General features: G+C 52.4%; 54 protein-coding genes. 17 read left to right on the forward strand and 37 right to left on the reverse strand.

Translation table 11 applies throughout. The features are described 5' to 3' along the window. Positions 1–38 precede the first annotated feature (38 nt). Positions 39–10,049 carry a LysM peptidoglycan-binding domain-containing protein gene (locus tag AC5E51_RS08105; RefSeq protein WP_491778407.1) on the forward strand — a complete coding sequence of 3,337 codons (10,011 nt, stop codon included), beginning with the start codon at positions 39–41 and terminating at the stop codon, positions 10,047–10,049. A gap of 135 nt (positions 10,050–10,184) precedes the next feature. Here AC5E51_RS08105 and AC5E51_RS08110 read toward each other — a convergent pair whose 3' ends face one another. The 6 genes from AC5E51_RS08110 to AC5E51_RS08135 all read right to left on the reverse strand — a co-directional run bounded on the left by AC5E51_RS08110 (position 10,185) and on the right by AC5E51_RS08135 (position 15,082). Then, positions 10,185–10,568, reverse strand: a complete 384-nt coding sequence (locus tag AC5E51_RS08110; protein WP_068436673.1) for a RidA family protein — start codon at positions 10,566–10,568, stop codon at positions 10,185–10,187. A gap of 29 nt (positions 10,569–10,597) precedes the next feature. Beyond that, on the reverse strand, positions 10,598–12,730 hold the full coding sequence (gene spoT, locus AC5E51_RS08115) for a bifunctional GTP diphosphokinase/guanosine-3',5'-bis pyrophosphate 3'-pyrophosphohydrolase (protein ID WP_068436675.1): 2,133 nt from the start codon (positions 12,728–12,730) through the stop codon (positions 10,598–10,600). Positions 12,731–12,754: 24 nt separating this feature from the next. Further along, positions 12,755–13,015 carry a DNA-directed RNA polymerase subunit omega gene (rpoZ, locus tag AC5E51_RS08120; RefSeq protein WP_068436292.1) on the reverse strand — a complete coding sequence of 87 codons (261 nt, stop codon included), beginning with the start codon at positions 13,013–13,015 and terminating at the stop codon, positions 12,755–12,757. 85 nt (positions 13,016–13,100) lie between these two features. Beyond that, complete coding sequence (gene gmk / locus AC5E51_RS08125; RefSeq protein WP_068436678.1) at positions 13,101–13,730, reverse strand: guanylate kinase; 630 nt, start codon at positions 13,728–13,730, stop codon at positions 13,101–13,103. A 40-nt stretch (positions 13,731–13,770) separates the two neighbouring features. After that, complete coding sequence (locus AC5E51_RS08130; protein WP_068436679.1) at positions 13,771–14,571, reverse strand: DODA-type extradiol aromatic ring-opening family dioxygenase; 801 nt, start codon at positions 14,569–14,571, stop codon at positions 13,771–13,773. 46 nt (positions 14,572–14,617) lie between these two features. Next, entirely contained in the window at positions 14,618–15,082 is a 465-nt protein-coding gene (locus tag AC5E51_RS08135) for a DoxX family protein (RefSeq protein ID WP_068439749.1), read from the reverse strand. A 152-nt stretch (positions 15,083–15,234) separates the two neighbouring features. On the opposite strand from AC5E51_RS08135, the gene AC5E51_RS08140 reads away from it, so the two are divergent. Beyond that, entirely contained in the window at positions 15,235–16,119 is an 885-nt protein-coding gene (locus AC5E51_RS08140; protein ID WP_297531651.1) for a LysR family transcriptional regulator, read from the forward strand. Positions 16,120–16,161: 42 nt separating this feature from the next. Here the strand turns inward: AC5E51_RS08140 and AC5E51_RS08145 are convergent, their stop codons facing one another. The 3 genes from AC5E51_RS08145 to AC5E51_RS08155 all read right to left on the reverse strand — a co-directional run bounded on the left by AC5E51_RS08145 (position 16,162) and on the right by AC5E51_RS08155 (position 20,314). Further along, positions 16,162–17,013 carry a YicC/YloC family endoribonuclease gene (locus tag AC5E51_RS08145; protein ID WP_297531653.1) on the reverse strand — a complete coding sequence of 284 codons (852 nt, stop codon included), beginning with the start codon at positions 17,011–17,013 and terminating at the stop codon, positions 16,162–16,164. A gap of 203 nt (positions 17,014–17,216) precedes the next feature. Next, complete coding sequence (locus tag AC5E51_RS08150) at positions 17,217–19,148, reverse strand: Ig-like domain-containing domain (protein WP_297531655.1); 1,932 nt, start codon at positions 19,146–19,148, stop codon at positions 17,217–17,219. 14 nt (positions 19,149–19,162) lie between these two features. Then, positions 19,163–20,314, reverse strand: coding sequence for an OmpA family protein (locus tag AC5E51_RS08155; protein ID WP_297531657.1), 1,152 nt, complete (start codon positions 20,312–20,314; stop codon positions 19,163–19,165). Positions 20,315–20,760: 446 nt separating this feature from the next. Between AC5E51_RS08155 and rph the strand changes: the two genes are divergently transcribed. Further along, complete coding sequence (gene rph / locus AC5E51_RS08160; protein ID WP_297531659.1) at positions 20,761–21,477, forward strand: ribonuclease PH; 717 nt, start codon at positions 20,761–20,763, stop codon at positions 21,475–21,477. 77 nt (positions 21,478–21,554) lie between these two features. Here rph and AC5E51_RS08165 read toward each other — a convergent pair whose 3' ends face one another. Beyond that, positions 21,555–22,331 carry an exodeoxyribonuclease III gene (locus AC5E51_RS08165; protein WP_488074670.1) on the reverse strand — a complete coding sequence of 259 codons (777 nt, stop codon included), beginning with the start codon at positions 22,329–22,331 and terminating at the stop codon, positions 21,555–21,557. 172 nt (positions 22,332–22,503) lie between these two features. Here AC5E51_RS08165 and pyrE point away from each other — a divergent pair, with 172 nt between their 5' ends. Next, positions 22,504–23,151: an orotate phosphoribosyltransferase gene (gene pyrE, locus AC5E51_RS08170; RefSeq protein WP_273092104.1), complete on the forward strand. Its 648-nt coding sequence runs from the start codon at positions 22,504–22,506 to the stop codon at positions 23,149–23,151. A 12-nt stretch (positions 23,152–23,163) separates the two neighbouring features. After that, a complete protein-coding gene (locus AC5E51_RS08175; RefSeq protein WP_491778408.1) occupies positions 23,164–23,829 on the forward strand; it encodes a hypothetical protein in 666 nt (221 codons plus the stop codon). A 23-nt stretch (positions 23,830–23,852) separates the two neighbouring features. On the opposite strand, the gene slmA is transcribed toward AC5E51_RS08175, so the two are convergent. The 5 genes from slmA to coaBC all read right to left on the reverse strand — a co-directional run bounded on the left by slmA (position 23,853) and on the right by coaBC (position 29,750). After that, a complete protein-coding gene (slmA, locus tag AC5E51_RS08180; protein ID WP_068439735.1) occupies positions 23,853–24,467 on the reverse strand; it encodes a nucleoid occlusion factor SlmA in 615 nt (204 codons plus the stop codon). Between the two features lie 9 nt (positions 24,468–24,476). Further along, complete coding sequence (gene argB, locus AC5E51_RS08185) at positions 24,477–25,379, reverse strand: acetylglutamate kinase (RefSeq protein WP_068439733.1); 903 nt, start codon at positions 25,377–25,379, stop codon at positions 24,477–24,479. Positions 25,380–25,462: 83 nt separating this feature from the next. Continuing rightward, positions 25,463–27,961, reverse strand: coding sequence for a phosphomannomutase/phosphoglucomutase (locus AC5E51_RS08190; protein WP_491778409.1), 2,499 nt, complete (start codon positions 27,959–27,961; stop codon positions 25,463–25,465). A gap of 67 nt (positions 27,962–28,028) precedes the next feature. Beyond that, positions 28,029–28,484, reverse strand: coding sequence for a dUTP diphosphatase (gene dut, locus AC5E51_RS08195; protein ID WP_348655057.1), 456 nt, complete (start codon positions 28,482–28,484; stop codon positions 28,029–28,031). 48 nt (positions 28,485–28,532) lie between these two features. Next, the gene (gene coaBC, locus AC5E51_RS08200) at positions 28,533–29,750 is read right to left on the reverse strand and encodes a bifunctional phosphopantothenoylcysteine decarboxylase/phosphopantothenate--cysteine ligase CoaBC (RefSeq protein ID WP_491778430.1); all 1,218 of its coding nucleotides are present in this window, start codon (positions 29,748–29,750) and stop codon (positions 28,533–28,535) included. 84 nt (positions 29,751–29,834) lie between these two features. Here coaBC and radC point away from each other — a divergent pair, with 84 nt between their 5' ends. From radC to AC5E51_RS08225, 5 genes are all read left to right on the forward strand, one after another. Then, entirely contained in the window at positions 29,835–30,509 is a 675-nt protein-coding gene (gene radC, locus AC5E51_RS08205) for a RadC family protein (protein ID WP_076516878.1), read from the forward strand. Between the two features lie 200 nt (positions 30,510–30,709). Continuing rightward, positions 30,710–30,946, forward strand: coding sequence for a 50S ribosomal protein L28 (rpmB, locus tag AC5E51_RS08210; protein WP_068438718.1), 237 nt, complete (start codon positions 30,710–30,712; stop codon positions 30,944–30,946). Positions 30,947–30,957: 11 nt separating this feature from the next. After that, positions 30,958–31,116 (forward strand): 50S ribosomal protein L33, encoded by a 159-nt coding sequence (rpmG, locus tag AC5E51_RS08215; protein ID WP_068438531.1) that lies wholly within the window; start codon positions 30,958–30,960, stop codon positions 31,114–31,116. Between the two features lie 123 nt (positions 31,117–31,239). Then, on the forward strand, positions 31,240–32,049 hold the full coding sequence (gene mutM, locus AC5E51_RS08220; RefSeq protein ID WP_273091938.1) for a bifunctional DNA-formamidopyrimidine glycosylase/DNA-(apurinic or apyrimidinic site) lyase: 810 nt from the start codon (positions 31,240–31,242) through the stop codon (positions 32,047–32,049). Positions 32,050–32,200: 151 nt separating this feature from the next. Then, positions 32,201–32,716, forward strand: coding sequence for a 3'-5' exonuclease (locus AC5E51_RS08225; protein WP_491778410.1), 516 nt, complete (start codon positions 32,201–32,203; stop codon positions 32,714–32,716). Between the two features lie 32 nt (positions 32,717–32,748). Here AC5E51_RS08225 and AC5E51_RS08230 read toward each other — a convergent pair whose 3' ends face one another. After that, positions 32,749–33,180, reverse strand: coding sequence for an OsmC family protein (locus tag AC5E51_RS08230; RefSeq protein WP_491778411.1), 432 nt, complete (start codon positions 33,178–33,180; stop codon positions 32,749–32,751). Between the two features lie 99 nt (positions 33,181–33,279). Beyond that, a complete protein-coding gene (locus AC5E51_RS08235) occupies positions 33,280–34,038 on the reverse strand; it encodes an ElyC/SanA/YdcF family protein (protein WP_297531675.1) in 759 nt (252 codons plus the stop codon). Between the two features lie 92 nt (positions 34,039–34,130). Here AC5E51_RS08235 and AC5E51_RS08240 point away from each other — a divergent pair, with 92 nt between their 5' ends. Continuing rightward, a complete protein-coding gene (locus AC5E51_RS08240; protein WP_491778412.1) occupies positions 34,131–35,720 on the forward strand; it encodes an alkaline phosphatase D family protein in 1,590 nt (529 codons plus the stop codon). A 24-nt stretch (positions 35,721–35,744) separates the two neighbouring features. Here the strand turns inward: AC5E51_RS08240 and ggt are convergent, their stop codons facing one another. From ggt to AC5E51_RS08295, 11 genes are all read right to left on the reverse strand, one after another. Next, complete coding sequence (gene ggt / locus AC5E51_RS08245; RefSeq protein ID WP_491778413.1) at positions 35,745–37,457, reverse strand: gamma-glutamyltransferase; 1,713 nt, start codon at positions 37,455–37,457, stop codon at positions 35,745–35,747. Between the two features lie 72 nt (positions 37,458–37,529). Next, positions 37,530–37,787 (reverse strand): YfhL family 4Fe-4S dicluster ferredoxin, encoded by a 258-nt coding sequence (locus tag AC5E51_RS08250; RefSeq protein WP_068435219.1) that lies wholly within the window; start codon positions 37,785–37,787, stop codon positions 37,530–37,532. A 52-nt stretch (positions 37,788–37,839) separates the two neighbouring features. Then, positions 37,840–38,322, reverse strand: coding sequence for a pantetheine-phosphate adenylyltransferase (coaD, locus tag AC5E51_RS08255; protein ID WP_068436960.1), 483 nt, complete (start codon positions 38,320–38,322; stop codon positions 37,840–37,842). Between the two features lie 80 nt (positions 38,323–38,402). Continuing rightward, a complete protein-coding gene (locus tag AC5E51_RS08260; protein ID WP_297531684.1) occupies positions 38,403–39,467 on the reverse strand; it encodes an FAD:protein FMN transferase in 1,065 nt (354 codons plus the stop codon). A 4-nt stretch (positions 39,468–39,471) separates the two neighbouring features. After that, complete coding sequence (locus AC5E51_RS08265) at positions 39,472–39,927, reverse strand: TlpA family protein disulfide reductase (RefSeq protein WP_491778414.1); 456 nt, start codon at positions 39,925–39,927, stop codon at positions 39,472–39,474. Next, on the reverse strand, positions 39,924–41,093 hold the full coding sequence (locus AC5E51_RS08270) for a DUF3570 domain-containing protein (protein ID WP_491778415.1): 1,170 nt from the start codon (positions 41,091–41,093) through the stop codon (positions 39,924–39,926). Before AC5E51_RS08270 ends, AC5E51_RS08265 begins: the two co-directional genes overlap by 4 nt. After that, complete coding sequence (locus AC5E51_RS08275) at positions 41,084–41,308, reverse strand: DUF4266 domain-containing protein (RefSeq protein ID WP_068436954.1); 225 nt, start codon at positions 41,306–41,308, stop codon at positions 41,084–41,086. Before AC5E51_RS08275 ends, AC5E51_RS08270 begins: the two co-directional genes overlap by 10 nt. 119 nt (positions 41,309–41,427) lie before the next feature. Continuing rightward, the gene (locus tag AC5E51_RS08280) at positions 41,428–42,816 is read right to left on the reverse strand and encodes a succinylglutamate desuccinylase/aspartoacylase family protein (RefSeq protein WP_491778416.1); all 1,389 of its coding nucleotides are present in this window, start codon (positions 42,814–42,816) and stop codon (positions 41,428–41,430) included. A 241-nt stretch (positions 42,817–43,057) separates the two neighbouring features. Next, on the reverse strand, positions 43,058–44,680 hold the full coding sequence (locus AC5E51_RS08285; RefSeq protein ID WP_297531693.1) for a GMC family oxidoreductase: 1,623 nt from the start codon (positions 44,678–44,680) through the stop codon (positions 43,058–43,060). A gap of 28 nt (positions 44,681–44,708) precedes the next feature. After that, the gene (locus AC5E51_RS08290; RefSeq protein ID WP_297531695.1) at positions 44,709–45,266 is read right to left on the reverse strand and encodes a twin-arginine translocation signal domain-containing protein; all 558 of its coding nucleotides are present in this window, start codon (positions 45,264–45,266) and stop codon (positions 44,709–44,711) included. Between the two features lie 10 nt (positions 45,267–45,276). Further along, positions 45,277–46,719 (reverse strand): coniferyl aldehyde dehydrogenase, encoded by a 1,443-nt coding sequence (locus AC5E51_RS08295; RefSeq protein ID WP_297531697.1) that lies wholly within the window; start codon positions 46,717–46,719, stop codon positions 45,277–45,279. Between the two features lie 151 nt (positions 46,720–46,870). Here AC5E51_RS08295 and AC5E51_RS08300 point away from each other — a divergent pair, with 151 nt between their 5' ends. The 5 genes from AC5E51_RS08300 to AC5E51_RS08320 are packed head-to-tail and all read left to right on the forward strand — an operon-like array spanning position 46,871 to position 50,670. Continuing rightward, complete coding sequence (locus AC5E51_RS08300) at positions 46,871–47,530, forward strand: TetR/AcrR family transcriptional regulator (protein WP_076516850.1); 660 nt, start codon at positions 46,871–46,873, stop codon at positions 47,528–47,530. Further along, positions 47,527–48,588 (forward strand): DUF3080 family protein, encoded by a 1,062-nt coding sequence (locus AC5E51_RS08305; RefSeq protein WP_301376677.1) that lies wholly within the window; start codon positions 47,527–47,529, stop codon positions 48,586–48,588. The genes AC5E51_RS08300 and AC5E51_RS08305 overlap by 4 nt, the downstream gene beginning before the upstream one ends. Positions 48,589–48,613: 25 nt before the next feature. Next, positions 48,614–49,408, forward strand: coding sequence for a S1/P1 nuclease (locus AC5E51_RS08310; RefSeq protein ID WP_301376676.1), 795 nt, complete (start codon positions 48,614–48,616; stop codon positions 49,406–49,408). A gap of 12 nt (positions 49,409–49,420) precedes the next feature. Continuing rightward, positions 49,421–49,759, forward strand: a complete 339-nt coding sequence (locus AC5E51_RS08315) for a hypothetical protein (RefSeq protein WP_273089900.1) — start codon at positions 49,421–49,423, stop codon at positions 49,757–49,759. A gap of 17 nt (positions 49,760–49,776) precedes the next feature. Next, entirely contained in the window at positions 49,777–50,670 is an 894-nt protein-coding gene (locus AC5E51_RS08320) for a prenyltransferase (RefSeq protein WP_297531702.1), read from the forward strand. 11 nt (positions 50,671–50,681) lie between these two features. On the opposite strand, the gene tatC is transcribed toward AC5E51_RS08320, so the two are convergent. From tatC to ubiE, 8 genes are all read right to left on the reverse strand, one after another. Continuing rightward, positions 50,682–51,422: a twin-arginine translocase subunit TatC gene (gene tatC / locus AC5E51_RS08325; RefSeq protein ID WP_297531703.1), complete on the reverse strand. Its 741-nt coding sequence runs from the start codon at positions 51,420–51,422 to the stop codon at positions 50,682–50,684. Then, positions 51,419–51,802 carry a Sec-independent protein translocase protein TatB gene (gene tatB, locus AC5E51_RS08330; protein WP_301376675.1) on the reverse strand — a complete coding sequence of 128 codons (384 nt, stop codon included), beginning with the start codon at positions 51,800–51,802 and terminating at the stop codon, positions 51,419–51,421. The genes tatC and tatB overlap by 4 nt, the downstream gene beginning before the upstream one ends. Further along, entirely contained in the window at positions 51,802–52,065 is a 264-nt protein-coding gene (tatA, locus tag AC5E51_RS08335) for a Sec-independent protein translocase subunit TatA (RefSeq protein ID WP_068440200.1), read from the reverse strand. The genes tatB and tatA overlap by 1 nt, the downstream gene beginning before the upstream one ends. A 12-nt stretch (positions 52,066–52,077) precedes the next feature. Further along, positions 52,078–52,410 (reverse strand): phosphoribosyl-ATP diphosphatase, encoded by a 333-nt coding sequence (locus AC5E51_RS08340; RefSeq protein ID WP_076516836.1) that lies wholly within the window; start codon positions 52,408–52,410, stop codon positions 52,078–52,080. Between the two features lie 7 nt (positions 52,411–52,417). Then, positions 52,418–52,795, reverse strand: coding sequence for a phosphoribosyl-AMP cyclohydrolase (hisI, locus tag AC5E51_RS08345; protein WP_217693605.1), 378 nt, complete (start codon positions 52,793–52,795; stop codon positions 52,418–52,420). Positions 52,796–52,887: 92 nt separating this feature from the next. Continuing rightward, the gene (gene ubiB / locus AC5E51_RS08350; protein WP_068440192.1) at positions 52,888–54,540 is read right to left on the reverse strand and encodes a ubiquinone biosynthesis regulatory protein kinase UbiB; all 1,653 of its coding nucleotides are present in this window, start codon (positions 54,538–54,540) and stop codon (positions 52,888–52,890) included. Between the two features lie 2 nt (positions 54,541–54,542). Then, a complete protein-coding gene (locus AC5E51_RS08355; RefSeq protein WP_491778417.1) occupies positions 54,543–55,169 on the reverse strand; it encodes a ubiquinone biosynthesis accessory factor UbiJ in 627 nt (208 codons plus the stop codon). After that, entirely contained in the window at positions 55,169–55,918 is a 750-nt protein-coding gene (ubiE, locus tag AC5E51_RS08360; RefSeq protein WP_068440186.1) for a bifunctional demethylmenaquinone methyltransferase/2-methoxy-6-polyprenyl-1,4-benzoquinol methylase UbiE, read from the reverse strand. The genes AC5E51_RS08355 and ubiE overlap by 1 nt, the downstream gene beginning before the upstream one ends. 46 nt (positions 55,919–55,964) lie before the next feature. On the opposite strand from ubiE, the gene AC5E51_RS08365 reads away from it, so the two are divergent. Continuing rightward, a complete protein-coding gene (locus tag AC5E51_RS08365; RefSeq protein WP_491227177.1) occupies positions 55,965–56,348 on the forward strand; it encodes a DUF1145 domain-containing protein in 384 nt (127 codons plus the stop codon). Between the two features lie 75 nt (positions 56,349–56,423). Here AC5E51_RS08365 and AC5E51_RS08370 read toward each other — a convergent pair whose 3' ends face one another. Beyond that, positions 56,424–57,506, reverse strand: a complete 1,083-nt coding sequence (locus AC5E51_RS08370) for an OmpA family protein (RefSeq protein ID WP_491778418.1) — start codon at positions 57,504–57,506, stop codon at positions 56,424–56,426. Positions 57,507–57,671 lie beyond the last annotated feature (165 nt).

Here is a 57,671-nt window from a genome sequence, read left to right on the forward strand (position 1 = left end):
ACGTTGCAGCAGTCAACGCGGATGATGGTGTTGATCAGGTGAACACCGATGGTGCTGACGCGTCTCTGTTCGCAGAGTTGGGTAATGCGGTGGATTACGCGCTCGAAACTCTGGGTATCACCTTCCGTGAGACGGAAAATGCGAACCTGAATGGCGGCACACTCGCCGGCAGTTCAGAAGCGGATAGCTTCGAAGTAACCGGTACTGCTCTGACCGCCAACGCCATCTCTGTCACCAATGCAGCGTCTGGCATTAATGCAGGCGATGGTGTTGATGTTCTGACGGTTAACGATACTAACTCAACCTTAACTGGCACAGACAATGAACTCGACACTGCTAACTACGCGTTCTCGTCGGTTGAAACGGTAGACCTGGCTGATAATGCACTGACCGGTACGGCGAATGCGGATACCTTCGACGTCACGGGTGCTAACGCACTGACGTCTGCGGATATCGATTTCACTAACGTTGCTTCGGTGGATGCCAACGACGGTGATGACCAGGTCAATACCAATGGCGCGACACTGACGAGTGAAGCAGGCATTGCAGTTGATAATGCTCTGACGACTCAGCAGATTGCATTTACTTCGGTAGAGAATCTGGATCTGGCCAATGGCGCACTGGCAGGCAGTGATGCGGCTGATAGCTTTGAAGTAAACGGCGTTGCTCTGACAGCTAACGCTATCTCTGTAACCAAAGCAGCGTCTGGCATTAATGCAGGCGATGGTGTTGATGTTCTGACGGTTAACGATACTAACTCAACCTTAACTGGCACAGACAATGAACTCGACACTGCTAACTACGCGTTCTCGTCGGTTGAAACGGTAGACCTGGCTGATAATGCACTGACCGGTACGGCGAATGCGGATACCTTCGACGTCACGGGTGTGAATGCGTTGGAGTCTGCAAACATCGACTTCACTAGCGTCGCAGTAGTCAATGCAGGCGATGGTGCTGACCAGGTCAATACCAATGGCGCAACGCTGACGAGTGAAACAGGCACTGCAGTTGATAACGCCCTGACGACTCAGCAGATTGCATTTACTTCGGTAGAGAATCTGGATCTGGCCAATGGCACACTCACAGGCAGTGATGCGGCTGACACCTTCGACGTAACAGGTGTGAATGCGTTGGAGTCTGCAAACATCGACTTCACTAGCGTCGCAGTAGTCAATGCAGATGATGGTGCTGACCTGGTGAACACCGATGGTGCCGATGTGTCTCTGTTCGCAGAGTTGGGTAATGCGGTGGATTACGCGCTCGAAACTCTGGGTATCACCTTCCGTGAGACGGAAAATGCGAACCTGAATGGCGGCACACTCGCCGGCAGTTCAGAAGCGGATAGCTTCGAAGTAACCGGTACTGCTCTGACCGCCAACGCCATCTCTGTCACCAATGCAGCGTCTGGCATTAATGCAGGCGATGGTGTTGATGTTCTGACGGTTAACGATGCGAACTCAACGTTAACTGGTGCAGACAATGCACTGAACACAGCGAATTATCAGTTCACCTCGATTGAGACGGCAGACCTGCAGAGCAATGTGCTGACGGGCACCGCTGGCGCAGATACCTTCGATGTGACTGGTGCTAATGCTCTGACCTCTGCAGATATCGACTTCACTAATGTTGCTACCGTGGATGCTGGCGACGGTAATGATCAAATTAATACAGACGATGCATCGCTCGTAGCAGGTACTAATGAAGCATTGGGCTCAAATAGCATCAGTTTTACGGATATTGAATCTGCGGATCTTAACGATGGGACACTGACCGGTACTGCTAATGCTGATGCATTCGACGTCACGGGTGCTAACGCACTGACGTCTGCAGGCATTAACTTCAGTAGCGTTGCAGCAGTCAATGCCGGCGATGGTGTTGACCAGGTGAATACTGAGGGTGCCGATGCGTCTCTGTTCGCAGTGTTGGATAGTGCTGTTGATTACGCGCTCGAAACTCTGGGCATCATTTTCCGTGAGACAGAAAATGCGGATCTGAATGGCGGCACACTAGCCGGCAGCTCTGAAACGGATAGCTTCGAAGTCACAGGCGCTGCTCTGACCGCTAACGCAATTACTGTTACGAATGCAGCATCAGCAATCGACGCTGGTACTGGTGATGATGCTGTGACGGTTAACGATGCTAACTCAACGTTAACTGGTGTAGACAACGCGCTTAATACGGCAAATTATCAGTTCACCTCTATTGATACTGCTGACCTCACTGATAGCGTTCTGACAGGTACCTCTGGTGCAGATACGTTTGATGTGACTGGCGCTAATGAGCTGACCTCTGCGGATATCAACTTTACTAATGTCACCTCGGTGGATGCCAACGACGGTGATGACCAGGTCAATACCAATGGCGCGACACTGACGAGTGAAGCAGGCATTGCAGTTGATAATGCTCTGACGACTCAGCAGATTGCATTTACTTCGGTAGAGAATCTGGATCTGGCCAATGGCACACTCACAGGCAGTGATGCGGCAGATAGCTTTGAAGTAAACGGCGTTGCTCTGACAGCTAACGCTATCTCTGTAACCAAAGCAGCGTCTGGCATTAATGCTGGTAACGGTGTTGATAGCCTGACTGTTAACGATACTAACTCAACGCTCACTGGCACGGACAATGAGCTCGATACCGCCAACTACGCGTTCTCGTCGGTTGAAACGGTAGACCTGGCTGATAATGCACTGACCGGTACGGCGAATGCGGACACCTTCGATGTTACGGGGGCGAATGCGCTGACGTCTGCAGGCATTAACTTCAGTAACGTTGCAGCAGTCAACGCGGATGATGGTGTTGATCAGGTGAACACCGATGGTGCTGACGCGTCTCTGTTCGCAGAGTTGGGTAATGCGGTGGATTACGCGCTCGAAACTCTGGGTATCACCTTCCGTGAGACGGAAAATGCGAACCTGAATGGCGGCACACTCGCCGGCAGTTCAGAAGCGGATAGCTTCGAAGTAACCGGTACTGCTCTGACCGCCAACGCCATCTCTGTCACCAATGCAGCGTCTGGCATTAATGCAGGCGATGGTGTTGATGTTCTGACGGTTAACGATACTAACTCAACCTTAACTGGCACAGACAATGAACTCGACACTGCTAACTACGCGTTCTCGTCGGTTGAAACGGTAGACCTGGCTGATAATGCACTGACCGGTACGGCGAATGCGGACACCTTCGATGTTACGGGGGCGAATGCGCTGACGTCTGCAGGCATTAACTTCAGTAACGTTGCAGCAGTCAACGCGGATGATGGTGTTGATCAGGTGAACACCGATGGTGCCGATGCGTCTCTGTTCGCAGAGTTGGGTAGTGCAGTGGATTACGCGCTCGAAACTCTGGGCATCACTTTCCGTGAAACAGAAAATGCGAACCTGAATGGCGGCACACTCGCCGGCAGCTCTGAAGCAGATAGTTTCGAAGTCACAGGTACTACTCTGACAGCCAATGCCATCAGCGTGACCAATGCAGCCTCAGCAATCGATGCTGGTACTGGCGATGATGCAGTGACGGTTAATGATGCCAACTCAACGTTAACTGGTGCAGACAATGCACTTGATACTGCGAATTATGAGTTCTCATCCATTGAAGTTGCAGACCTCACTGATAATGCACTGACCGGTACGGCGAATGCAGACACCTTCGACGTCACGGGTGCTAACGCTCTGACATCTGCGGATATCGATTTCACCAATGTTGCGTCAGTGAATGCCAACGGCGGTGATGACCAGGTTAATACGAACGGTGCGACTCTGGTCAGTGATACAGGCGTGGCTGTTGATAACGCCCTGATGACTCAGCAGATTGCATTTACTGCAGTAGAAAATCTCGATCTGGCGAGCGGTGCGCTGGTTGGTAGTGATGCAGCTGACACCTTCGCAGTCACCGGTTCTGCTTTGACAGCCAATGCAATCACTGTAACCAATGCAGCGTCTGGCATTAATGCTGGCGATGGAACTGATGTTCTGACGGTTAACGATACCAATTCAGCATTAACTGGCACGGACAATGAACTCGACACTGCTAACTACGAGTTCTCGTCGGTTGAAACCGTGGATCTTGCTGATAATGCACTGACCGGTACGGCGAATGCAGATAACTTCGACGTCACGGGTGCTAACGCGCTGACTTCGGCTGGTATCAACTTCAGTAATGTTGAAGTGGTCAATGCAGATGACGGTGCTGACCAGGTGAATACCGATGGTGCCGATACGTCTCTGTTCGCAGAGTTGGGTAATGCGGTTGATTACGCCCTCGAAACTCTGGGTATCACCTTCCGTGAAACAGAAAATGCGAACCTGAATGGCGGCACACTCGCCGGCAGCTCTGAAGCAGATAGTTTCGAAGTCACAGGTACTACTCTGACAGCCAATGCCATCAGCGTGACCAATGCAGCCTCAGCAATCGATGCTGGTACTGGCGATGATGCAGTGACGGTTAATGATGCCAACTCAACGTTAACTGGTGCAGACAATGCACTTGATACTGCGAATTATGAGTTCTCATCCATTGAAGTTGCAGACCTCACTGATAATGCACTGACCGGTACGGCGAATGCAGACACCTTCGACGTCACGGGTGCTAACGCTCTGACATCTGCGGATATCGATTTCACCAATGTTGCGTCAGTGAATGCCAACGGCGGTGATGACCAGGTTAATACGAACGGTGCGACTCTGGTCAGTGATACAGGCGTGGCTGTTGATAACGCCCTGATGACTCAGCAGATTGCATTTACTGCAGTAGAAAATCTCGATCTGGCGAGCGGTGCGCTGGTTGGTAGTGATGCAGCTGACACCTTCGCAGTCACCGGTTCTGCTTTGACAGCCAATGCAATCACTGTAACCAGTGCAGCGTCTGGCATTAATGCAGGTAGCGGTGATGACGAAGTCACTGTTAATGATGCCAGTTCAGCACTTACTGGCACTGACAACGCGCTGGACACAGCCGTTTATCAGTTCACCTCGATTGAAAGTGCAGACCTCACCTCTAAGGCTCTGACGGGTACTTCTGGTGTCGATACGTTTGATGTGACTGGGGCTAATGCTCTTACTTCAGCGGATATTGATTTCAGTAATGTTGCCTCTGTCGATGCCGGCAATGGTGATGACAAGGTTAATACGAATGGGGCGACTCTTGTCAGTGACACAGGCGTGGCTGTTGATAACGCCCTGATGACTCAGCAGATTGCATTTACTGCGGTAGAAAATATGGATCTGGCGAACGGTGCACTGGTTGGTAGTAATGCAGCTGACACCTTCGCAGTAACCGGTTCTGCTTTGACAGCCAATGCAATCACTGTAGCCAATGCAGCTTCAGCAATTGACGCAGGTAACGGTGATGACGCAATCACTGTTAACGATACCAACTCAACATTAACTGGCTCGGACAATGAGCTCGATACCGCCAACTACGCGTTCTCGTCGGTTGAAACGGTAGACCTGGCTGATAATGCACTGACCGGTACGGCGAATGCAGACACCTTTGACGTCACGGGTACTAACGCGCTGACCTCTGCAGGAATTAACTTCAGTAACGTTGAAGTCGTCAACGCAGATGACGGTGCTGACCAGGTAAATACCGATGGTGCTGACGCGTCTTTGTTCGCCGAGCTGGGTGATGCCGTTGATTACGCGCTCGAAACTCTGGGCATCACTTTCCGTGAAACAGAAAATGCAGATTTGAATGGCGGCACACTTGCGGGTAGCTCTGAAGCAGACAGCTTCGAAGTAACCGGTTCTGCTCTGACGGCTAATGCTATCAGCGTGACCAATGCAGCCACAGCAATCGATGCTGGTACTGGCGATGATGCAATGACGGTTAATGATGCCAACTCAACGTTGACGGGTGCGGACAATGCACTGAACACAGCGAACTATGAGTTCACATCGATTGAAGTTGCAGACCTGCAAAGCAATGCCCTGACGGGTACCGCTGGTGTCGATACCTTCGACGTGACGGGCGCTAACGCTCTGACATCTGCGGATATCGATTTCACCAACGTTGCGTCAGTAGATGCCAACGACGGTGATGACCAGGTTAATACCAACGGTGCGACTCTGGTCAGTGATACAGGCGTGGCTGTTGATAACGCCCTGACGACTCAGCAGATTGCATTTACTTCGGTAGAAAATCTGGATTTGACGAGCGGTACGCTGACAGGCAGTGATGCAGCCGATAGCTTCGAAGTAACCGGATCTGCTCTGACGGCTAATGCCATCACTGTGACCAGTGCAGCATCTGCTATTAATGCAGGCGACGGTACTGATGTCCTGACTGTTAACGATGCTAATTCGACACTGACGGGTACTGATAACGAGCTCGACACAGCGAACTACCAGTTCACTTCGGTTGAAACGGCTGACCTCGCCGGTAATGCTCTGACGGGTACTGCAGGTGTCGATACATTTGATGTCTCAGCTCCTAATGCTCTGACCTCGGCGGATATCGACTTCACTAACGTTGCCTCAGTCGATGCCGGCAATGGTGATGACCAGGTGAATACCAATGCAGCGACTCTGGTCAGCCAGACCGATGGTGCGGGAACTGTGGCCGTTGATAATGCCCTGACGACTCAACAGATCGCCTTTACCTCGGTAGAGAATCTCGACCTGGCCAACGGTGCTCTTACCGGTAGTGATGCGGCCGACAGCTTCGAAGTGACAGGTGTAACTCTGACTGCGAATGCAATGACGGTGACCAATGCAGCGTCTGCCATTAATGCCGGCGACGGCGATGATGTTCTGATCGTGAATGATGGTAACTCAACACTCACAGGCACGGACAACGAGCTCGAGACTGCGAATTACGAGTTCTCATCGGTTGAAGTTGCAGACCTAGCTGATAACGCTCTGACCGGTACAGCGAATGCCGACACCTTTGATGTGACAGGTACGAATGCGCTGACGTCTGCAGGAATCGACTTCAGTAATGTTGAAGTCGTAAATGCAGATGACGGTGCTGACCAGGTGAATACCGATGGTGCCGATGCGTCTCTGTTTGCAGAGTTTGGAAATGCGGTGGATTATGCACTCGAAACTCTGGGTATCACCTTCCGTGAGACAGAAAATGCAGATCTGAATGGCGGAACGCTCACGGGTAGCTCAGAAGCGGATAGCTTCGAGGTAGCGGCTACTACTCTGACGGCAAATGCTATCAGCGTGACCAATGCAGCCACAGCAATCGATGCTGGTACTGGCGATGATGCAGTGACGATTAATGATGCCAACTCAACGTTGACGGGTGCAGACAATGCACTGAACACGGCAAACTATGAGTTCACCTCGATTGAAGTTGCAGACCTGCAAAGCAATGCGCTGACGGGTACCGCTGGTGCCGATACCTTCGACGTGACTGGCGCTAACGCATTGACGTCAGCAGATATCGACTTCACTAATGTTGCCTCGGTTAATGCGGAAAATGGCGATGACCAGGTCAACACCAATGGTGCGACTCTGACGAGTGAAGCAGGTACCGCGGTTGATAACGCCCTGACGACTCAACAGATCGCATTTACTTCGGTAGAGAACCTCGATCTGGCGAACGGCACGCTGATAGGCAGTGATGCGGCGGATAGCTTCGAAGTGACAGGCACTGCCCTGACTGCTAACGACATCAATGTCACTAACGCTGACTCTGCAATTAGTGCGGGGACCGGTGATGATGCTTTGACGGTTAATGATGCCAACTCAACGTTAACCGGTGCAGATAATGCACTGGATACAGCGAGCTATGAGTTTACGTCTGTCGAAATGGCTGACCTGCAAGGTAATGCTCTGACTGGAACCACAGGGGCCGATACCTTTGATGTGACGGGTAGCAATGCTCTGACCTCCGCCGGTATTGATTTTACCGACCTTGCAGCTGTCGATGCTCTGGGGGGAGATGATCAGGTGAATACCGACGGGGCTACTTTGGTGAGCGACGCAGGTACCGCGAGCGATAACGCATTAGAAACTCAGGGCATCGCATTCACGAATGTGGACTCTGTCGATCTTGCTAATGGTGCTCTTACGGCTACTGATGCAGCAGAGACCTTCAACACCGGTGCAACGTCGGGTCAGGTTGAAGTGAATGATATGACTATTACTTCGGTAGCAACCATTGATGCTGGTGACGGTAATGACTCTCTGGTCGCTGCCAATGATGCTGTGGTTGCCCTGAATGGCACCGAGCTTGGCTTGATCGCATCTGACATCGTCTTCAGCAACCTTGAAGCCGCGGGCTTGTCATCGGGAGCACTGAATGGCACCGCGGCCAACGATGAGTTTGCGTTAGTTGGGGAGAATCAGTTCTTCAGTAACGGCATCCTGTTCAGTGACGTCGCGAATGTAGATGGCGGCACGGGCACCGACAGTATCACCACATCCGCTGCGACCTCGGCGGAGCTGACGGTTACCGATAATGCCCTGGTGGCACAGTCTATCCGTTTCGATGCGATTGAATCCGCCGATCTGTCTGGCGGTACCTTGAATGATGTTGCTGCTCAGACTGAGATTTTCACGCTGGGAGACGAGTCTGCTTCTGTAAGCACTAAAGAAATTCTGTTCACCTCAGTGAGTCAGGTTTCGGCGAATACCGATGATCAGATTCAGGGCTCTACTGGCGATGATACCTTCACGATCCGCAATGATGAGCAGGTTGCAGCTAATGACATCCTGTTCGATGGCCCGCTGACTCTGCTGGGGTCTGACGGCGACGACACCCTGGTTAATGAAATTGACGGTGTACGCTGGCTGATTAATGCGGTTGGCAACGGTATTAACCAGGTGGGCAAATTCACTTTCAGTCAGTTTGAATCCCTGTTTAATAATGTGGGTGCGCTTGATCTGGCGACCTCAATGCAGGCCGACTTTAACGGTGAGAGTGTTTCCTTTGGTGATAACACCATGACGCTGAATTTTGATGGCTCTGAAAATGTAGAGTTACTGTCCACGTACGGTTCGGGTGTTTCTGTTCAGGCAGAGGGTGACCCTATTGCGATTACAGGTTCTGTGACAGCAGACGAACTTCTGATTCTGAGCTACGGTGATATCGAACTTCGCACTGACATTAACCTGATCTCTATTCAGACGCTGAATGGCCAGTCTATTGATGTCACTATGATTCAGAATGGTGACCTCGTGATTCGCAGTATCGATATTGAGGGTGGCACACTGGTGCTGGATAGTCTGGTGGCAGGCACGGGTAGCCTGACCTCTGAAACGATTAACACGACCGATATATCGGCACTGAATGCTTACATCGGTACGGGTGAATCGGGTGTGCAGGGCGCCGGTGAGTGGGCAAGTATCGGTGAAACCAACAACCAGCTTACATTTGAAGTTGCGCTCAGACTCGACCTTGAGGCAATTACGTTCGTAAGTCCGTTCTTCCCGAACGGTGCGCCTGTGGTGTACAACACTGAAGGTACAGAGACAGACTCTCTGATCAGCTCGCAATCACCAGCACTGGTCATTGTTGATGGCGTCGGTGATGTCTCGCAGCTGAACCCAGCGGTCTTCGAAGCACTGTCTCCGTTCATTGCTGATGCTAACGCGGTAGCAGGCTCAAGCGGATACTACGCTAGCAGCGATGTACCTTCGACGCTGGATACTGAATTGCTGGCGTCGCTGTTGGCTTCGTATGAGCCAACAGCCTCGGGCTCACCGGAAGGGTATCAGGTCGGTGATGAGGAAGAAGACGAAGACGCTCAGGCGTCGGGCTCTGGCATCAACACCGATCAGGAAATCCGTATCGCTTATTCGGATACCGGAGAAGTACTGGGTGTGGTTCAGAATTATGTCTTCAAGGCGGGTGACTCGCTGTGGAAACTTTCTGAACGCTTCCTCGGAACCGGTTACGCATGGAACTCAATTATGGAGCAGAACCCAGAGATTGAAAGTCCATCGAGCATCAAGAACGGCACTGTGATCCGGGTTATCAAGTCGGTCAGCGACGAGGTTGCTCAAGCCATTCAGAATGCCCTGGACTCTGGCCTGGGTGTGAAGAAGGGCAACACAGTGACCTTCCCGGTTGATGCAAGATCACAGCTTAATATGTGATCCTGTATCACTTGATTAGTCTGCTGCAGATTGTTTGCGGCAGGCTGATCAGGCAGTAAAAGGCAGGCAATAAAAAGCCCCGCTCTTTATGGAGCGGGGCTTTTTTATTGGAGCTGTATCGTGACTGAAAATGGTTTAAACGATTTCCAGTACACCGTCCATTTCTACGCCAACTGCTTTGGGTAATTCTTTCACGCCAATGGCTGCACGTGCAGGGTAAGGCTGCTCAAAGTATTCAGCCATGATGGCATTAACGGTGGCGAAGTTGCTCAGGTCAGTGAGAAAAATATTCAGCTTGGCGATCTGCTGTAGTGAGCCGCCGGCCGCTTCGCAAACCGCGCTCAGGTTTTTAAACACCTGGTGAATCTGAGCTTCAATACCGCCCTCCACGATTTCCATGGTTTCTGGAACCAGAGCAATCTGACCAGACAGATAGACCGTGCTGCCTACTTTAACGGCCTGAGAGTATGTACCGATGGCTTGAGGTGCTTTGTCGGTAGAAATAATTTCGCGACTCATGGTAATCCTTTGTACAGGTTAGAGTTGGGTTACTGATTAGCTTTAGGATATTTAATACGGACGATTTTCGACACGCCGCGGATCGTTCTGAGGCGGCGTATCGTACGTGCGAGGTGTTTACGGCCCTGAACACTCAGCGATAGGTAAGTAACGCTGAGGCGGGCGTCCTGCTCTTCAACACTGATTTTCTCAATGTTGGCTTCTGCCTGGTTTACTGCCGCGGCAACATCGACAATGATACCCCGGCGGTTTTCCATATAGACTTTAAGATCTACCGTAAATTCGCTGCTGATCTCTTTATCCCAGCTCAGGAATACGCACTTTTCCGGGTTGTCGCGGTACTCTTCGACGTTGCGGCAGTTTTCGGTATGAATAACCAGCCCGCGCCCGGAGCTGACATGCCCCAGAATCGGATCGCCCGGAATAGGGCTGCAGCATTTAGCGAAGCTGACGACCAGGCCTTCGGTGCCTTTAATTGCCAGGCGGGAGTTATCCTGAATCGAATTCAGATCAATATCGGTATCGCGATTGGCAACGAGCAGGCGGCGAGCCATCAGTGGTGCCATGCGGTTGCCTGCACCAATATCTTCAAAGAGATCTTCGAGGGTCTCTTTTTCAGTCTCTTTCAGAACCAGTTCGACATGCGCAGCGTCGATATCTTCCATGGTCTTACCCAGCGCGCTGAGCGCTTTATTGAGCAGGCGCTTACCAAGCTCAACAGATTCAGAACGGCGCTGAGTTTTCAGGTAGTTGCGGATATTCGAGCGGGCTTTACCGGTAACAACAAAGTTAAGCCAAGCCGGATTGGGCTGCGCGTTCGGCGCTGTGACCACCTGAATAGTCTGGCCGTTCTGCAGTCGGGCACTCAAAGGTGCCAGCTGCTTGTCGATACGACAGGCAATACAGTGATTGCCGACATCGGTATGTACCGCATAAGCAAAATCGACCGCGGTAGAGCCTGCGGGCAATTCCATAATTTTGCCTTTCGGCGTGAACACATAAATCTCTTCGGGGAAGAGGTCGACTTTAACGTGTTCAACAAATTCGATTGGCGAACCTGCATTTTTTTGCAGTTCGAGAAGGCTCTGAACCCACTGGCGTGCACGCTGTGTGCCGCTGGTCTGATCGCTTTCACTCTTATAGAGCCAGTGCGCCGCAATACCATGGTTGGCCATGGCCTCCATATCTTCGGTGCGGATCTGGATCTCGATGGGCACGCCGTTCTGACCGATCAGTGTGGTATGCAGTGACTGATAACCGTTGGTCTTCGGAATGGCGATGTAATCTTTAAACCGCCCTGGCACAGGCTTATAAAGACCGTGCATGGCACCAAGAATGCGATAACAGTCGTCGACTGAATCGGTGACGATACGGAATCCGTAGACATCCATGATGTCGCTGAGTGATTTCCGCTGGTCGCGCATCTTGCTGTAGATGCTGTACAGATGCTTCTCGCGGCCAAAAACTCGCGCAGACACACCACACTCGCTGAGACGGTTACGAATGCTGGCGGTAATATTCTCTACCACCTCAACGCGATGACCGCGAGCGGCCTTCACCGCTTTGCGGATCATCTCTGAACGCATGGGGTAAATGGCTTCGAAACACAGCTCTTCCATCTCAACCCGTACACTGTTCAGACCAAGGCGGTTGGCGATTGGGGAGTAGATATCGAGTGTTTCGCGGGCAATGCGGCGGCGCTTCTCAGGCTTGAGAGATCCCAGTGTCCGAAGGTTGTGCAGTCGGTCGGCGAGTTTAACCAGAATAACGCGGATGTCTTTGGCCATCGCCATCGCCATCTTCTGGAAGTTTTCAGCCTGTTGTTCTTCTTTGCTTTCGAAGTGAATGTGCGTGAGTTTAGACACACCATCCACAAGGTCCGTGACCACGTCCCCGAACTGAGCAGCGAGCGCCGCTTTGGGTACGCCGGTATCTTCAATAACGTCGTGCAGCATCGCAGCCATCAGACTCTGATGGTCGAGGTGCATCTCAGTAAGAATATTGGCGACTGCCAGAGGATGAACAATGTAGGGCTCGCCGCTGCGGCGGCGTTGCCCTTCATGTGCCTGTTCCGCGTAAAAGTAGGCACGACATACCTGTTTGATCTGACTATGGCTCAGATACTGGGTAAGTCGCTCAGATAACGCATCAATCGTAGGCACTATATGCTCTGTAAGAAAGGTCTATCAGAATTCCTGATGACGGGTCTGTGCTTCAAACTCAGCGTTTGCACGAGCCGCTTCTTCCTGTGCTGCCATAGTTGCAGGAGTCACGAGGTCGTCAGCAATTTCACGCAGAGCCAGTACAGTAGGCTTGTCGTTTTCTTCGGCAACCATAGGTTCCGCGCCATCAACTTGCATCTGGCGGGCGCGCTTGGCAGCCAGCATGACGAGTTCAAAGCGGTTATCAACGTTTGTCAGGCAATCTTCAACGGTTACGCGAGCCATGGTTTTTCCTGTAAGCGAATTAAATTCAGTGGAACCTTCTATTGTATTCGATTCCAGCGATAAAGGAAGAGGTCAGACAAAAATCTCAGTCATTACCCAGCAGATCTTTGAGAGTCTGGGCATGTCTGGCCTGCTGTGCCTCGAGGCGGTGACGGCGCGCGATGATGATGGCGCGCAGTTCCTCAAGGGTGTTGTTGAAATCATCATTGATGATCAGATAGTCATATTCGCCGTAATGGCTCATCTCGCTGCGGGCATCGCGCATACGGCGCTGAATGGTCTCGTCGCTGTCCTGGCCACGATTCTGCAGACGTTGCTCCAGTGCCTCAATCGAGGGCGGGGCAATAAACACTGAGATCGCCTCTGGCATCAGACGGCGCACCTGCTCGGCACCCTGCCAGTCAATCTCCAGAATGACGTCACGGCCCGCTTCAAGCTCTGACTCGACCCAGCGCTGAGACGTACCGTAGTAGTTGTCGAATACCTGAGCGTGCTCAAGGAAGGCGCTCTCACCGATCAGTTGCTGAAAATCTTCTTTACTGACGAAGTGATAGTCTTTGCCATCGACCTCTCCCGGACGTGGAGCGCGAGTAGTGTGCGACACAGAGACGCCTATATATCCCGTACTGTCGAGCAGGGCCTTTACCAGGCTGGTTTTACCTGCGCCCGAAGGGGCGGAGAAGATAAACAGGGTTCCGGTAAATGATTTAGCCATGCTGATCCAGTCGTTTAAGTGTTTGGCCTGACAGTATACCTCAGGCTGTCCATGCGTACATGCCGGAAGCCTTGCCGAGAATCTTAGTCGCAATATGCTCGTCAGCAGGGCGACCGGCAATGCCGTAGCAGACATGCAGGGGCAGCAAATGCTCTTCGCGTGGATGGCAATAGCGGGCACTCGGTGCCTCAGCCCAATGCTGAAGGCGTTGCCGCCTGTCGTCTTCTGTCAGCGTTGTGCTCATGCAGGTTTCTTCCAGCCATCCCTGAAATGCCGCATTTGCAGCGTGCATATCGTTGCTCTCGGGTATAAAAAAGGCGCGCATATTATGGAAAGAAAAGCCGGAACCTATGATGAGCAGATCATCGTAATCCAGCCCTTGCAATGCTTCACCGATACGCAGGTGTTCATCCGGGTCGAGACCTTTCACCAGTGATAATTGTATGGCTGGAATATCGGCCTCCGGATACATCAGCATCAGCGGAATATACAGGCCGTGGTCGTAAGGGCGGTCCGGGCTGCTTTCCGCATGAATACCAGCATTTTGCAGGGCAGAAACTACCTTTTCTGCCAGAGCAGGTTCCCCCGGAGACGGGTATTGAAGTTGGTAAGCTTCATCCGGAAAACCACCATAGTCATACATCATGCCCGGCTGACTGGCTGAGGTCACCGTAGGGCGACTGGCTTCCCAGTGCGCACTGATTACCAGGATCGCTTTTGGCCGAGGTAGCTCTCTCGCCAGCTGTTTTAAATTGCTTACCATTTCCGCATGGCCGGGGTCACCAAGAACGGGCAGAGGGCCGCCGCCGTGGGAAATAAAAATGGTATTTACAGTACTCATAACACCTCTTTTCTCAGATCGGGATTAAGCTGGCCTTTAATTTTGTTCAGGCGAACGAGGCCTGAGTTTTCTGTTGGCGCAGCTTTTCAGAAATCAGCTGGTCAACTGACAGGCTGCCCGCACCCTGAACCACCAGAGCAATACTGATGACGAAGAGTGTCAGAGCATATTCGTAACCGTTGTTTGCCATAAAGAGTCCGTTACTGATATGCACGCTGAAGATGGCAATCAGCATAGTAAAAGTGGTCAGCAGTGCCGCAGGGCGTGTCAGTACACCCAGTACCAGAGCGAGGCCGCCGAAGAACTCTGCGCTACCGGCAAGGAGTGCCATGAGTACGCCAGGTTCAAGACCAATACTGGCCATCCACTGACCGGTGCCTTCCAGTCCGTAGCCACCAAACCAACCGAACAGCTTTTGTGAGCCGTGCGCTGCCAGAATAAGGCCAACCGGGATACGCAGGATAAAAGGAGCGAAGCCGGCATTGGATTCGAAGATTTTCTGAATGTTCATAGTATGCCCCCCTATGGAGTTCTGCTTAAGTGATGTGTGTACTTTACTGCTCGCTTCCATGTTGATTAATGGGGTTTTTGTTGTCTCATTATCAATGTTTCGTTGATAATCGTTGGCCTGCTTTATCTGTGTCGGAGAGGTCGGGATCGCATATGGATCGAATAGAGGCGATGCGCACGCTGGTCAGCGTGGTGCATGAGGGTAGCTTTACCCGGGCCGCGGAGCGTCTGGCGATGTCGCCGCAGCTGGTCAGTAAATACGTTGCGCAATTGGAGGAGCACCTTGGCGTGCGGCTTCTTAACCGCACCACGCGGCGCATTCACCTGACCGAGGCGGGAGAACGCTACGTCCAGCAGGCCCAGCAGATTCTGTCGGACATTGACGATATGGAGAGTCAGGCTGGTGACCTTCAGGCTCAGGCACGGGGCCTGCTGAGAATTGCAGCCCCCGTGTCGTTCGCGAGCCTGCATCTTGCCGAGCCGCTGGTGTTGTTCCAACGGGAGAACCCGGAAGTGGGTATCGATCTTCAGTTAAACGACCGCAAGGTGGACATCATCGACGAAGGCTTCGATGTCGCCTTGCGCATCGGGCAACTGAAAGACTCCTCGCTGGTGGCCCGAAAGCTCACAGAGATCCGTCTGGCGTACTGCGCATCACCTGAGTATCTGAAAAAATATGGCGAGCCGACATCGGTAGCAGAGTTGCCCCAGCATCGTTTTCTTCATTACAGCTACATGGAAGATGAGCAGTTGCGCCAGGCTGGGATTCAACGTGGCAATCAGTTCAGCTGCAATAACGGCGAAGTTCTGAATAATGCCGCAATTGCGGGTGCGGGCATTGTGATGCAGCCGACTTTTATCTCAGGGGCTGCACTGGCTGATGGACGTCTGGTGGAAATACTCAAACAAGAAGCGCCGGAGCCCATTGCCCTGTACGCTGTGTATGCACACCGCACGTTACTATCCAGTAAAGTGCGGGCATTTATCGACTCCCTGAGTGATTACTTTTCGGGGGTGCCATCGTGGGATACCAATTAATAGTGGGATAACTCGCGAAAAGCACTTAAATCCCGACAGTAATTACTCAATATTCTGTACTTGTTCACGCATCTGCTCGATCAGCACTTTAAGGTCAACTGCAATACGTGTCAGTTCGGTGCGCATTGCCTTAGATGAAAGTGTATTTGCTTCGCGATTTAACTCCTGCATCATAAAATCCAGACGCCGGCCAATGGGCTCTTCTCGTTGCAGAATATTGAGAACTTCATCGATATGGGTGCGCAGCCGATCGGTTTCTTCTGCAATATCAGCTTTTTGTGCGAGTAACACCATTTCCTGTTCGAGGCGTTCAGTATCCGGGGTTTCGATCAACTCACTGAGTTTATTCAACAGGTGAGTGCGCTGAGCGGCAAGGGCTTCAGGTATAATTTTATCCGCTTGCTCAGAAAGATTACGTGCTTCGTCACAGCGTTGCTGTATCAGTTCTTTGAGGGAATCACCTTCACGCTTACGTGCAATAATTAACGACTCGAGACATTCGTTGAATGAACCTAACGCGCTTTTCTGAAGCGCTTTGAGATCGGTTGTTGTGCTTTCTAATACCCCCGGCCATTGCAGAATTTTCAGCGCATCCAGCGCATTTCCCGGGCCGATCACTTCATGAACTTTATCCGCTGCATCATTCAGTGAAGCAACGAGGTCCTGATTAACCTGTAAGTTCTGCTGTTTCTGGGATGGCTGAAAGCGCAGGAATACTTCAACTTTACCGCGGTTTAATCTGGACTTAATGCACTCGCGAAGAGCTGGCTCCATATCGCGAAACTCATCAGGCAGGCGAAAATGAAGCTCCAGATAGCGACTGTTTACTGAGCGAATTTCCCAGGTGATCCGGCCAGAATCTGTGTCTACGTTACTTCTGGAAAACGCTGTCATGCTAAGGGCCATAAAAACCTCGATACGGATGGTCAGGCCGTTAGTTTAGTAGTTCACTGCCAAATACACGAGGGGATGGTGCCTGGTCTACTCGAGTAAACAAAACTAAAGCGTGCAAAACGAAAGCACATAAAAAAGGGGGCCGAAGCCCCCGAGTGTGGAGTGGGGCTTCCTTGGCCCCGAGGTGCTGGGCTTCGCCCAATTCAGTCTGTGCACAACAGACGAATATTGCATAAGCCGTCAAATAATGGCTCAAGACCTGCGTCTGAAAGTGCATCAATAAGTTCACCGCCCACCTGTAATAATCCGAGATCGAGATTCGGATCGGTCAGTGCGCCAGCTTTCAGCAAATCCTCTGAGATCACAGTCAGAGTGAGCAATTTACCTGCTTCAACCGTAGCCAGTGACGTCTTGAGAACTTCAACATCAACTAACCGGGTAATATCCTCCTGGTTGGTCAGTGAACCCAGAACAGGTAGCTGACCGATTTGATTCAGCAGGTCAACGAGCGGCTCTTCGAGTGCTTCTGGCAGAGGCAGGCCACTGTCATCCAGAACCTGAATATCGACCAGTCCACCTTCGCTGAAGACAAGCTCACCAACCGTCAGGAAGGACTGAGCCAGCGCCGCTGGGTCGCCGTTAGCCAGTGCGTCGGCAAATGCTTGCTGAACGCCTTCGCTGAAGCTACCGAAGCCTATGTTTACTGACAGAGTACATGCGGCTTCTGTACCTGTAGCGTTGCCCTTTGGATCACAAACAGCGATCAGTACTGAGCTGAACTCAGTCAGTCTTTCCGGGGTCAGTTCGCCATCTACTAACAGTGGGAAGATCTCCAGAATAACGAGGTCGTAGTCACCCGAATTAAAGGCTTCGAGCAGATCGAAATTCTGAGGGTCATCTGCAAACTGGGTAAGCAGATCCTGTAGCTGCGCCAATATCGACGAGTCGAGGAGATCCGCAAAGTTGTCGAGGTCGCCAAGATCTTCTTCAGACAGACCAGTCAGGGCGAGCAGTTCCTCTGAGCCTGCAGCAATCAATGCAGCCAGGGTTAATGGCAGCTCGAACAGAGCCTGAGGATCGGTTGGCACACCGCTGTCTCCCCCTTCATTGCCGCCCTCATCACCGGGCTCTTCTGTACCATTTTCAACAATAGTAAGAAGGTTTCCGGCAAGATCTTCGAGTGCAGCTTGCAGGTCACCTAATGGATTGTCGCCAGATCCACCACCGAGTATTCCTTCAATGACTGCAGTCAGGCTCTCTGTACGGAAGATATTTGTGCTGACTGCTGCGAGTGGATTACCACTGAGGTCTTCAATATTGGTATTAATTTCCAACAGGTAAAAGCTTTCACCATTCAGCGGTTCACTCGGGGTAAATAGCACCCGGCTCCCATCGAATGAGAAATCACCTTCAATTTTGCCGCTACCTGGAATTGGCGAACCTTCACTGTCGACAGGGATAACATAAATGCTGTCGAAGTTTACGGTGCTACTGTCGAGCGGCTCTGAGAAATCAATAACCAGAGTAATATCGACAGGTAATAATCCCATTAAATCTGGTGTTGAAACCAATATTTCAGGGGCCGTTGTATCCTCATCTTCCTGCCCACCGGTAGTGAAGTCAGAGGATGCATCTGTCCCTAGCGCGATATTTTCGCTGCAGGCAGCCGAAATACCCGCGCCGATATTAACAGTGTAAAGAGTGTCCTCTTCCAGGCCGCTGACAGGATTGATGAGCAGCGCATTGCCGTTCACAGACAGGCTGGCATCAATTGAGCCTGCGGTACCACCTGAGAGGAAAGCAGACGTTGCATCAACAGAGTCTTCATCCAGATCCGTGTTAAAGGTCACCCGGACACTCGTTGCTATAGAAACATTTTCAGCAGCATTGGCCGGAATGAATTCTGTAACCTCGAACTGGCTCTCCCCTGAGCACACAGGGTCGACGGTGCCAGGTGCGCCGTTGTCATCACCGTTACCTACGGCTCCGTCGGTCTGGTCTGAACCCACCGGATCGGTAATGGCGGAGTCGTTACTTCCCAGTCGGCCTTCTGAATCTGAACCGTTGCCGCCACACGCGGTCAGGACGACTGCAGCCAGCAAGGTTAGTGAGGTTTTAAAATCAGGCTTTTTCATAAGTATCTCCGGTTTTATTCAGGCTGGCGCAGAACCAGTTCCACTCGGCGGTTCTCAGCGCGCCCTTCGGGCGTGTCGTTAGTGGCGACGGGTGCAGTTTCGCCCATACCCTGAGAGTTAATTCGGGTTAACGAGATGTCGTATTCCGCTGACAGTACTTTTCCGACAGCACTGGCGCGGGCATCTGAAAGTTGCATGTTGTAGCTTGCTGAACCGCGGCTGTCCGTATGGCCGAACACCTGGAGTTCTGTTGAAGGGTATTCCTTCATCAAGCGCGCAATATTCTCAAGTTCTTTGACGGATTCCTGTGGCACGGCAGAGCTATTGCTCGGGAAGGCGATATAAAGATTTTCCCGCACTTCTATAGTCAGTTTCTCTGCGCAGCCCTGAGCGTCTACTTTTGCTCCTTGCGGTGTATCTGGGCAGGCATCATCTTTGTCGAGGACGCCATCCATATCAGAATCTTTTTCTTCACATCCAGTCGCATCAACGACAGCACCTGCTGGTGTATTCGGGCATTGGTCATCGCCGTCGACGACGCCATCATTGTCACTGTCGAGAACTACTGGCTCCATCGGTTTGGGGTAGCTGCGACCGAAAAGAACTGATATGCCAACAAACGGCTGGAAGTCGAGATACGTATCCTGAAGTTCACCAATTGCACGTATGCCTGCCTCCGCAATAAAGCGTTGATCGAATACCAGTTTCTGCAAGCCAGCTTCAGCGAAGAGGGCGTTTTCGCTGACTTCGTTGCTGCCAATTAAGGTATTCGATGCGATGTCGTAATTACTGTATTTATAGCCGCCGCCAGCGAATGCCCGCCAATCACCATAATGAAACGCAGTCGGGTGAACCCTGAGGCCGACGGAGTAAGATTCCACATCAATGTCAGCATCTGATTCGGTGGTTTCGCTCTCTGCCATAGCTGCCTGGGCATACAGGCTCAGTAGAGAGTTGTACTGGTGTGCGAGGTTGATTCCGTAGCCGTGGAAATCCGTGATGTTATCGTCGGTATCCTCAGTACGACCCTCAGCGATGAGGGTGTAGTTGTACTCGAGGCCCAGGCTGCTGTAGCTCTCTGGCCATTCATGTTCGTGGTCATCCGCTATTGCCATTGAGGGCACCAGAATGATGGCGCAAATAAGTGCTGTTTTTTGTATATCCATAGTCAGAACTCAAATTGTTCATAAGTTGCGTGCTGTCGATGGCATAGAAAACTCAGATATGGCGATGTCGACGTTTCACGTTGTTTGTAACACTCCTGCTGAAGGAGATGTCCTGAGTGGAATATATCGTTGCGAACTATGGCGATATGTTTGTTTGTGTTATCGAAGGTGAGAGATTGTTATTTAAAAATTGAGAGATTTATTAGTAGTTGCTGAATTCATTGCACTAATTACAGTTACATTTGGAAACATAAATACATAGCGAAACAAAATAAAACATATTGTTACTCCATGCAGATGTTTAAGGTGTGTTTTGTAGTCAGCTGGCTCTGTAGGAAAAACGTTTTTTCAATTTCACAACACTGAATAACTGAATGGATTCTCTGTATACTGCGCGCTGTGACAGAAGCCACAGATACACAAGCTATAAATACAGAGGACAAACTATGAGACCAAGCGGCCGCGCACTGGATCAGTTAAGAGAAGTACGCATCACCCGGAACTACACTAAGCATGCCGAGGGCTCCGTGCTGGTGGAGTTTGGCGACACCAAAGTCATCTGTACTGCCAGTGCGGAAACCAAAGTACCACCTTTCCTGCGTGGTCAGGGCCAGGGTTGGGTCACCGCTGAATACGGTATGCTGCCACGCTCTACCGGTTCGCGCATGATCCGTGAAGCCGCCAAAGGTAAGCAGCAGGGGCGTACTGTTGAGATTTCCCGCCTGATTGGCCGTAGCCTGCGCGCAGCAGTCGACCTTGAAGCTCTGGGTGAAAACACCATCACTATCGACTGTGATGTGATTCAGGCGGATGGCGGTACCCGCACTGCATCGATCACGGGCGCCTGTGTTGCTCTTGCCGATGCCATTAACTGGCTGAAAGAAAACGGCAAGGTAAAAGGTGAGCCGCTGAAGCAGATGATCGCTGCCGTATCGGTTGGTATCTATAACGGTGAGGCCGTGTTAGATCTGGATTACGCCGAAGACTCAACGGCTGAAACGGACCTGAACGTCGTCATGACCGAGAAAGGCGGTTACGTAGAGATTCAGGGCACTGCGGAAGGGGAAGCTTTCTCTGCGGAAGAGCTGAATGCCATGCTGGCACATGCTCAGAAGGCTATCGGTGAATTGTCCGAGCTACAGAAGGCGGCTCTGTCATCCTGATATGAAAAAGGCCAGCAGATCCGCTGGCCTTTTCACTATCGCTCAAACGATCACTCTGCGCCTGAGAATCAGAGCGCTCATATTTCTTCGTCAAACTCGTATTCGATCATCACAGCAGCATGTTTACCAAACTGAGGTGCTTTCTCGACGCGGGCTTCAACGACATACTGGCGCACTCCGGGCGTGCAGATCTGATAGTCGATACGCCAGCCACTCTGATCGCGCCGCTGACTTTCTTCATCTGGCCACCAGGTAAACTGGTTTTCACCAAAGTTCGCTTCGCGGAAAGCATCCGTGAACTCGACCGGCCCGAATATCTGATCAAACCACGCACGCTCTTCGGGCATAAATCCCGGGGTATCCTGAGCGTTTTTCCAGTCCTGAATGTCGACGGTTTTATGAGCCGCTTCGAAATTGCCACAGAAAATAAACTCGCGGCGTTTGCGTCGGGTCTTCTGCAGGTGCTCAAGAAACACCTGCTGGAACTCAAGCTTATCTTCGAGCGAGTTGTGCTCATCAATCGTTGGGAACAGAACCGAGGCCACACTGACGTGATCGAAGTCAGCCTGAATGAAACGGCCCTGCATATCCCACTTGGCGTGGGATAACCCTGTCATAATGGCCTTAGGAACATCGCGGGTAAGAATTGCGACACCACTGTAGTGGTCTTCAGCAGCATCGAAAAAGTACGCGTTGAATCCTTCCGGGTAGAGCACGTCATCAGACAGCTGATACTCTTTTGCCTTGAGGTTCTGTATGGCAACGACGTCAACATCGGCACTGCTCAGCCACTGATACAGACCGTTTTTTACTGCCTGTTCCAGCCCGTCAACGTGTAGTGTGATTATCCTCATACATGGTTCCCGGTTATCGATGGGTGTATCATACCGCATCCAATTAGGCCGCTGCACTCTTCTGTGGCACCAATATGGCTACGGGTCTTGCGAAAACAGGAGATAACCCGGTTGGATCGCCTGTTCTTCTTAATTTTCATTGCTGGCCCACGACGACAATTCAGGATTCCTTATGCAAACCTATCAGAAAGAGTTTATCGAATTTGCTATCCAGCAGGGTGTACTACGTTTTGGTGAGTTCACTCTTAAATCCGGACGCATCAGTCCTTACTTCTTTAATGCCGGTTTGTTTAACACGGGTTCTGCTCTTGCTCGCCTGGGTCGTTTTTATGCGGCAGCGTTAGAAGACTCCGGTATTGAGTACGACGTTGTCTTTGGCCCTGCATACAAGGGTATCCCTTTGTCTGCTGCGTTATCCATCGCGCTTGCAGATCAATACCAGAAAGACCTTCCGTATGTCTTTAACCGCAAAGAGGCTAAGACGCATGGTGAGGGTGGAAATCTGGTGGGTGCTCCGCTTGAAGGCCGTGTTCTGATTGTAGACGACGTTATCACCGCTGGCACGGCGATCCGTGAAGTGATGACAATGATCAACGCGGCTGAAGGTGCGACGCCAGCCGCAGCGTTGATAGCTCTTGACCGTCAGGAGCGCGGTCAGGGCGAATTATCTGCCATTCAAGAGGTAGAACGTGACTTCGGTATCACTGTTGCCAGTATCGTAGGCCTGAATCAGGTGCTAGATTATGTCTCTGGAAATCCTGAGCTGGCGCAATACGCAGATGCGATTGCTGCATATCGGGATCAATACGGCGTTAAGTAATCCGGGAGATCTATGTTCAGGCGGCTGTTGGTTGGTGCTACGTTAAGCGCATTAGCATGCGCATCCCTGGCGGCAGGCAATGTTTATCGGTTCAATGTTGATGGGCAGGTCGTGATTAAAGACTCGGTGCCGGCAGATCTGGCACCTCTGGGCTACGATGTTCTGAACTCCCGAGGGATGCTGGTCAAGCGCGTGCCGCGTGAGCTTACATCAGAAGAGATTGCTGAACGGGATCGCCTGAAAGCCGAGCAGGAAGCCCGGAATGTCCGTATCGAGCAGCGTAAGCAAAAAGATAAAGACCTGATGCGTATCTACTCGACGGTTGCCGATGTTGACCGGGCATTGCAGAGAAAGTCGGACGAAGTCATTACTCAAAAAGACCTGCAGGCCCGCCGCATCACCGACCTTACCGAGAAGTTGGAACAGGCGCAGCAGGCTGCTGCGAATACAGAACGACGGGGAGCTGCGGTGCCTGAGTCGCTGGTGGACGAGATTCGCCACTATCAAAGCGCCATTCAGGGAGCTGAGGTTGCCATTCGGGAGCTGGAAGAAAAATTAGAAACGCTGAACCACGATTATGGAGTGATTCGTCAGCGGTTAAGAGTGTTGTCTGTATACCCTGAGGGTACGTTACCTGAAGACGTCGACAACAGTCGCTTACCGGCTCTCAATCCGTGAGAGCCAGTTAGTGCCTTACTGATTTAAGGCATCTGCAGGTCTTTTTCCTGCAACAGTATCTGGCTCAGAGAGGCCCATTGAGCAGGCCAGTGCTCTGTTGGACGAACCGAGAACTCTGTACGCACATACTGACGTATACGGCCTTCAATTACAGCCGTCAGAAGATTCGCCAATGCTGTCGGCGACTGCTGCGGTACCAGACCTTCCCTCACTTCTGCTTCCCGCAGGATCTGCTTGAACTGAAGTTCGAAGCGGTCAAAGACCTGATCAATCCGCTGACGCAGACGTTCAGTTTCACCCGCAAGCGCATCCCCTGAGAGCAGACGGCACATGCCAGGATTCTTTTCGGCGAATGTCAGCAGCAGGCCTAATGTTTTTTCACAACGTTGTTGTGCACCATCGATGTCCTTGAGGATCATATTGATGCGCGAAAACAGCGTATCCTCGATGAAGGTGATCAGGCCTTCAAACATTTTCGCCTTCGACGGAAAGTGGCGATAGAGCGCCGCTTCCGAGACGCCAACTTCTTTCGCAAGGCTTGCGGTTGTGATCCGCCCGCCAGGATTGGACTCCAGCATGTGCGCCAGAGCCTGAAGAATCTGGTCGCGGCGAGACATCTTTTCCGTTGCGTCTGTCATCCGTATTCCTTAGCGGCGTCGGTTGGTGATCAGAGTACCTACACCTTCATCGGTGAAGAGCTCAAGCAGCGTCGAGTGAGCAACACGACCGTCGATGATGTGAGCGCTGTTCACGCCGCCATGTACGGCATCCAGTGCACACTGAATCTTCGGCAGCATGCCACCGTAAATCGTGCCATCTTCAATCAGAGAGTCGACCTGCTGCGTGGTCAGACCCGTCAGGATCTTACCTTCTTTATCCATCAGACCGGCGATATTGGTCAGCAGGATCAGTTTTTCGGCCTGCAGTACCTCTGCCACTTTGCCAGCCACCAGGTCGGCATTGATGTTGTATGAGTGACCTTCTTCATCAACACCGATAGGCGCGATCACAGGAATAAAATCACTGTTGGTCAGCATATTCAGCAGCGAGGTATTGATGTGCGAAACCTCACCAACATGACCGATGTCGATAATTTCTGGCTTCTCCAGCTCTGGCGATTTGTGCGTAACGTGGAGTTTACGGGCATGCAACAGCTGGCCGTCTTTACCGGTCAGGCCGATGGCATTTCCGCCGTTCTGGTTAATCAGATTAACAATATCTTTATTCACCAGGCCGCCAAGAACCATCTCTACCACGTCCATGGTTTCGCTGGTGGTCACACGCATGCCATTAACGAAGCGGCTTTCAATGTTGAGCTTTTCGAGCAGGTCGCCAATCTGAGGGCCGCCACCGTGCACAACAATCGGGTTAATACCGACCAGCTTCAGCATCACCATGTCGCGGGCGAAGCTGTTCTTCAGCTCTTCGTCGATCATGGCGTTACCGCCGTATTTAACGACAATAGTTTTGCCAACAAAGCGCTGCAGATACGGCAGAGCTTCGCTCAGAACGTTGGCGGTATTCATGGCGCTGTCTCGCGTCAGAGGCATTGGCTGGCTCCTGTTAATCGGCAAACCGGGTTATTTTCGAGGCGCGATTATACCTCTATTCACTTCCCGGTTGCTATGATTGTTCAGAACGGGGTCTGTATTTCCGGGGCGTGACGGGTAAGTGCCTGCTTCAGAAGTGCCTGAATACGAGCCACGGTTTCTTCAGACTCACCGGCAAAACGGAGCGTCAGTCGTGGTGTTGTATTCGACGCACGCACCAACCCCCAGCCGTCACTGAATTCGATACGTAAGCCGTCCACCGTAAAGACCCGCCCTTCGGCGGTCAGTTCGGCATCGGAGCTCAGTGCTTCGATGATTGAGAATTTATCCGCTTCTGTCGTCGTGATGGTCAGCTCTGGAGTGCTGACATCTTCAGGGAGTGCGTTGCAGACATTGGCGACAGAGTCATTGCGGGTGGACAGAATCTCCAGCATACGGGCGCCGGTGTAGAGCCCATCATCGAATCCGTACCAGCGCTCGGCGATATAAAAGTGACCGCTGAATTCACCACCGATGACCGCATTCACTTCTTTGAGCTTACGCTTCATCAAGGAGTGGCCGGTTTTCCACATGGTCGGGCGGCCACCGAGGCGATTGATTAATGGTGCGAGGTGGCGGGAAGACTTCACATCAAAGAGAACATCCGCACCCGGGCGACGGGGCAGAATATCTTCGAGTAGTAACATCATCATGCGATCTGGCCAGATGATATTACCTTCGTTATCAATCATCAGGACCCGGTCACCGTCGCCATCGAAGGCAAAACCAAGGTCGGCGCCATGAATCAGCACGGCATTTTTAAGATCTTCGAGGTTTTCTGGCTCGCCCGGATCAGGGTGATGGTTCGGGAAATGCCCATCAACGTCACAGTAAAGCTCGGTGACGTCTGCGCCCAGCTCCCGGAAGAGTTCAGCCGCCAGTGGGCCGCTGACACCGTTGCCGGCATCAATAACAATCTTAATTTCGCGAGCGACCTGAACGTCGTCGGTAATGCGTTCAATGTACTTATCTTTTATTGCGTCTTCCCGAGCACCCGCGTAGCCCTGACTGTAGTCCTCGTCGCGAATCCGTTGGGCCAGTTTCTGTATTTCCTGCTCTGACAGCGGTTGTTGATCAATTACCGCCTTAAAGCCGTTGTACTCGGCTGGATTATGGCTGCCGGTGACCATGACACCGCAAGGTGTGTCAGATTCAAAGCATGCGAAATAGAGCGCGCCGGTAGGCAACATGCCGAGGCGGTTTACGCTGCAACCGGCACTTAACAGGCCGTCCTGAAGGACTTTAGCCAGATGCTTGCTGGAGAGGCGGCCATCCCAGGCAAGATTTATACGCTCGAAACCACGCTGGCGGACTTCACTACCGAGTGCTTTACCAATGTTGCGCACGATGTCGTCATCGAGCTCTTTTTCGACAATGCCGCGAATATCGTAAGCGCGGAAAATGTGATCGGGGAAGCTGTTTTCCTGCGACGGAAAATCAAGGGGTTTACCGTCATAGGTCGCGGGTGGTTCGCGAACTTCGGGGCGCTCCGGCTCTTCATCAATTTCGGGCAGATCGTCACGGGTACGGGCTTTCGGTGTGGCTTTGACGCTGGCGGTTTTCAGGCTGGTTTCAGCACTGCTAAGACGATCAAATACCTGTTCACTGGCAAGGCGGACATCATCGGCAAGATCGTTAAATAATTGCAGGCTGAAGCCTGGATTTTCTCGAATTTCTTCTTTGAAAAAACGCTCAAGGAACTGCTGAAAATGACGATGGTTTTTCTGCAGAATACGTTTCTGGATAAACAGCAGAATAAATAACGCGCTCAGTGTCGCCACCAGTGAAAGAATCCACGGGAAGGATAAATCAAGGAGTGACACGACCGGGCGGTGATCAGAAGGTGTATAAGTCAGAAACCAGTAGTCATTGATCGGACGGGTGACTGGCCTCGCACTTTTGACGGGCGTGGCCCCGGCGCTGAACACTTCAATGCCCGAGTTTTCTTGTGGGGTCAGTTTCTGCATTACCTGAATCTGGCCAAGGTCGCCGGATACCGACGAGCGGAATGCGTTCAGCCAGTCGCGCCCGTAACGTACAAGCAGAACACCCTGCGGTGTACCGGTAGCGGGTACCGGGCTGGCCCAGAAAAAGCTTTGCTCCCCATTGATGTTAACCGCTTCCAGTTTCATATCGTCGCCACGCAGCGTGCGGTTCACCAGATCCTGTACGGCGAAGCTGAATTCGGTCTGCAGGTTCTGCGACTGGGAAGGAGTTAACAGGCGGATGTCTTCAGTACCGGGCAGTAGGCTTTTCAGGTCGCTCAGCCATGTGCGGTTACCTGTCTGCAATGAATCGAGTGTCGCCTCGTGACTGCTTGCAGCAAGCTGCAGCCGCTTGGTGTCGGTCAGGCGTGTTTTCAACGCAAGCGCTGCCTGAGAGGCAACGGCTTCAGAAAAAGCGGAGTCGACATCGGACTGTGTCAGCAGGTTTATCTGTACGCTCTGCAACGCATAGCCGCTGGCGATAAACAGCAGTGCCAGCCAGATAGCAATCCGGCTGTACGTCACGATGGTAAGAGCCTTCTTGCGAGGCGCTGGCATATTGCTCTCCCTGAGCCACTCAGGCTGCGTGGTAATTTATTATTCTTCCCCCTGCTTTATAGCAGGTTTAACCGCGTCCGGAGTGTCCGAAGCCGCCGCTGCCGCGCTCTGTTTCCTGAAACTCTTCCACGACTTCGAAGGCCGCCTGTACCACAGGAACGAGAACGAACTGGGCAATGCGCTCCCCGACTTCGACAGTGAAGGGCTCTTTACCGCGGTTCCAGCAACTGACCATCAGCTCACCCTGGTAGTCAGAATCAATCAGACCAACGAGGTTACCCAGAACAATCCCGTGTTTATGCCCGAGCCCCGAGCGCGGTAGAATGATGCCCGCCAGTGCGGGGTCTTCGATGTAGACCGACAGTCCGGTTTTAATCAGAACGGTATCACCCGGATTGAGGGTGATCGCTTCGTCCATGCAGGCGCGCAGGTCGAGACCAGCAGAGCCACCCGTGGCGTACTCTGGCAGTGGAATATCGTTACCAATTCGTGGGTCGAGAATTTTTACCTGCAGCTTTTGCATTATGTTTCCTTCGGCAGTTATTTGTTCAGCAGTCAGTTTTTACATTCGTTATTGCGATGAATCCGGTCGGAAGTGATTGGCGACGAGTCCTATCAATTCGCGGGCGAGGATCTGTTTGTTCATGACATCGAACTGGCATTGCCCCTCCGACCAATAGACGTTTACCGCATTGTTATCGCTATTAAAACCAATGTCGCTTCGTGACACATCATTGGCAACAATCATATCGAGGTTTTTACGTGCCAGCTTACCCCGTGCGTAGTGCTCGACGTCCTGCGTTTCAGCAGCAAAACCCACGGTATAAGGGTGTGGCGTATGCGCTGCAACTGTGGCGACGATATCCGGGTTCTTAACCAGCTGAATCGACATTTCGTCAGCGGACTTTTTGACTTTCTGGTCGGCAACCTCGGCGGGGCGGTAATCTGCCACGGCCGCAGAAGCGATGAAAATCTCGCAGTGCTCAAGTTCAGATTCAGCAGCCTGCAGCATATCCAGAGCGCTGTTTACCCGCACGACCTTGATTCTGTCAGGCGCATCCAATGTCACAGGTCCACTGATCAGAGTGACCCGGGCACCGGCATCACGCGCGGCTTCTGCGAGGGCATATCCCATTTTGCCTGAGCTGTGATTCGTGATGTACCGGACCGGGTCGATCACTTCCCGGGTAGGACCGGCGGTGATTACCACGCTGACACCGGCCAGCGCACCCGATTCGAATTTATTGGCAACAGCTTCTGCGATCAGCGCCGGCTCCATCATGCGGCCGGGGCCAACGTCGCCACAGGCCTGTTCGCCCGCGTCGGGGCCGATCACGGTCAGGTTATGTTTGTGGGCATCCTGCAGGCGCTTCATATTGGCTTGAGTCACCGGGTCGCGCCACATCGCCTGGTTCATCGCCGGAGCAATGCAGAGCGGTGCGTCTGTCGCAAGGCACACGGTCGTCAGAAGATCATTGCCCATACCTTGTGCCAGCCGCGCAATCAGGTTGGCACTGGCCGGAGCAATCAACAGCAGGTCAGCCCACTTGGCCAGTTCGATGTGACCCATGCCGGCCTCTGCTTCAGGGTCCAGCAGAGCATAATGAACCGGATTACCTGACAACGCCTGCATGGTGAGCGGCGTGATAAATTCGCGCGCGCCGTCGGTCATGATGACCCGGACATCGGCTCCGGCTTTTTTCAGTTCCCTTACCAGTTCTGCACTTTTGTAGGCGGCGATGCCACCACTGATACCCAGCAGGATTCGACGATTGCAGAGTTGTTGCATTTGCATGGTAGAAATAGCCTGACCTGAAAAAAAATTCAGTATATCGTACAGCCATACTCCAATCACACCTACAAGGAGGTAGGGATGGCGATTACGGACTGGCCGGCGAGCGAGCGTCCACGCGAAAAATTACTTGAGTGCGGCCCTGCTGCATTGTCAGATGCCGAGCTGCTGGCGATCTTCCTGCGCACGGGCGTTAAGGGGAAGAGTGCGGTGGATCTTGCGCGCGACCTGTTGAGCGACTTTGGTGGTCTGCGACCCTTACTAACGGCCAGTCAGACAGACTTCTGTCAGCCGTTGGGGCTGGGATCGGCGAAGTTTGCCCAGTTGCAGGCGGTGCTGGAAATGGCGCGTCGGCACCTGGCGCAGGGGATGCAGCGCGGTGACGCTCTGAGCAGCCCCCAGGACACCGAACGTTATCTGCAGGCGCAGCTCAGGGATCGTGACTACGAAGTCTTCGCCTGTCTCTTTCTGGATAATCAGAACCGCGTCATTCGCTACCGTGAGTTATTCCGCGGAACGATTGATGCGGCAGCAGTCTATCCAAGAGAAGTTGTGAAGCAGGCACTGGCAGAAGGTGCGGCGGCGGTGATACTGGCGCACAACCATCCATCCGGCGTGGCTGAGCCGAGCGGGGCAGACCGGTCAATCACAGAGCGACTACAGCAAGCTCTCGGCCTTATGGATATCCGGGTTCTGGATCATCTGGTGGTTGGTGATGGTCATACGGTCTCTTTCGCCCAGCGCGGCTGGCTCTAGCGGGGGTTGAGGCTCGATTATGTGTCTTGACCTGTTGTGTAAAAAATACACTTTTGCTTGCGGGGGTGTCTGCGTTTTGGTATAAAGCGCAACTCTTTTCAGCCAGGGCCGTCTACGGTCATCATAAAGTGATGAGCTAACGCCCACGGTTGGTAACGAATTCAAATTGTTCGATACACACAAAATCGGGGCGAGGAACCATGTCTAAGGTTTGCCAAGTTACAGGAAAAGGTCCTGTTTCCGGGAACAACGTTTCCCACTCACAGATCAAAACCAAGCGTCGTTTTCTGCCGAATCTGCAGAGCCACCGCTTCTGGGTTGAAAGCGAAAACCGTTTCGTACGTCTGCGTATCTCTACTAAAGGTATGCGTATCATCGATAAGAAAGGTATCGATGTAGTACTGGCAGAGCTGCGTGCACGCGGCGAAAAAGTCTAAGGAGACCTGTTATGCCACGCGATAAGATCCGTCTTGTATCAAGTGCCGGTACCGGTCACTTCTATACTACTGACAAAAACAAGCGCACCATGCCTGAGAAATTCGAGATCAAGAAATTTGATCCTGTAGTTCGTAAGCACGTTGCGTACAAAGAAGCTAAGATCAAGTAATTGATCTGAGTTCTGAAAGAACCCGGCTCCGGCCGGGTTTTTTTGTGCCTGCTATTTATTCGCCGGTATGCGGTAGACTAGGCATTCATCTACGTAATCCACTCATGTCATTGTTGTTGTTGTATGCCAGAACTACCCGAAGTTGAAACTACCCTGCGCGGCATCAGTCCGTACCTGAAGGGGCAGACCATTACCCGCATTGATGTGCGCCAGCCCAGGTTGCGTTGGCCCGTTGAGGATGAGGTACAGCAGCTGGTCGGACAGACGGTGGACAGCCTGACCCGTCGGTCGAAGTATATTCTGGTGAAAACTGCCGTGGGCACGGCTATCTGGCATCTTGGCATGTCCGGCTCTCTGCGCTTAGTTGATCCTTCGGCGCCGGCTATGAAGCACGATCACATCGACTGGCATCTGAGCAATGGCCGCGTACTGCGCTATCACGACCCGAGGCGCTTCGGCGCGTTGCTCTGGGTTGCACCGGGAGAGACCTCTGAGCATCTGAGTCATCTCGGCCCTGAGCCTCTGTCAGATGACTTTGATGATTCTCACCTGTTTCAGAAGAGCCGTGGTAAGTCGCAGGCTGTAAAAACGTTCATTATGGATGGGCGCGTTGTCGTTGGTGTCGGCAATATTTACGCGAACGAGAGCTTGTTTCTGGCAGGTATTCGCCCGCAGACCCCGGCAGGGAAGATCAGTAAGGCCCGTTACCAGAGGCTGACGCAGACAATACGTCAGGTATTAGGGGCTGCAATTGAGCAGGGTGGGACGACTCTTCGGGACTTCGTTGGCGGGGATGGCAAGCCCGGCTACTTCGCCCAGCAGCTCTATGTTTACGGGAGAGGTGGAGAAGAGTGTAAAAACTGCGCCACCACACTGAAAGAGATCCGCCAGGGGCAGCGGGCAACCGTCTACTGCCCAAAATGTCAGCGTTAATCCAAAAAAGCGCGCGATACGTATCTGCTTGTACTACTTTTTACTGTACTGGTTATTACTGTACTAGTTACTAAGCTACGTTTTGAGTCAGTGCAGATAACAGGCGACATCGCCATTACAAAAACAACAAGCATGCTGCGGGAGGCAACGAATGCCAAGGATCTCGACCCCATTCATCATGGATATTGAAGCGTCTGGCTTTGGCCCGGACAGTTACCCCATTGAAGTTGGCCTGGCGCTGGGCGATGGCTCCCGCTTCTGCTCCCTGATCGTTCCGGCGGAACACTGGACGCACTGGGATACATCTGCTCAGGGGGTTCACAATATCTCCCGTGAGATGCTGGCACGCCATGGCAGCCATGTTCATCAGGTTGCGACTGAGCTCAATGAGATGCTGAGCGATAAGACAGTGTACAGCGATGGCTGGGTGGTGGATAAGCCCTGGTTGATACGTTTGTTTGAAGCAGCCGGTATCGATATGCAGTTTCAGCTCAGCCCGATCGAAGTCATCATGACCGAACCTCAGATTCTACTGTGGGATGAGACAAAGGCCAGGTTAACGCGGGAGGCCAACATTCCGCGCCACCGTGCCAGTAACGACGCCTGGTTGATTCAGGAGACTTACCGCCACACTCTGGCAGAGCTGACTGCAAAAGCGGCAGGGTAAGAGGACCTGCCGCTATCTCACTGACACCTGAATTATTGATTCAGGGTGTATTCGAGTGTGATTTCGGTGTCCAGTAATTTAGAAATCGGACAGTTCGCTTTCGCTGTCTGGGCGATACGCTCGAACTCGTCACTGTCAATGTCATCCACCTGTGCTGCCAGACTCAGGGCGGACTTCGTCACGGTGAAACCGTCGCCGTCTTTATCGAGTGAAACATCGGCCTCGGTTTTCAGCTGGCCGCTGGAATAACCTTCAGCCTCAAGAGCAAACGACAGCGCCATAGTGAAGCAACTGGCGTGAGCCGCGGCAATTAATTCTTCCGGGTTGGTGCCGGGCTTATCTTCGAATCGGGTATTAAAACCGTAAGGCTGATCTTTCAGTGCACCGGACTCGGTCGACACGCTGGCTTTCGCTTTTTTACCGAGTGAATGATAAATCGCTGAACCTTTTTTGATGATGTTCATACTGACTCCCAATAAATAGTGACACATATTGGGAGAGGGGGCGGGCGTTAAAGTTCCTGCTTTCTTTCTGGTGAGGCCAAACACTTCTTAGTATGGGAGTTAAAGAAAAGACTTTAACCACTGCCACGCCCTGCCCATCGTTTCGTAAAAAGCCCGTTCAGTCTTATAGAGGCCTGATGAATCCAGTCTCCAGTCGCTGTGGTGGGCGCCGACGAACATGGCGGGTGCCGGCAATGGGTTCAGGCCTTCCCGCTCAAAAAATACGGTTGCACGTTTAAGGTGTGCTGCTTCGGTCACCAGGGCGAAGCGCTTATCTCTCAATAATGGCTCGGTCAGCGAAGCTTCATTTTCAGTGTCACGTGCGGTCGGGAAAGCAAAAATACGTAACGGGTCTACCCCGCGATCAATGGCGGCCTGTTGCAGAATTTCTGCATGAGGTTGGGCTGCGCTGAAGCCAGCGTAGCCGGTAACGATAAGAATTGCGTCAGGGTTAGCGCGGAGAATCCGTAAGCCTTCCGATAAGCGGTACATGGCTGAGCTACCGAGACTCATAAAAGCCGGGCTGTCTGGTGGGGCACTCTGACTGGCACTCCCGAGAACCACCACAGCATCAACAGGCTGCTCGATATCAAACACCGGATAATAACTTTCATGGGGTGCAATTAGCCGGTCAGCTACCGGATTAAATGCACTGACTGCGAGTAGTAGAAATGCGCTGAAAAATACCAGCCGGGATTTAACCGGTGCACGCGAAAACCACCAAAGCCCCAGTAAAATAAGCAGCAGACTTAGAGGCACTGGCATCAGTGTCATACCGACCAGTTTTTTGAGAATAAACGTAATGCTCTGAGATTCCATTGACGGCTCTTATCGGGGCTGGCTATTGGGCTTCATGTTACTGACATCTTCGTACTTCAGTATACCGGGCTGATTTTCGAGGAGTAGTCATTATGTCCGTCACGCGTCGTTCATTTCTGCGTACAGGTACCGCGAGTCTTGCTGGAGTCAGTGTGGCACCGGGGGCGCTGGCAATGAGTCAGATACCTGCCGAGCCGGAGCTTCCGGCTGCGGGTTACTTTAACTATGGCGTTGCCAGTGGTGATCCTACGACTGACTCTGTACTGCTCTGGTCCCACTTTTCTCCTGTCAGCCCGATGGATGTTGATGTGATCTGGCAGTTGGCCACCGATGATGGCTTTTCTGACATTGTTGCCAGTGGTGTGGTGCGCACGGGGGCATATCGTGACTATACCGTGAAAGTGGACGTGACCGGGTTAAGTTCAGGTACCTCCTATTTTTACCGCTTTCTGGCCATGGGGGAGACATCTCCGGTTGGTCGTACACGGACTGCTGATGCCGGAAGCCCGGATTCTGCGCGCTTTGCGGTGGTTTCCTGCTCAAGTTACCCACACGGCTATTTTAATGTTTATCGGGTGTTGGCTGAGCGCAGCGATCTGAATGCAGTCATTCATCTCGGAGACTATATGTATGAGTATGGTCAGGACGAATACGGCGAAGACAGTCTGCGGAGTGAGCGTGCACTGGCGCCTGCTCACGAGACCGTTTCATTGTCTGATTATCGTCGTCGCCATGCGCTCTATAAACTGGACCCGGATCTTGCTGCAGTTCACCAGCAACACCCCTTTATCTGCGTCTGGGATGATCACGAGTTTACCGATAACGCCTGGCGTGATGGCGCTTCCAATCACGATGACACAGAGGGCGATTGGTCTGCTCGTAAAGCGGCCGCAAAACAGGCGTATTTTGAATGGATGCCGGTCAGAGAAAATCGCTCGGGCAGTATTTATCGTCGGATTCAGTACGGTGACCTGCTTGATCTGTTGATGCTGGATACCCGCGTCGAAGGGCGTGATGAGCAGCCTTCTGGTTCAGGTAAGCAGCAGGTGGCAATGGATGAAAATCGCTCGCTGCTCGGCTTTGAGCAGGAAGCCTGGCTGAACGATCAACTGGTCAGCAGTTCAGCACAATGGAAGATACTCGGGCAGCAGGTCATGATGGCTCAACGATATTATCTGAATCTGGAAAATCTTCTTGGTAGCGGTGCGGCGGCGTCATTCTGGCTCGATAGCTGGGACGGCTACGCAGCAACGCGAAACCGCCTGCTTGAGGTTGTGCGCAGCCAGAATGTAAAAAATATGGTGGTGCTGACAGGCGACCTGCATGCCTCCTTTGCGGCAGACATTTCTGATGACCCCTACAGCTGGAGCAACTATAACCGCTATACCGGAGAGGGATCTCTGGCCGTCGAATTTGTCACGCCCTCGGTGACCTCTCCGGGGTTTCCGAAGGTGATTGCCAACAGCGCAGAGAACACCATCATGGCCGGTAGCCCGCATATTAAATACGCGGAAGTGCAGACCCACGGTTTTATTCTGCTAACTGTGGATCGCACTAAAGTTCAGTCAGACTGGTATTACGTGCCCACAGTGACTGAACGCAGCAAGGTCGTTGAATGCGGCATCAGTTACGCCTGTGAAGACGGTCAGGGCCGGTTGAAACGTGTTTATCAACCAGCCTGACTATCAGCCTGACAGCATAGCAACTTACTGAGTGATGACTCTCGCGCTGCCAATGCCGCGTGGGTCTGAAGCGGCGGTGACTTCGCCACTTTCCTTATCGATCAGGATGGCCTGCATATTGCCGTATTCACGGCCGACATCCCGGAAAGAATGACCGCGCTTCTGCAACTCGGTCATGGCTTCTTCAGAGATCACGCCTGGTTCGTGCTGAATAACATCGGGCAGGTACTGGTGATGAATGCGCGGACGTGCGACCCAGTCTTCGACGGGTTTCCCTTGCAGATATTCCAGCGCACCGAGGAAGACCATACTGATAATACGGCTGCCACCCGGTGTTCCCAATACGGCAATGCTGTCTTCAGATTCCAGCATCGAAGGCGACATGGATGACAGTGGGCGCTTACCCGGAGCAATCGCATTGGCTTCATTGCCAACCAGACCATAGGCGTTTGGTTCGCCCGGCTTGGCAGAAAAATCATCCATCTCGTTATTAAGTAGTACGCCGGTACCCGGAATCGTGTAGGCAGAACCAAACGGCAGGTTAATACTCAGGGTGGCTGATACACGGTTTCCTTCTGAATCAACGACAGATAAATGCGTTGTGTGGAAACCTTCCTGAATATTTTTAGGGCCATTTAATTCGGTGCTCGGCGTCGCCTGATTCATATCGATGCCGGCTGTCCATTCTTTATTACGCTCATCACTGATGAGTTTTGTCATTGGGACATCAACAAAGTCCGGGTCACCGAGAAATTCAGCACGATCACGATACGCGCGGCGCATGACTTCGGTGAGCAGGTGCACCTGATCGGCTTCATTCATGCTTTGCCAGTCAAACGGCTCAAGCATTTTCAGCATCTGGGCAATCGCGATACCGCCAGAAGAGGGCGGTGGCGCACTGATTAACTGAGTGCCGCCCAGCGTCACTTTGACTGGCTCTCGTTCTTTCACCTCGTAAGCAGCGAGGTCGTTCAGAGTCCAGTCGCCGCCCGCCTTGTTGACCTCGTCGACCATGGTCACTGCCAGTGGGCCGCGATAGAAGCCATCAAAACCCAGGTTGGCGATGCTACTGAGGGTGTTAGCAAGATCAGGCTGCTTCAGTGTGAAACCGACCTCTGGAATACGGCCGTCATCCAGAAAAACAGAGGCACTAGATGGGTAGCGTTGAACCGCGTCGAGTCGGTAGCTCATCAACTTCTGATAATGCGGATCGACAGGAAAACCTTCGCTTGCCTGAGTGATGGCGTCGGCGAGAGAGCGTGTGAGTGGTAACTTACCGTAGTGCTCGGCGATATAAGCGAATGCTGCTGGCTGCCCGGGGATACCGCCCGCGGTCGCGCCATTTACGGCCTTGTCTCTGTCGACGTCTCCGTTTTCATCCAGGTAGTAATCCCGGTGAAAAGACTGTGGTGCTGTCTCGCGTGCATCGATAAAGCGATATTGCTTCTGATCTGCATCGTACAGCAGCCAGAAGCCCCCACCGCCTATACCTGCGCTATAGGGTTCGACAACGCCCAGACTGGCCGCAACGGCGATGGCAGCATCAAAGGCATTGCCTCCTTCAGCCAGAACCTCAAGGCCTGCCTCTGTGGCCAAAGGATGAGCACTTGCTACGGCCACTGTGCCTGAGAATGAATCAGGCTGAGTATCTTTCTGAGCACAGCCAGTGACAGCAGTAGTAACAGTGAAAATGAGAGCGCTGGTGGCGAAAACTCCAGCAAGCCAGGTGCGGCGCATAAAAAAGCCTCCGGTGACAGGAGGCTCTAGTGTCTTACTCGCAAGCGCCGGGCGCAACCGGCGCGGGCGGAATCAGGCGATTTTCTTGCCCGTCAGGCGCTCGTACTTGGCTTCGAGCTCTTCCTGAGTTTCCATGTTGTCGTCATCCTGTGGGATGCAGTCGACCGGGCATACAAGCTGGCACTGAGGCTCATCGTAGTGACCTACACACTCGGTGCATTTTGCCGGATCGATTTCGTAAATTTCTTCTCCCGGAGTGATCGCTTCATTCGGACACTCTGGCTCACATACATCACAGTTGATGCACTCATCAGTAATTATCAAGGCCATGACTAACCTCCATCAGGGAATACGGCTCAGGAAATACGGTTACTGAGGCGTATTATGCCTCAGTCTGGTATTTTTTCAGAGTGTTAGCGACGGTTGGATGAACCAGCGTACTGATATCACCTCCCAGAGCTGACACCTCGCGCACGATCGTCGACGACACATAGGAATATTGCTCTGCAGGTGTCAGAAACAGGCTTTCGACGTTCGGTGCCAGTACGCGATTCATGTTGGCGAGCTGGAATTCGTATTCGAAGTCCGAAACTGCACGCAAGCCGCGCAGAATGATGTTGCCGCGCTTTTCCTTGACGAAGTCTGCAAGCAGGTTGCTGAACCCGACAACTTCAACGTTATGCAGGTGGCCCAGTACGCTCTGAGCCAGGTCTACGCGCGTTTCGAGATCCAGCAGCGGGCGCTTCTTTGGGCTTGCTGCAACGGCGACGATAATGTGATCAAACATGCGCGCTGCACGTTCAATCAGATCGGTGTGGCCGTTGGTGATAGGATCAAAGGTGCCCGGGTATACAACTGTATTCATAAAATCAGCCTTATGGGTGATATCTGCGCGAATAGTAATAGATGGGTGGGGTCTGGGCAAATGGCAGGAGACGTCACACTTTACATAGAGATATGCGGCAGGGTACTGACGACCTCTCCGTGTTTGTCGATGATCAGCACCTCAGCCTCAGGCATATTCTCTATCAGCGTAACGCCCTTTTTGGGGCCCAGCACAAACACGGCAGTCGCCAATGCATCAGCGAGGTAGGCTCGCGAGGTCAGCACGGTGACGCTACGACTCAGATTGGCAGGATAGCCAGTATCCGGGTCGATAATGTGATGGTAGCGAGTGCCGTTTTTCTCAAAGTAGCGCTCGTAGTCCCCGGAGGTTGCGACGGCACCGTTGGCGACCGGCAGCACGGCGATCAGACTTTCTGGGTTGTCTGGATGTTGTATGCCGACTTTCCAGCGCTTGGCACTGTTCTTGGCATTGTCTTTAATAGAGGCTCCCGAGCTGGCGTACAGATCACCGCCCGCATTGATATAGAACACCTCGAAACCGGCGTTACGGATAACCTGCACCGCGCGATCAATCGCATAGCCTTTAGCAATGCCTCCGAGGCCAATCTGGGTTCCTGCCTTCGTCAGAAAAACAGTCTGTTTTTCTTCATCTAAGGCGACGTGTTGATAATTAATGGAAGCGGCCGCGCGCTTTAATTCGGCCGCTTCAGGGATCGTTTTTTTTCGAAAGTCCCAGAGCTTGCCCGCGCTTTTAAAGGTGATATCAAACTTTCCGCTACTAAGCTCTGATATGCGCAGAGCTTCGCTGATTAAACGAAATACTTCAGGTGACACCGGAACGGCTTTCTCGCCCGCTGCCTGATTTACCGAACTGATTTCGCTGTTGGGTTCCCATTCAGAGAATACCTGCGTGACGCGTTTGATTTCATCGATGGCGCTGTCTATTGCCGTATTGGCTGCCTTCGCGGAGTGGCTATCGCTGGTAAGAAGAATCTGAAAATCGACCGTGGTGGTCATCAGGCTGGTGGACCTGTTGACCGCAGGCGTAGCCTGACTCTCTGCAGTACCACTGATGCGCTCAGCGGCATGTAACGGGTTAACAAAGAGGCTCAGGCCAGCCAGTAAAATGCATTTGGCCCAGAGCAGTCTGAGTATAGAGGTCACAGGGCTATTGCTCTGTCGACAGAGTATCGAGAGCGGCTTTAAAGTCGTCGTCAGTCCGTCGACCGCGATACACCGCATCTCCTTTGCTGTTGAGCACAATCAGAGTCGGCGTGCCCCGCACTTTGAACTGATCTCCGATGATCAGGTCCGGGTCACTCAGGGATGGCCAAGGGAGTGCGCGCTCTACTTCTACCTGGCGACCATCTTCTGGATTTTTATTCACGTTAAGGCCGAGCCAGATAAACTCCGGGTGGTCTTTTAACTCCTTTTTTAAGTGTGGAATTTCTTCCATGCAGTAGCCGCACCAGGACGCCCAAACAATTAACACAACTGGTTTTTCGGGCTGATTAAAATCTATAGAGTAGTTGTCGTTATTCAGCGTTGTGTAGTTTTCAGCGAACGATGCGATTGAAAATAATAGCGCTGAAAAAGCGAATAAGAATAAAGAAATTAATTTCATAATGCGGTGTACCAACCTAGTGTCAGCCAGTAAAAATTCAGGTCATCTGAACGGCGATACATATTAAAGCCGATATCGTAATCTGATGGTGCTTTGGTGAACCAGCCTGCTTTCCGGTAGGACAGAACCAGTCCCGCGCTGTGGCCATCAAAATGTCCAAGATCAGAGTCACTGGTCTGGTAAGTCTGAGGTGCACGGAATTGTTCGGAAAAATATTCTGTGGCCGTTTGCGTGTAAAACCGATAGCTCGGTTCCAGTGTTAGTTGCCCGTCATTCAATCGATAGAAATAGCGAGCTTCGAATGCCTGAGCATCCAGCTCCCAGCTGTCCTGATAATGACTGAGGCCCAGTTGTACGGAGTCGTCACCGATGGCGTGCTTATAACGAACGGACACTGTATTGCGTACGCGTTCGTCAGGAAGGACTTCAAAGCCACGCTCTCCGTTATCGAAGAGTACGGAATTAAATGATGTGGCTAACATGCCGCGCTGGCGGCTGTAGACCCAGGACAGGTTCATCAGCGATACCGGTGACAGCGTCTGAGTCAGGCTGAAGGCCCCGGTGGCGGTATCGCGCGGCTCGTCGGTTTCTTTGCTGCCGTCGTAGCGGATCATGCGAACCGTATCATCATAAAACTGAAAGTCTGCACTCAGCTGGGTCGACTCTTCGTTTAATGATTGAGAAATACCAAATCCATAACCGGTGCTGCGGTAAGCGTATTCCTGACCGTAACTGGTATGGAGAGTGAAACCTGTGCGGCTGTTGCTGCGATACTTCCAACGCCCTTCAAGATTGAAGCGCCCGGGGTTATAGCCGGTGGCGCCTGAGACGGTTTCTGCTTTATCGCGGGCGTCATCGTAAGAGGCTGCGGTGACCAGATCGCCCACGGCTTTAAAGCTTGCTGCGTTATTTTCATTCAGTCGTTGCTGAAACAGCAGTATGCCTTCGTAGATGGTCGCATCTTCTTCGATGGTCGGGTTACCCCCTGAACCACCATCATCTTCCTGCTGGTAAACAATCCCACGGGCGGCAAAGATGCTGTCGAGTTCATCTGTCGTAGGGGCAGCCGCCTGAACAGCTGTCGTTACAGTAATGGCATAAGCGATAGTCAGTATTCGCAGGAGATAAGCAGGGCGAACTGCTGTGATCAGACGTGTCAGTAACACCCGCAACCTCCACCACCACCGCCGGTAAATACACCGGATGCGCCTTCGCGGGCACTGTATACATCGGCTTCGATTTCGCTCTTCAGGGGCGTGCTGTCGAACGCCATATCCGGCTGAGACAGGCGCTCTCGCTCGTTAAAGCGTACTGGGGTACAGGCCGAAGCGGATACAACTAGTAAAGTCAGAATGCCGCAGCCCAGATATTTAGTATTCATGCTGTGCGTACCAGATCTGCAATGCAGGTATAGTAACAGCTATTGCAGGACGCTTTATGACAGTCTCGTCATACCAGCATGAAATACTCAGCTGGACACCTCATTTCCGACATTACTGATTACTCAGCGTTCTCAGAGCCGCCCTCAGAGTCGCTGATTTTTTTCATGCTTGCTTCGGTGTCTTCCGGGGCGGGCGCTGTTTCCGGGTCGTCGGGGTACGACTGAACCGAACCTGATTTCTGACTTTCTTCTTTAAGTTCTTCCTGCGCTTCTTCTTTAGCCTCTTCCGGAGTCTTGGCTTCGCCGATGTGATAGGCAGCAAAACCCGTCTGTACGACCTGATTGAAGGCCATGCCGATAATTTTTCCAGACAGAGGAGAAACGATATCGCTGCCAGTATTGGATACCGGATCAACAACACGACCCAGCATATCGCCCTCGCGAACCGTGTCACCCAGTTCAACATCAGACATGAGTATCCCGCCCTGATCGGATCTTACCCACTCAGAGTGATAGAAAACTGGCTGAGGCGTTCCCCAGAAGCGCACCGTAGGCTGGATGTCGAGATTCTGCAGTAATGTTTCAAGCGCTTTGACACCGCCGTCGACAGAGCTTTCATCCAGACTGTTTGGCCCACCGGATTCCAGCGTGATCGCAGGAATGCCGAGATCGGTCGCGGCACGTCGCAGAGTCCCTTCACTGCCACGACCATGCAGCACAGTAATGCCGCCCAGATGGCGGCTGAATTCGAAGACGGTTTCATTGCTGAGGTCGGCACGGATCTGCGGAAGGTTGGTGCGCTTCAGAGAGCCTGTATGAAGATCGACGAGAAAGTCGCAATTACCGCGGATGATCTTATTGAAGAATGAATAGGCAATACGCGAGGCTGCGCTACCGCTTTCGCTGCCCGGAAAGTAACGGTTCAGGTCGCGACGGTCAGACAGGTAGCGGCTGGCGCGTCGGAAACCATCGAGATTAACAATCGGAACGCCAATGACAGTGCCGTTCATTTTTACCGGTTCGAGCTGGTACATCAGACGCCGCACCATTTCGATGCCATTCAGTTCATCGCCATGTATCGCGGCGGTCAGGCATACCCTGGGCCCAGGATTTTTACCGTGTGCAACCAGCACCGGCACCGGGGTGTCGATACTGGCAAACGACTGTCCGGGGCTCCAGTACAGTGTCTGAAACTGTCCGGGGGGAATGCTGGCGTTGAGAAGGCTCAGGTTCTCGACGACCGGGGCTATTTCGACGTCTTGTTGGCTTACTGGCGGCTTGGCTTCGGTGGTTTCAGGCTCTTTCGTATCACGTTCAGTCGATACAGACCCTGTCACTTGAGGAGCAGGCGACGCTGTTTTTTCCGTGTCTGTTGTTTCGAGGTCCGTTCTTTCCTGATCGGCGCTTTGCGGAGCTGGTTGGGTACTGGAAGGTTGCTCCTTTGAAGCAACCGCAACTGCACAGGGAGCAGCAAGCAGGAACGCTGTGAATAAAGCAAAGTACTTCAATCGAGAGCGCCTGAATGAAAAGCATGTGAATGAAAAGCACGGAGCGATTGAGAAATACGATTTCTCAGGAGAAAACATAACTACAACTCAGTTTGTTGAATGTTCTGAGTCTAGACCATGGTGTCCGTATAAGGTTCGTTCAGAGCGTGTATTTGTGAATTGCTCAGAAAGGAAGGTATTTAAAGAAAGAAAAAGAGCGGCTGAGCCGCTCTTTTCAGTATCAGAAACCAGCACGATTGCTTTATGCGCTGGCTTTGATTTTCTCAACCAATTGGTTAGCAAACTTACAGGCGAAGCCGTAAACCGACAGCTGTGGGTTTGCACCGATACTGGTCGGGAATACTGAACCATCAATCACGTAGAGGTTGTCGAGGTAATGGTATTTACCGTTACTGTCGACGACGCACTTATCCAGGTCTTCACCCATGGTCATACCACCCATAACGTGCGCACTCCCTACGGTGAATGCGTTTGAGCGATTGTCCAGGTTGTTGATGCCTTCGCGTGCTTCTTCAACGGTTTCGTACCAGGGGGCGTCCAGATGCGAAGGTCGAACGCGTTTCGCACCCGCAGCAAACTGAATTTCAGCCATTGAGATCATGGCACGCTGGAATGCATCCCAGATGTAATCGTTAACCGGGTAATCCACAATCGGCGAACCATCGCTGGCCAGTTCGATACTTGCGCCGGGGCTCTCTTCATCGAAGCCGTCACGGATCAGTGCCAGCAGCAGGTTGGTGTTGGGCAGATTGCCCATGTCTTCATAATGACGACCGCCGTGCCCCAGGAAGAGTACCGCTGCCAGACCGGGATGCAGAGGCGTTGCCTCAAGCTTGTAGCCTGCAGGACCTGTGACATTCAGCCATTGGTAATGGTCACTGTAAATAGACTGTGGTGCGCCGTAATACGGGTCGATCAGCTCATCGAACTGAGCGAAGTTAAAGGCCACCGGGTGGAAGAAGGTACGCTTACCAACGCGCTTCTTCGGGTCCGGAGCATCTGAACGCAACAGCAGTGCAGGGCCGTTGATACCACCACAGGACATCACGACGTGAGGTGCTTTCACCGAAAACGTATTGCCGTTCGGTTTGTAGTCGCTGTTCAGGGCCGTCACTTCAACGCCCAGAACTTTTTTGCCTTCAATGATCAGGCGCTCTGCACGAGCGTTATAAATAAGGCCAGATTGTTTATTCAGTGCCCCCGGAATGGTGGTAACCAGCATGGACTGTTTTGCATTCGTCGGGCAACCAGTACCGCAGTAACCCAGGTTCCAACACCCGGAAACGTTACGCGGAATAACGTGCCATTCGAGATTCAGGGCTTCGGCACCACGGCTCAGAACGGCGTTGTTCGGGTTAGGGGGTACTGGCCAAGGCGCAATCTGCAGACGTTCTTCCATGCGTTCAAACCATGGCGTCATCTCTTCTTTGCTGGCGCCTTCGAGTTTGAATTCATTTGCCCAGTGTTCGAGTGTCTGTTCTGGCGTATGAAAGCTTGAAGTCCAGTTGATGACTGTTGTGCCACCGACGCATCGACCTTGAAGGATCGACATTGAGCCGTCCTTGCTCATACGGCCGGCGCTTTCTTGATAGAGATCGTGGTAGGCCTCACGCTCATCCATCTTAAAGTCATTGGTGCTTTTCAGCGGGCCTTCTTCCAGCATCAGTACATTGAGGCCAGCTTCGGCAAGAATTTCTGCGGTAGTGCCACCGCCTGCACCTGTGCCAATAATGACAACATCTGCATTGATGACGCCGCCATCGGTAACGTCGGCTGCATCCTGAACCTTCCAGCCGCCTGCGATACCCTCCAGAATCGGATCAGGGATACCCGCAACCATTGGAATGTGTGGTGTACGTTTCATCGTGTTCTCTCTATCGGATTCTGTCGTGTTATTCGCCAGTGGCGGGGTATGGATATGGCACTTTCACCGGTGGCCCCGGATAGCCGCTGATTTCATAGTTCTCTGGCTGCGAATACCAGCAGATCGTGATTAGCTTACACAGACCCTGATACCCCATGCGTTTGATCGGCAGCCAGGAGTCACGCCAGCTTTCAAGGAATGCCTCGGCTTCTTCAACGGTGGCTTCCTGCCATGGATGCAGCGGTGCACCAACGGCAACACGGGTGACCGGTGAACCCATGAGATCAAATGCCATCTGTAACTGACTCAGAGCGTGCCCCTGAAGGGTCGTCATCAGGGTATCCAGTGACTCCAGCAGGCGCTGACGTGCGTCTTTGCCGAGAGCACCGGGGTAGCCTTTGGTGGTCAGTACCGCGGGTGCAAGAGCACCAAGAAAATAGACATCCACTTCACGCAGTGTCTTAAACCCCTCTGCCGGAGTCTGCTGTGACGAGCAGCCAGTCAACATGGCTGCTCCTGAACCGACTGTCAGTGCAGCGGTGCCCATGGCACCTAGCTGCAGAAATCCACGGCGGGATGTTTTCATTCTTTTCCCCTTACCGGATGAAGAGTTTATAAACCAGATTGTGCAGACGTGTGCCATATGGCGGATAGATCACTTTACCGCTATTAATCCGCCCTTTGCGGTGTACAGCTTTCGCTTTGGATAACGTCACAAAGCCTTCCTTCCCATGGTAATGGCCCATACCTGAGGGGCCAATACCTCCAAAAGGCATGTCATCCTGCGCGATATGCATCAGGGTGTCATTGACTGCAACGCCACCGGCGTGGGTCTGCTCAAGCACTTTCTTTTCAGTATCGCGATTATAACTGAACAGATACAGCGCGAGAGGTCTGTCCCGGTCAGTGATGTAGGCCAGAGCGTCATCAAAACTGCGGTATGTGACGATCGGCAGGATGGGGCCGAACAGTTCTTCCTGCATGACGGTCATGTCATCGGTACCGTTTTCGATGAGGTGTGGTGGCATTTTCCGACAGTCAGAAAAGTTCTCATCGCGCGGGTTTATCTGGGTGATTTTGGCGCCTTTTTCGTCGGCATCTTTCAACCAGGAGAACAGACGCTGGTACTGACGGTCGTTAATGATGGCTGTGTAGTCATCATTATCTTTCATGGTCGGATACATTTTGGTGAATGCCTGGTGATAGCGACCAATGAACTCCTTTTCCTTCCCTTCAGGCACCAGGACATAATCCGGTGCGATACAGGTCTGACCAGCGTTCAGTGACTTACCGAAGCAGATGCGCTCAGCAGCGTGCTCAAGGTTGGCATCCGGGGCAATCAGAGCCGGTGATTTTCCGCCCAGTTCAAGCGTCACTGGGGTCAGGTTTTTAGCGGCGGCGGCCATGACGTGTTTGCCGACAGCGGTGGAGCCAGTGAAGATCAGGTGGTTCCAGGGTACCTCTGAAAAAGCGCTGGAAACATCAACTTCACCCTCGATGATAGCCACTTCATCTTCGTCGAATACCGAAGCCAGCATGTCTTTTAGCGCGCGGTTGGTTGCGGGCGTAAATTCGGACATTTTGACCATGGCACGATTGCCGGCAGCGAGTGCCGTTGCAATCGGTACCAGTGCCAGCTGAATCGGATAGTTCCAGGGCACTATGATGCCAATGACACCGAGAGGCTGATAAACAACTTCATTCGATGCCGGAGCGAACAGCATATTGACGTGACGACCTGATGGGCGCATCCACTTGCGGACGTTCTTAACCATGTAGTTGAGTGCCTGCACGGTCGTCATGATTTCTGCAATCAGGGTGTCTCCCTCGGCGCGGCAGCTGAAGTCTTCGTTTACTGCTTTGACGAGAGAGTCCTGCTGTTGCACCAGGGCTGTTTTCAGTTTCCGTAACTTTTCGATTCGCGCAGCGGCGTCCGGCATAGGGTCTGCGCGAAATGCCTCCAGTTGCTGGTGGTGCAGGGCATGAAGGCGCTCAATTTCCTGAGCGGGCGAATGCAGGGTAGAAACTGTGGCAACCATGGGTGCCTCCGGGTGGTTAACAAATAAACAGATTCTATTATTAGAGTTATTACTCTAATTCGTCAAGAGGTGTCGTGCGTAGACAAGAAGATTGTCCGTATATACCTTTACTCAGGTTAAAGTAGAGACATGATTATTCTGGAGCGATGTTATGGGCACCCGCGAACGCATCATTGATGTGGCCTTAGAGATGTTTAATGAGAATGGTGAGCGGGCCGTTACAACCAATCATATTGCCTCGCGGCTCGGGATTTCGCCGGGCAATCTCTATTATCACTTTCGCAACAAGCAGGCGATCATCGCCAATTTGTTCGATCGTTACGAGCAGAGAGTTCTGGAGATACTGGCGTTACCGGAAGGGCGAGTCATCGAAACTCAGGATAAGCTGCGTTACCTGACCGACGTCTTCAATGAGCTCTGGGCATACCGTTTTATGCACCGGGATATGGAGCATCTGCTGAGCGCAGACCCGGAGCTTCATGAGCGCTATCGTGGTTTTTTCAGTCACTGTCTGAGGCAGATCGAGAACATCTTTCTGGCGCTCAGTGGTGCGGGGATACTCTCTGCTGATGAACAGGACTGTCAGGATCTGGCGTTGAATACCTGGATTGTCGTCACCTCATGGTTTTCGTTTCTGCAATGCAATCTGTTGTCGGGGGATGAGAGTGTGATCACGCAGGATATGTTGCAGGGCGGAATTTATCAGGTGTTCAGTCTTGAACGTCCCTATCTTACTCCAGATCATCGGGACGACGTACTTGCACTGCAGCGGGCATTTATCCCACGCCCGGACTGGATGCAGCGCCGGTGAAGTCGCTGCGTCTTGTTCTCACCCTGGTTATTGCAGTCGCGCTTTGTGGCTGCTCAGCAGGTGAGCAAGCCGCACTTGATGATTATCTCGAGCGCCTCGGTCGTGCACTACAGGTTGAACCGCCCGAGTCTGATGGTGAGGCACTTCAGGCAGTGCTCGTCGACTTGCCCGGGCGTCGCCAGTTGTCAGTCAACGAGCCCCAGTTAAGCATTAATCTTCTCGACTTTCTCTCACTCTCCTCGTGTGAGTTGGGACGTGTTCTAGGGGCTAACAACAGCTCTCTCGGTAAGCTGGCAGCGCCCAGTCAGAGACTTCATCTACAACGTGACCTGATGCTAAGTGCGCCGGAGTGCATCGACGTTCTGGGGGAGGATGATCCCGAGCTTGCTGAGAAGTTACGTCGCCTTCTGCAGCAGAAATACGATGCCAGAATGACGTATTGGTGGAATGCCTGGCTCTCGTCTGAGGAGTGGCAGGCTTTTCTATCCCGGTCAGAAGGACTGATCCCGATGGCAGAATCCTCAGCGGAAGATCAGACGACATTACTGGCGGCAACCCAGGCTCTCGCGTATGTCGTACAGCAGGGACAACAGTGGCAGTCAGGCGAGTGGAAATACGAATCGGCAGTGATGGAGTCTCATCAGCAACAGATGTTAGCGACAGCGGCCATCGGGCGCTGGCGTTTAACCAATCGAGCACTTATGGATGTGAGCATCAAGGGAGCACGACTTCTTGAGCAGCGCCTTGGCGACCGTCCGCTGTGTCCGGCGGGCCGCCGGACTCCTCAGGCCGAGATTCTGCAGAATGTCTTCCATAAGTATTACGCCGGTGTGCTTCAACCCTATCTGAGTAAAACTGACCGCTTCAGTGCTGAGCTTATCGGTTATCTGAGTGTCATTTCTTCTCTTGCCCCAACCGGTGTTGTCGATGAATGGCAGGTGGATGTCATAAATGTTCTGGAGGAAGAGCGGGCCGCTATGCTCAATGCCCACCGCAGACATGTTACAAAGTGGCAGGACATTCTGGCTCAATGTGCCATGATGCCCGGTTCACAATAACGCTAAGCTGACCCAGAATAGGCCTATGAAGATAAACAGCATACAGCGCGCAGTATTCGCCGTCTTGTTCATGACAGTGTTCGCCTCAGGTGCGCACGCGTTCAGTTATGCCAGTCATGCGGTGGTGTGCGATCTTGCTTATCAGTATGCGGCGCCTGAAACACAGAAAATGATTTCCGGGTTGGTTTGGCAGTCGCGGGAGGCTCGTTCATTCGCGCAATTGTGCGGCTGGCCTGACCGGGTAAGAAAGATAGACGACTATAAGCACACGTCGGTGTGGCACTACATCAACGTTGCGCGTAAGGATACCTCTGTGCATCGTACACATTGCCCGGGCAAGGGATGTGTAACGGAGGAAATACGCGTAATGCAGAAGCGTCTGCAGAGGGCTCCGGATACCGACTGGCAAGCATTGGCGTTTCTCGGGCATTTTGTCGGCGACGTACATCAGCCATTGCACGTCAGCTATTCAGATGACCGTGGCGGCAATCAGACGCGGATATATTATCGGGGCGAGCGCACTAATCTCCATGCGTTCTGGGATCGAGATGTGCCTAGCCTGTCGGGAACTTTAACGGAAGACAGCAATCTTATCGCGTCTTTTTCTGTGGAATTTCTGCGCGAGGGTAGTCCGGAAGACTGGGCCAATGAGTCGCTGGAAAAGACCCGGGAGATCTATCGGAATTACAGGAAAGGCGCCCGTTTCGAAGACGATGATATCGCTGCTGATCGTCATTGGGTCCGGTCGAGACTGCATCTTGCTGCCCGTCGGCTAGCGAAATTGCTGGATCAGTTGGCCCCTGTCAGCGCTGCAGGTTAATCAGGGAAGAATATGAACATAATAAGAATACTCCCTTTATGTTTTCTGACGTCATTCGCAATGGCGGCAGAAGAAGAACGTACTGTCTGCGAGAGTGGAGAGGTATGGCATGCTATTCAGGTGGTATATCCACAAGGATGGAGCTTGCCGTGTGAAGTGCATTTTACGACACCGGAAGAAAAACGGGTGGTCTGGAATGCAAAAACAGCAGAAGGATTTTGTGAGCGCAAAGCGCAGGAGATTGTGCAGCGTCGCAGAAATGCAGGTTGGCAGTGTCACACCGAAACCCTGGTAGACAGCCCTGCTTTGACTGAGAGTAGCCTGATATCGGATTTGCCACCGATGCGGTAAAGCACAGAGACAGCGGCATGGATGCATCAACTTTTACAACGACACTTAAAACGACCCGCCCCCCTTTTCTGATCCTGACCCCCGTTTGCCTGCTGATGGGGTTTGCTGCCTCAGGATACTCTCCTCAATTAAATCCTGATCTGATCTGGGTTGTACTTGGTGCTTTGCTCGCGCATATATCTGTCAATATGCTCAATGAATATCAGGACTTTAAAAGCGGCCTTGATCTTGTCACCGACCGCACGCCGTTCAGCGGCGGAAGCGGAGGTTTGCCCGAACATCCGCAGGCGGCAGGTTGGGTACTGGCCGGAGCTGTCCTGTCATTGTTGTGCGTTGTAATCATCGGTGTTTATCTGTCATTAGCGTACCCCGCCTTGTGGCTGTTGGGCGGCATAGGGGTGCTTCTGGTGTGGTTTTATACCTCGGTCATTAATCGTTTACCCTACCTTTGTTTGTTTGCTCCAGGGCTGGGGTTTGGCGTTCTGATGGTGGTAGGGACGGCTATTGTCGCAGGACTTGAGCAGCCGGTTTGCGTGGCTTTTGGCGCGGCGGTCGTCTTTCTGATGGTAAATAATTTGCTGCTGGCAAATCAGTTTCCTGATATCGAAGCCGATAAAGCACATGGTCGAGAGCATTTGTTGATTCGGTATGGCGTTTCTGCGGGAATTCGGGCCTTTAATATCATGACCTTTTCAGTCGCCGGATTAATTGTGATGGCGGCTATGTCAGGTGTGTGGCCACAATGGGTCTTGCTGGCACTCATTCCATGGGCGCTTACGCTGAAGACGCTGACAGCTCTGAATCAGGAACGTGAGAATATTGCAGCGGCACCAGATGCCTTGGGTATGAATGTGATGGCGACACTGCTGACGCCTGTCGTGTTAGCGTTAGCTTTGCTGCTGAGCCGCTAAAAAGGTCGCTTTTAATCGGCCTCAGAAGCTTCTGTTTCTTGTGTGCGGATTAAGCGTGAAGCAAGAACTCCCGCCTCGAATAGCAGATACATCGGCAGTGCCAGAATAGTCTGTGAAATAACATCCGGTGGTGTTACCAGCATCCCTACGACGAAACAGCCAAGAAAAATATAAGGCCGTTTACCACTGAGAGACTCCACAGTAGTCATGCCGCTGAGCACCATCAGAAAGGTGGCGACCGGAATCTCAAAGGCGATCCCAAAGGCGAAAAAAATCTTCAGCGAGAAGTCGAGAATATTGCTGATGTCGGGCATGAATGAAATACCCTCCGGCCCAATGCCGGTGAAAAAGCCAAACACCAGTGGCAGTACCACAAAATACGCAAAGGCAATGCCTGCGTAGAAAAGCAGAATACTCGACAGCAGGAGAGGAATAGCGAACTTTTTCTCATGCTGGTACAGGCCCGGCGAAATAAAAGCCCATATCTGGTGCAGTATAAAGGGCACTGCAGCCAGAACGGCCAGTACAAAGGTCAGCTTGAAAGGTACCAGAAAGGGCGATGCAACACCCGTGGCGATCATCTGGCCTTCGACCGGCATCAGTACCGACAGCGGCTCAACCAGGATCAGGTAGAGATCGTTGGCGAAATAGAACAAGCCCGCAAAAATCACCAGAACGAGGAGCACCGCACGCAGCAGGCGGTTGCGCAGCTCAACCAGATGGGCAATAAGAGGCTGTTCTTGATCGGTCATTGAGGTTTTTCTTCAGATGGCTTCTTCGAAAGCTCAGGTGTTTTTTCGGCCGCCTGGTCAGTCAGCTGTTCAGGCGTGCTCTCAGTCGATGCAGGCTCTTTTTCCTGCGATGTTTCCTGAGTCACGTTAGGCTTTCTCATGGACGCTGGATTCAGAATGTCTTCATCAAGAAAGGTTGCCGCTGGATCACGAAGTTTGGCTTTCAGCTCTTCGGTGCGGGCTTGCCTTTCCAGATCTTCCTGAAAGTTGCTGACCGAGCGACGCACACGACCAATAATCAGCCCCATCGTGCGGGCTGCTTTCGGCAGCCGCTCCGGGCCGAGTACCAGCAATGCAAGGACGCCGATGACCATCAGCTCCATGAAGCCCATATCAAACATCAGGCTTTATCCTGATCCTTGGTCTTGCTGAATTCTGCGTCTTTTTCCGGAGCTTTCTCAGCTGACTGGCTGGTCAGCGATTCCGGCTTTTTATCGTCCTCGGACACGTCTTTTTCGTCAGGCTTTTCATTCATTGCGTTCTTGAAACCACGGACCGCGCCACCCAGGTCGCCGCCCATATTACGTAGCTTCTTAGTGCCGAAAATCATAATGACGATCGCCAGAATGATCAGGAGTTGCCAGATACTGATACCGCCAAGCATAGTTATTCTCCGTTATTTCTTTGTACGAGAGGCTTTTTCTTCTAAGCCTGACATGTTGAACCGGCGCGCCAGTTCGTTAATGACCGCTTCAGGGCGCTCGCCCAGTTTCGCCAGTGCGACCAGGCTATGGAACCAAAGGTCGGCCGTTTCGTAAATGACCTCTTTATTGTCACCACTGGTCTCAGCATCTTTTGCTGCCAGTATGGTTTCGGTGGCTTCTTCACCCACCTTTTCCAGAATTTTGTTCAGGCCTTTGTGGTACAGGCTGGCGACATAAGAGGAGTCAGCCTCTGCACCTTTGCGTTCTTCCAGAATATCACCTAACTGCTGAAGAATATCGCTCATAAGAATCTCAGTATATGTCACTTGGGTCTTTCAGGACGGGATCTACGTCGACCCAGTCGTTATTTTCGTACACCTTGTAAAAGCAGCTTTCACGTCCGGTGTGGCAGGCAATACCGCCAATCTGCTCAACCTGCATGACGATAACGTCGCTGTCACAGTCGAGGCGCAGTTCGTGAAGCTTCTGTACGTGGCCAGATGATTCACCTTTGCGCCAGAGCTTCTGACGCGAGCGCGAGTAATAAATCGCGCGCTGCTCTTTTGCGGTCAGTTCGAGGGCTTCACGATTCATCCAGGCCATCATCAGGATACGGCCGGTGGCATGATCCTGGGCAATGGCCGGTACTAATCCATCGTTATCCCACTTCACTTTATCAAGCCAGTTCATCATTCAACCCTGTTTCATCTGTTCTGAAACGCGAAGGATACCGTAGAGCGCCGACTGTGCCTAATGCCAAATCTGCGCCCGTGATTCCTGTATCAGCTCTTCAGTACCAGCCATATCAGGCCGGCGGCGCCGATACTTAATCCTGCAATTTCTGGCAGTGCTAATGCGTAAGACTGCCACCACAGCAAGCCGCCAGTAATGGTAGTCATGATCCCTAGTGTCTGGTGGCGCTTTTGTAAACGCTGGGCTTCGAGCGCGGCGTTCAGAACCTCTAATTGCTCCTGCATTCTCAACTGATTCTCATCGAGATGATTGAGGCGGGTCAGGGCACCGTGCATCAGGTTAGGGATCTGCGGCGCTTTTTCTACCCAGCCGGGTAGCTGACGCTTGAACTCTTTCCAGGCGGCTTTCGGACCAAAGCGCTCACGCATCCAGCGTTCAAGGTAAGGTTTGGCGGTTGTCCATAGATCAAGGTCCGGGTACAGCTGTCGGCCCAGCCCTTCGATGTTCAACAGGGTTTTCTGCAGGAGTACCAGCTGCGGCTGAACTTCCATATTGAAGCGTCTGGCGGTCGCAAACAGCTGAATCAGTACCTGCCCGAATGAAATTTCTGACAGAGGCTTCTCGAAGATAGGCTCACAGACACTGCGAATCGATGCGGCGAACTCATGAACTTTTGTCGTTGGCGGCACCCAGCCAGAGTCTACGTGCAGTTGTGCGACCTGATGATAGTCCTGGTTAAAGAAGGCCATAAGGTTCATCGCCAGATAGTGCAGATCTTCGTCGGTGAGGCTGCCAACGATACCGCAGTCGATGGCGATATATTGTGGGCTTGATGGGTTTTCGCGCGAAACAAAAATATTGCCCGGATGCATGTCGGCATGGAAGAAACTGTCGCGGAATACCTGAGTGAAGAAAATCTCTACGCCGCGCTCGGCGAGTAATTTCATATTGGTGTTCTGGGCATACAGCTCGTCGATGTTAGCCACAGGAATACCGTAGATGCGCTCGCTGACCATCACTTTATTGCGCGTGTATTCCCAGTAAACCTCTGGCATGTACAGTAGTTCGGATTCTGAGAAATTACGACGTAACTGAGTTGCGTTAGACGCCTCAATCTGGAGGTTCAGTTCACCGTAAATGGTGTGGCGGTAGTCTTCAACGACTTCAACAGGCTTTAAACGACGGCCTTCAGCGGAGTACTTAACCAGCAGTACAGCCATAAACTCCAGCAACTGCAGGTCGCGTTCAATGGTGTCCTCGATACCCGGACGGACGACCTTAACCACGACTTCTTTACCGGCTTCTGAATTCTCGCCAAAGAGGCGTGCGGCATACACTTGTGCAATGGAAGCGGCCGCGAGCGGCTTTTCGGAAAACTCGGCGAACATCTCGCTGATGGGTTGCCCGAGTTGTTCTTCGATCAGTTTGAGTGCGGTCTCGGTCGGAAAGGGGGCTACATTGTCCTGCAGATTTTTAAGTTCTGCGACAATGTCTTCGGGTATCAGATCCGGGCGTGTGGATAAAATCTGGCCGAATTTAACAAAAATAGGGCCCAAAGCTTCCAGTGCAAGGCGCAAGCGTGCGCCGCGGCTGAGCTTGCTCGGCACCGGACTCAGGCGCCATGGGGCCAGCCACAGCAGAATGCGGATTTTAAGTGGTAGCTGGTCGGTTGGAACAAGAGCATCCAGCCGGTAGCGGGTAAATATGAAGAGTATTTTCCAGAGTCGCCAGAGGTTACCCACGCTCAGTCCTCAGTCTTTTTCTTGTTTTCCAGACCGGCAATCCGGGCTTCTACACGATCCATCATCAGGCGCAGATCATCTGTCTGTGTTGCAAAGTCATCGAGCATGGCCGAGGGGGTTACCGCCTGTAGCTCGTCTTCAAGGTATTCTTTCGCGGCGGTACGGTAGGTTGACCCGGTGTCACGGCTCCAGCGACTGAGGCTGCGTAGCCCCTTGCCGATCTGATGAGCGAGCAGGCCTCCGGTCAGCGGCTGTATGGCAGCTTCCCAATCAATGTCTAACGCCTGTACGGTACGGGTCAGATAGAGTGCCAGTTCGGTGTCGCCATCCATATCGATATCGCTGTTGATCAGCTCATGCGCTTTATCGTCCGCACGGGCCAGTTCAAGAAAATCCGCCAGCTTGCCACTTAATACCACCTCTGTGTCTGAGTCGGGCGTCATACTCAGAGCAATGCCATCGCGCAGCAGGCGAATATTAAAGCGACCAAGCCCCTCAATATCGACGGCTGCCATGCGCCCTTCCTGACGAGCCAGGCGCCCGAGTGTTGCCGCGTCCTGGCGAAGCGCACGATTAATAAGCCCTTCAACGGGCAGGCACATCGCCTGACTGAATACCGCCGATAGCATCAGGGTTTTATTCCCCGGTGCAGAGCAACAACACCGCTGGTCATATTGTTATAGCTGCAGCGGACAAGGCCTGCGTCTTCCATCATACCTTTCAGTGTTTCCTGATCCGGATGCATACGAATAGACTCAGCCAGATACTTGTAACTTTCAGAGTCGTTCGCAACAAGCTTGCCCATAAATGGTAGAGCGCTGAACGAATACAGGTCGTAGGCTTTGCTCATGACCGGGTTCGTCGGCTTGGAAAATTCGAGGATAAGAAGACGGCCACCTGGCTTAAGTACACGTGCCATGGAGCGCAGTGCTTTGTCTTTGTCGGTAACGTTACGCAGGCCGAAGGCCATGGTGATAACATCAAAGCTGTTGTCTTCAAACGGCAGACACTCCGCGTTTGCCTGAACATATTCGATATTACCCACATACCCCTGATCGGTCAGGCGGTCGCGACCGACGTTCAGCATGGACGAGTTGATATCAGCGAGTACAACCTTGCCCTGAGGGCCGACGATGCGTGAAAACTTACGCGTCAGGTCACCGGTGCCACCGGCGAGGTCGAGAATCTGATTGCCCGGGCGGGCACCACTCATATCGATGGTGATGCGTTTCCAGAGGCGGTGGACGCCGAATGACATCAGGTCGTTCATTACATCGTATTTCGCAGCGACAGAATGAAATACATCAGCCACTTTTCCAGCTTTTTCGTCGACCGAAACGGTCTCGTAGCCGAAATGAGTTGTTTTATTGTCGGACATGCCTACCTCCCAATCTGGACCGACATTCTAACCAGCCGGAGTACGAATGTCTGCTTTCATTGGCAATGCAAGCTGGCACAACCGCACCTGTGCAACTGAAATGGCATCAGGCAATCTGCGTCATCATACTTTTCTGGCTTCTGGTCAGGAGTTAACTGAGACTTTGCGGGAGCAACAAATGAATACAGTAGCTATGAAAGCAGCAACATTCTTATTCTGGGTACTGGCGATTACTGCCTGGGTGCAGGGCTGGGAAGGCTTACTCGGTTACCTGCCGACCATTGGTCTGATCGTCGCGGGTATTCACGTACTTGAGGTACTTCTATTCTGGGTGGCTTTTCGCAAGAAGAGCACCAACGTGCGACTGGACGCTATTCAGGTGTTTATATTCGGTATGTTCCACCTGCAGCGTTTTATGCCTAAGTCCTGAGCTCACAGGGCAGACTAACAAGGCACAGAACAAAAAAGGGAGGCATGAGCCTCCCTGATAATCTACGGCGAACCGTTATTCGACGGTCAGTTCAACGCGACGGTTGAGTTGGCGACCTTCTTCTGTAGTGTTATCAGCGATCGGCTGAGAATCACTCATCGCTTTCAGTTCAATCGCATCTTTGCTGACGCCACGCGCCACCAGGTAGTTACCGATGGTTTTTGCACGCTCCATAGAGATAAACTGGTTGAAGTCATCAGTGCCGGTTTCATCGGCGTGACCTTCAACGATGATCTTCAGATCTTTATCTTCTTTCGCCTGAGCAGCAATCTGGTCCAGGTAAGCTGTTGCTTTGCCTGGCATGCCCGCTTTGTTCAGTGGGAAGCGCAACAGAGCTTCGACAGTTTTGATCAGGTCGCAGCCATTGCTGCCAACCATCGCAACCTTGCCAGTATCTGCACACTGGTCAACGCTGTCAGCAACGCCGTCGCTATCGCTGTCTTCGAAAGCTGATTTTGCCGGGATGCCTGCCGCGGTAGCTGGCAGTTCATTGACTTCCTCAGCGGTCAGCTGGCTGTCGTCAGTCATGTTGTTACTGGCCACTGTGCTGCCTGCGGCCGCAGCAGATGCTGCCGCGGTGGCTGCAGAACCAAAACGGTAGCCCACTTCGATGACATAGTTCATGTGTTCTGGATATTCGTTAATCATGTCGTCATAACGAATTTCAGCGCGGGCAAAGATACGCTCAGAAGAGTCGTACTGCACACCGGCGCCCAGAGATGCCAGAGCATTTGAAGCACTGCCGCCGTCGGTGCGCATTTCTTCAAAGCCCAGACCTGCGGTCAGATAAGGCTTAAGAGCGTCGTCAGACAGGAAGTACAGGCTGCTGAAGCGGAACTGCTCGATATCTGCGCGCGAGTCGTCCTGGATAATGGATGGGATAACAAAGCTACCCTCAAGCGCAAGGCTGTCTTTGAGCATGTAACCCAGAGAGAGTTCGTTAGTGTAACTGTGCTTCATGTGATCACCGAAGTGATCAACACTGATCTCATTCTCTGTGTGCGCGGCGCCCACGGTGAAGTAGTAAGGTAAGTCCTGAGCCATAACTGACGCAGATGTCGCGGCCAGAATGGCTGCGCTAAGTACTGAATGTTTCATAATCAATCCCCCAATCGATTGCCACCGAACTTTACCTAAGCTTGCAATTCAAAGCTACAACGGCAACGCGCCATTCATACACTTGGCAGGCAGTTGGCAAGGAAATTGATCACAAAAGTGGTACTTTATTCGCACTTATTAGCAAATGCTTAATCACTGACCGCA

The organism is Thalassolituus sp. (assembly GCF_984348125.1).

Bases quoted from the DNA above. Each gene is read 5' to 3' on its own strand.
- rpoZ (WP_068436292.1), bottom strand. From the start codon at position 13,015: ATGGCTCGCGTAACCGTTGAAGATTGCCTGACAAACGTTGATAACCGC.
- AC5E51_RS08155 (WP_297531657.1), bottom strand. From the start codon at position 20,314: ATGGATATACAAAAAACAGCACTTATTTGCGCCATCATTCTGGTGCCC.
- AC5E51_RS08275 (WP_068436954.1), bottom strand. From the start codon at position 41,308: ATGAATACTAAATATCTGGGCTGCGGCATTCTGACTTTACTAGTTGTA.
- hisI (WP_217693605.1), bottom strand. From the start codon at position 52,795: ATGAACTGGCTTGATAAAGTGAAGTGGGATAACGATGGATTAGTACCG.
- rph (WP_297531659.1), top strand. From the start codon at position 20,761: ATGAGACCAAGCGGCCGCGCACTGGATCAGTTAAGAGAAGTACGCATC.
- rpmB (WP_068438718.1), top strand. From the start codon at position 30,710: ATGTCTAAGGTTTGCCAAGTTACAGGAAAAGGTCCTGTTTCCGGGAAC.
- AC5E51_RS08320 (WP_297531702.1), top strand. From the start codon at position 49,777: ATGGATGCATCAACTTTTACAACGACACTTAAAACGACCCGCCCCCCT.
- AC5E51_RS08145 (WP_297531653.1), bottom strand. From the start codon at position 17,013: ATGACAGCGTTTTCCAGAAGTAACGTAGACACAGATTCTGGCCGGATC.
- AC5E51_RS08235 (WP_297531675.1), bottom strand. From the start codon at position 34,038: ATGGAATCTCAGAGCATTACGTTTATTCTCAAAAAACTGGTCGGTATG.
- mutM (WP_273091938.1), top strand. From the start codon at position 31,240: ATGCCAGAACTACCCGAAGTTGAAACTACCCTGCGCGGCATCAGTCCG.
- AC5E51_RS08300 (WP_076516850.1), top strand. From the start codon at position 46,871: ATGGGCACCCGCGAACGCATCATTGATGTGGCCTTAGAGATGTTTAAT.
- AC5E51_RS08230 (WP_491778411.1), bottom strand. From the start codon at position 33,180: ATGAACATCATCAAAAAAGGTTCAGCGATTTATCATTCACTCGGTAAA.
- AC5E51_RS08250 (WP_068435219.1), bottom strand. From the start codon at position 37,787: ATGGCCTTGATAATTACTGATGAGTGCATCAACTGTGATGTATGTGAG.
- AC5E51_RS08265 (WP_491778414.1), bottom strand. From the start codon at position 39,927: ATGAAATTAATTTCTTTATTCTTATTCGCTTTTTCAGCGCTATTATTT.
- AC5E51_RS08355 (WP_491778417.1), bottom strand. From the start codon at position 55,169: ATGCTATCGGCGGTATTCAGTCAGGCGATGTGCCTGCCCGTTGAAGGG.
- radC (WP_076516878.1), top strand. From the start codon at position 29,835: ATGGCGATTACGGACTGGCCGGCGAGCGAGCGTCCACGCGAAAAATTA.
- AC5E51_RS08315 (WP_273089900.1), top strand. From the start codon at position 49,421: ATGAACATAATAAGAATACTCCCTTTATGTTTTCTGACGTCATTCGCA.
- AC5E51_RS08365 (WP_491227177.1), top strand. From the start codon at position 55,965: ATGTCTGCTTTCATTGGCAATGCAAGCTGGCACAACCGCACCTGTGCA.
- AC5E51_RS08175 (WP_491778408.1), top strand. From the start codon at position 23,164: ATGTTCAGGCGGCTGTTGGTTGGTGCTACGTTAAGCGCATTAGCATGC.
- ubiE (WP_068440186.1), bottom strand. From the start codon at position 55,918: ATGTCCGACAATAAAACAACTCATTTCGGCTACGAGACCGTTTCGGTC.
- pyrE (WP_273092104.1), top strand. From the start codon at position 22,504: ATGCAAACCTATCAGAAAGAGTTTATCGAATTTGCTATCCAGCAGGGT.
- AC5E51_RS08310 (WP_301376676.1), top strand. From the start codon at position 48,614: ATGAAGATAAACAGCATACAGCGCGCAGTATTCGCCGTCTTGTTCATG.
- AC5E51_RS08295 (WP_297531697.1), bottom strand. From the start codon at position 46,719: ATGGTTGCCACAGTTTCTACCCTGCATTCGCCCGCTCAGGAAATTGAG.
- tatA (WP_068440200.1), bottom strand. From the start codon at position 52,065: ATGCTTGGCGGTATCAGTATCTGGCAACTCCTGATCATTCTGGCGATC.
- AC5E51_RS08370 (WP_491778418.1), bottom strand. From the start codon at position 57,506: ATGAAACATTCAGTACTTAGCGCAGCCATTCTGGCCGCGACATCTGCG.
- AC5E51_RS08285 (WP_297531693.1), bottom strand. From the start codon at position 44,680: ATGAAACGTACACCACACATTCCAATGGTTGCGGGTATCCCTGATCCG.
- AC5E51_RS08150 (WP_297531655.1), bottom strand. From the start codon at position 19,148: ATGAAAAAGCCTGATTTTAAAACCTCACTAACCTTGCTGGCTGCAGTC.
- AC5E51_RS08135 (WP_068439749.1), bottom strand. From the start codon at position 15,082: ATGAACATTCAGAAAATCTTCGAATCCAATGCCGGCTTCGCTCCTTTT.
- AC5E51_RS08290 (WP_297531695.1), bottom strand. From the start codon at position 45,266: ATGAAAACATCCCGCCGTGGATTTCTGCAGCTAGGTGCCATGGGCACC.
- coaBC (WP_491778430.1), bottom strand. From the start codon at position 29,750: ATGCAACAACTCTGCAATCGTCGAATCCTGCTGGGTATCAGTGGTGGC.
- AC5E51_RS08340 (WP_076516836.1), bottom strand. From the start codon at position 52,410: ATGAGCGATATTCTTCAGCAGTTAGGTGATATTCTGGAAGAACGCAAA.
- AC5E51_RS08110 (WP_068436673.1), bottom strand. From the start codon at position 10,568: ATGAGTCGCGAAATTATTTCTACCGACAAAGCACCTCAAGCCATCGGT.
- slmA (WP_068439735.1), bottom strand. From the start codon at position 24,467: ATGACAGACGCAACGGAAAAGATGTCTCGCCGCGACCAGATTCTTCAG.
- AC5E51_RS08190 (WP_491778409.1), bottom strand. From the start codon at position 27,961: ATGCCAGCGCCTCGCAAGAAGGCTCTTACCATCGTGACGTACAGCCGG.
- AC5E51_RS08140 (WP_297531651.1), top strand. From the start codon at position 15,235: ATGGATCGAATAGAGGCGATGCGCACGCTGGTCAGCGTGGTGCATGAG.
- dut (WP_348655057.1), bottom strand. From the start codon at position 28,484: ATGCAAAAGCTGCAGGTAAAAATTCTCGACCCACGAATTGGTAACGAT.
- tatC (WP_297531703.1), bottom strand. From the start codon at position 51,422: ATGACCGATCAAGAACAGCCTCTTATTGCCCATCTGGTTGAGCTGCGC.
- ggt (WP_491778413.1), bottom strand. From the start codon at position 37,457: ATGCGCCGCACCTGGCTTGCTGGAGTTTTCGCCACCAGCGCTCTCATT.
- tatB (WP_301376675.1), bottom strand. From the start codon at position 51,802: ATGTTTGATATGGGCTTCATGGAGCTGATGGTCATCGGCGTCCTTGCA.
- AC5E51_RS08165 (WP_488074670.1), bottom strand. From the start codon at position 22,331: ATGAGGATAATCACACTACACGTTGACGGGCTGGAACAGGCAGTAAAA.
- AC5E51_RS08240 (WP_491778412.1), top strand. From the start codon at position 34,131: ATGTCCGTCACGCGTCGTTCATTTCTGCGTACAGGTACCGCGAGTCTT.
- gmk (WP_068436678.1), bottom strand. From the start codon at position 13,730: ATGGCTAAATCATTTACCGGAACCCTGTTTATCTTCTCCGCCCCTTCG.
- argB (WP_068439733.1), bottom strand. From the start codon at position 25,379: ATGCCTCTGACGCGAGACAGCGCCATGAATACCGCCAACGTTCTGAGC.
- coaD (WP_068436960.1), bottom strand. From the start codon at position 38,322: ATGAATACAGTTGTATACCCGGGCACCTTTGATCCTATCACCAACGGC.
- rpmG (WP_068438531.1), top strand. From the start codon at position 30,958: ATGCCACGCGATAAGATCCGTCTTGTATCAAGTGCCGGTACCGGTCAC.
- AC5E51_RS08130 (WP_068436679.1), bottom strand. From the start codon at position 14,571: ATGAGTACTGTAAATACCATTTTTATTTCCCACGGCGGCGGCCCTCTG.
- AC5E51_RS08225 (WP_491778410.1), top strand. From the start codon at position 32,201: ATGCCAAGGATCTCGACCCCATTCATCATGGATATTGAAGCGTCTGGC.